The sequence below is a fragment of the Ardenticatenales bacterium genome, from assembly GCA_020634515.1.
In the GTDB taxonomy this organism is placed as follows: domain Bacteria; phylum Chloroflexota; class Anaerolineae; order Promineifilales; family Promineifilaceae; genus JAGVTM01.
Genome location: JACKBL010000008.1, coordinates 57672 through 115342, shown reverse-complemented (window position 1 = coordinate 115342; position 57671 = coordinate 57672). Strand labels below are relative to the sequence as shown.

The window sequence follows — 57671 nt, the reverse complement described above, 5'->3', positions numbered from 1 at the left end:
TCGTAGAAGGCGACCTGCGCCGCGATGTCCACATGAACATCAAGCGCCTGACGGAAATCGGCTGCTACCGTGGCCTGCGCCACCGCCGCCACCTGCCCGCGCATGGGCAGCGCACCAAAACAAATGCCCGCACGCGCAAAGGTCCGAAGAAGACCGTGGCCGGACGTGGCCGCCGCAAGGGCAAGTAATCGCTTATCCGCCGCACGGATGTGACGCACCTATCCTGGCGTATCCAGCCATCACGAGGGCGTTGCGCCTGGTGTTTTTGTGACGCGGTTGCCGGGTGGTAGGCAAGCACAAGGACCGCACCACCCGCCCGGTCATCTTTTGCAGGAGTAAAAATGGGACGTAGACGACAAGCACAAGCCGCACGGAAAAAGGTCAAGCGCATGGTCGCGCAGGGGCAGGCCCACGTGCGCGCGACGTTTAACAATACGATTATCACTATCACGGACATGCAGGGGAATGCGATTTGCTGGTCCAGTGCCGGCAATTCCGGCTTCAAAGGCTCGCGTAAAAGCACCCCCTACGCCGCCCGTCTCGCCAGCCAGAACGCTGCCCGCCTGGCACGCGACAATGGTATGCAAGAAGTCGACATCATCGTCAACGGGCCTGGCCCCGGGCGCGAATCCGCCATTCGTGCGTTGCAAAGCTCCGGCCTGCGCGTGCGCGCCATCTACGACGTGACACCCGTGCCACACAACGGCTGCCGGCCCCCGAAGAAGCGGCGCGTCTGATTCCGCGGACACAACGGTAGAGCCGTAAGCAAACTGGCCATGTGCCGGCATTAACCAACATCTCGCGCACGTAAACAGGTTTAGCGACAGACCGGGCAAATCACCAACGGCAAAAACTAAAACGCCAGTATGCGCTGTACACAAAACAGCACAAGCTGGCTTTTGCCGCGTAAATCACCGGCTGCCATCATCATAACAGATTCATGAATCAGGAGAGGGAAGAAGGGTCGCCAAGCCCGTAAACCTCTCTAAAACGACCTCTCTGGGGCAAAAATCTCCCCAGAGACCAGACTCGGAGGTAAAGTTGGCTAGATATACTGGTCCCGTATGCAAGCTTTGTCGCCGCGAAGGCGAAAAGCTCTTCCTCAAGGGGTCCCGCTGCATGACCCCCAAATGCTCTTTTGAGCGCCGTGGCTATCCCCCCGGGCAGCATGGCCGCGAAAATCAATTCCGCCGTGGTCGCGCGTCCGACTACCTGCTCCAGCTTCGTGAGAAGCAGAAGGCCCGCCGCATTTACGGTGTCTTCGAGCGACAATTCCACAATTACTTCAATAAAGCCACGCAAGGTTCTGGCCTCACAGGCACGAACTTGCTCATCATGCTGGAAAGCCGTCTCGACAATGTGGTCTATCGCCTGGGTCTGGCAGACTCGCGCGCACAAGCGCGTCAATTGGTAGCGCACGGACACATTATGCTAAACGATCGCAAAACCACCATCCCCTCGGCGATGGTCAAAGCGGGTGACAAAATCTCCATTCGGCCCGAAAGTAACCGCCGCGCCTATTTCCGCGCTCGCCGCGAGGAAATCGACGATCGTCGCGTGCCGCGCTGGCTAAGCCTGGACGGCACTGATTTGTCCGCCAAAGTCTTGAACCTGCCTACGCGGGAAGATATTGACGTCTCCCTCAACGAACAGCTGATCGTTGAATACTACTCTCGCTAAAGGCTCGTCGACGCTGTCGCGGAAATGCGCGTCAGCCGCGCGTCAGGCTTTCTTGCCTGCACCGGCAGTCCGCAAAACAGCACACCAACCGCGCGGCGTTGTTGTGGCATTGACACACATAAGGGCGCATCCGCTCCTTCGTTGGGGACTAACGGATGCGCTTGCAGGGTTCCTTCGCCACGGAAACACGCAAGTTTGTTCCGAGCGAACCCTAAGAAAAAGAGAGGTTTACTTTGGCTATCAGTAACCTGATTCTACCCAAGATCGAAAGCACCGCGATGTCGGCCAAATTCGGCCAATTCGTCGTTGGTCCGCTAGAGCGCGGCTATGGCACGACGCTGGGCAACGCCCTGCGACGTGTGCTGCTGGCTTCCCTGCCAGGAGCGGCGGTGACGTCCATTCGCGTCAACGATGTGCCGCACGAGTTCTCCGCAATTCCCCATGTCCGTGAAGACATGATGCACCTCATCCTGAACGTCAAGCAGCTACGGCTGAAATTGCACGGTGTGGATTCCGCCCGCCTGCGCCTGGAAGTACGCGGCGCGGGCACGGTCACAGCCGCCGATCTGCACGCACCCGCGGACGTGGAGGTCATCAACCCGGACCTCTACCTGTTCACGGTGGACTCCGATGAAGCATTCCTGGAAGTGGAGATGACCGTGGAAACGGGGCGTGGCTACTCGCCCGCGGAAGACCGCCTACGCCTGCCGATTGGCGAACTTCCGGTAGATGCCCTATTCAGCCCGGTGGTACGTGTCACCTATGACGTGGAGAAAACCCGCCATGGGCAAGCCGCGGACTACGACCGCCTGACGATCAAGGTTTGGACGGATGGCACACTCAAGCCTGAAGATGCACTGGCACAGGCGGCGCAAATTTTAATTCAACAGATTCGCCCGTTTGCCGGCATTAGCGAAGACACCCTCATTCCTGAAGAGGAAGAAGAAGAAGAAGAAAGCATACCCAACGAAATTTACGACACGCCCATCGAACAACTGGACCTCAGTGTGCGCGTTTTCAACTCCCTGAAGCGGACCGGTATCACCAAAGTCGGCGAATTGTTGGAAATGCTGGAACGCGGCCCGGAAACCATGCTGGCCATTCGTAACTTCGGTGAGAAATCGCTCGACGAACTGGAGCAGCAATTGCAGGCGAAAGGCTTCCTGTCCCCGTCTGACACCCCCGCTGATGTGGATTGACTCATCCGTCGGGCACATGCTCCAAAGAATTCTGTTTTGAAGAGGTAAACAATGCGACACAAAGTGCATGGTCGTCGGCTAGGCCGGAACACAAAACAGCGCAAAGCGCTGCGCCGAAACATGGTCGCCGACTTGATTTGTTACGAAAAAGTGATCACGACAGAAGCCAAGGCGCGTATGCTGCGCCCTCTCGCCGAAAAAATGATCACGCTGGCAAAACGTGGCGTGATTGCCGGAAAAGAGAATCCAGCCAGCGAAGTACACGCGCGGCGTCTGGCAGCTTCCCGCCTGGCCCGCTTCCGCACCTACGAAGATGAAGAAGGTTACTACGAAGACATCGACGTCGTGCAGAAGCTGTTCAACGAAGTAGCCCCGCGCTATCTGGACCGTCCCGGTGGATACACACGCCTGGTCAAAATTGGCAAACGCCCTGGCGACAACGCCGACATGGCTGCCCTGATGTTGGTTGAAGAATAAGCGTCTTATCGCTTCGCTTTGCCCGTACCTTACAAGTGGAAATGCAACGGTTTCGCGCTCTGATTGCGTACGACGGTACACACTATTTTGGCTTCCAACGCCAACGAGTAGGCCAGGTAACCATTCAGAGCACGCTGGAAGATGCGCTCTCAGCATTGGCAGACGCGCCTGTGACGATCACGGGCGCGGGACGAACAGACAGCGGCGTCCACGCATTGGGCCAGGTGATCAGTTTTGACCTGGCCTGGCGACATGGTGAAGAGGCTTTGCGGCGCGCGTTGAACGTGAATTTGCCGGCAGATATCGTCGTCAAACAAGTCGAAATCACCCCCCCCGACTTCCATCCTCGTTTCGACGCCCGCCGCCGCGCCTATCGCTACCAGATATTCAATCATCCCGTGCGCAGCCCCATTCACCATCGCTACAGTTGGCACGTCAGCCAACCGCTCGATGTGTCTCGCATGAACGCTGCCGCCGCCATCTTGCTCGGTTCACATGACTTCGCTACATTCGGTCTGCCCCCACAGGGCACAAACACGGTGCGCGAACTCTTCCAGGCTCACTGGCAACAAGAAACCGATCTGCTCACATTCACAATTGAGGCAAACGCCTTTCTCTATCGCATGGTCCGCAGCCTGGTTGGCTCCTTGAAGCTAGTCGGCGTGGGCGCATGGACAGAGGATACGTTTGCCACGGCACTGCACGGGCGCGACCGCAAATACATTACCACTGTCGCCCCGCCCAATGGACTTTTCCTGGTTTCAGTTACCTACTGAACCAAGCCAGGGGGTCGGGTGTACGGTGCTTGACAATCTCATGGACTTAATCTTTTGGTAATGGTGGAGAACACAAATGAACAAGACATTTGTAACCAAGCCCGCGGAAGTAGAACGACAGTGGTACGTCGTCGATGCCGAAGGCCAGACCCTCGGTCGTCTGGCAACCCGTATCGCCACCATTTTGCGCGGGAAACACAAACCGATTTTCAGCCCCTCGGTTGATTGCGGCGACTACGTGATCGTCGTCAACGCCGAAAAGATTCGCGTCACGGGTCGGCGACTGGAGCAGAAACGCTATTATCGCTACTCCGGTTATCCGGGTGGCTTGAGTGAGATTTCATTGCGTGACCAGTTGCAGAGATTCCCCACGCGCGTTATCACCGCGGCGGTAAAGGGGATGCTGCCCAAAAATGTCCTGGGCCGCCAGATGCTGCGCAAAATGAAGGTCTATGCAGGTCCCAACCATCCGCACGCTGCCCAGAACCCGCAGCCGCTGGAGTTCTAGGAGGAACTAGATGTTTGAAGGTTTCGAAGGAAAACAATACTACGAAGGCATTGGCCGCCGCAAGCGTTCATCGGCGCGCGTGCGCGTCTATCCTGAAGGCACAGGCGCATTTGTCGTCAACGGCAAAGATGTGAAGGATTACTTCCCCCGCTTTGGCGACTACGAAACTCTGGTTGGGCCGCTGACGGATACCTCCATGCAAGGGCAAATGGACGTGAGCGTGCTGGTTCAGGGCGGCGGCATAACAGGACAAACCAGCGCCGTGCGCCTGGGTCTGGCCCGCGCACTCGTCAAATATGACGAAGAAATGCGCCCACAGTTACGTGCCGAAGGCCACCTGACGCGCGACCCACGCATCAAGGAACGGAAGAAGCCTGGTCTGAAGCGCGCGCGCAAGGCACCGACCTACACCAAGCGTTAAAGCTGAAGTTGGACAAGGTACGTTATTGCATCGCCGCTTTGCGGCGTTGCCTTCCGAAGCTCCCATTCCGCGATAACGGGTCGTCAATGGCCGCGCGTTTTGGGGGCAACCACCAACGAAAAGCTGCGCGAAGCCTGGGCAGGCGTGCGGCGTAATAAAAGTGCGCCGCACCCGCCGTAGGGCAGTGACCAGCCGGTTAGCCAGCGATATGCAAGAAAATGAAACAGGCGAGGCGCATAGGCTCGCCTTTTTTGCTTTCTATCCGGGCGACAACCGCCGGGATACAGGCAGCCGGAGAGCCAGACAAATAAAGGAAGCAAGGGGATGCAGATAGCACGGATTGAACGTGAGGGCATCACAATTGTCGGACTCGGCCCTGGCGGTGGTGAATTCCTGACACGACAGGCATGGGAGGCACTGGCAACAGCGGACCATATCTTCCTGCGTACGGCGCGCCATCCGGCGGTAGCGGACCTGCCTCCGGTTCCACGCACGAGTTTCGACAACATCTACGAGGCGGCGGACGACTTCAGCGATGTTTATCGCCAGATTACGGCGGAGATCATGCGCCAGGCAGCCACCGGACCGGTTTGCTACGCTGTCCCCGGTCATCCGGCGGTGGGCGAGGCCAGCGTCGCACACATCCGCGCCGCGGCGGAAGCAGCCGATATTCCCGTGACCATCATCGCAGGCCTGAGCTTCATTGAGCCAACGCTCACGGCCTTGCACCTGGACGGGCTGGACGGGCTGCAATTGGGGGATGCCATTGAAGTGGCCGATAGGCTCTTCCCGCCGCTCAACCCAGATGCGCCCGCCCTGCTGGCGCAGGTTTACAGTCCGCTGCTGGCGAATAATCTCAAACTGGCATTAAACGCGATCTATCCTGACGAACATCGCGTGGCTCTGGTACATGCTGCCGGCATTTCCGCGGAGCGCGTAGAGTGGTTGCCCCTGTATGAAATTGACCGCAGCCCTCACATCAACCACCTGACTTCCCTTTTCCTCCCTCCCCTGCCCCGCGCCAGCAGCCTGGCAGCCCTGGCGGAAACGGTAGCCATTCTGCGCAGCCCCGATGGTTGCCCCTGGGACCAGGAGCAAACAGCCCAGAGCCTGCGCCCCGGGTTCATCGAGGAAATGGCGGAGGTGTTGGAGGCGCTGGACCTGGACGACGCCGAGTTGCTACGCGAAGAACTTGGCGACCTGCTCTTCCACATTGTCATCCAGGCGCAGATTGCCAGCGAGGATGGTTCGTTTACGTTGGGGGAGGTCATTGCCGGCATCGAGTCCAAGCTCAAACGTCGCCACCCCCATGTCTGGGGAGATTGGCACGTCAACGACGCCGGTGACGTCATCCGCAACTGGGAAGCACTAAAAGCGGAAGAAAAAGCACACCGCACCACCCAAACCGCCTCACTTCTGGACAACATTCCTCCCACCTTGCCATCTTTAGCCCAATCGCAGAAAATACAGGCACGTGTAAGAAAAATCGGCTTTGATTGGCCGCATATCGACGGCGTCTTTGCCAAACTGGACGAAGAAAAACAGGAGCTGATGACCGCTTCCACGCGCCGCGAACAAGAGCAAGAATTGGGAGATATTTTGTTCGTGACCGCGAACCTGGCAAATTGGATGAAGCTAGATGCGGAAACAGCCCTGCGTGAAGCAAACCTTCGCTTCAGCCGTCGCTTTCGCCAGATGGAAGCAGCCGCGAATCGCCAGGCATTAGACCTGGCAACGGCAAGTCTGGACACGCTAAACCAGTTGTGGGAGGAGGCCAAAGCCACTCTGGCCGCGGCCTATGAAGCATCGGAGGAAAAAGCGTGACAATTGTAAGTGGAGTTTTGCTAGCCCTGGCGCTTGTCTGCCTCCTGGCAGCTCTCGCCCTCATCTTGCGGGCCGTGGGACGACGAGGGCGGGCCGCCAACGCCGCATACAGCGTGGGGCGCCAAGAATTGCGCCACGACATGCAAGTAGACCTGGTGCGTGGCGCAGCCTTTCTGCTGTTGTCACTCATTGTCTGGGCCGTATTTGGCCTGAGCGTGCGAACAGAGCAGGCAAACGCCCTCTCGCCAACGATGACTCCCACCATCTCCGTGACGGTCGCGGCCACCCGCACAGCCACTGCCGTCCCGACGCCGACCGGGACCCACGCCGCGACGACTAACACCCCCCTCCCCAGCCCAACAACACCCCCCGACATCCCCACGCAAACCCCTTCTCCATCCCCCACGCCTACCGAAACCCCCAGGCCGCCAACGGCACTCGTCAACAGCCCCAACGGCCTCTACTTGCGCGAACGACCGGGCGGCACGCAAGAAATCGAGTTGATCCCCGACGGTACGGAACTCATCCTGCTTCCCGGACGGCAAACGGAAAACGATCTGGAATGGCAACAAGTCCGCACCCCATTGGGCAACGAAGGATGGGTCGCCGTCGATTTTATTATCTACCAACAGTAACAGCCCTCAAGTAGCGTCTCTCTGGCGGGCCTTTTGCTATCCACGTCCCGGTCCGCCAGGGTTGTCAATAGGCGGCGCATTTCTCAAATGCGTCGCCGTTCCCTTTTCACCCTTCCTGGAGGCCAATCATCATGGCACAAACGCTTTTTGGGCATCCTGACGGTAACGTCTTCTATCGGAAAATGTCACATCGCCGCCCCATGATCTCCCATGGAGAAGGCATCTATCTCTACGATACCACGGGTAAACGGTATATTGACGGCTCAGGGGGGCCGCTCGTCGCCAACGTTGGGCATGGGCGGGCGGAAATCGTCGCGGCCATGCAGCAGCAGGCCATGGCCGCCGCCTACATCCACGCCATCATGTTCACCAGCGAGCCGCTTGAGCAGTACTCGCGCGAATTGGCTCAGGTCATTCCCTTACCGGACCCCCGCTTCTTCTATCTCAGCAGCGGTTCCGAAGTGGTCGAAGGGGCCTTGAAACTGGCGCGCCAGATTCAAATGGCCCGCGGGGAAAACGGGCGCTACCTCGTCATCTGCCGTTCTCTCAGCTACCACGGTATGACGCTGGGGGCGCTCAGCGTCAGTGGTCGGCCAGGGATGCGCACCCCTTATCTGGGTTTGCTGCAAAATATGCCCCATATTCGCCATCCGTATCCTTACCGTTTCCCGGCCACGGGCGAGGAACTCGCCAGCCGCCTGGAGGAATCGATCCTGGCTTATGGCCCAGAGAATGTGGCTGCGTTTATTGCCGAGCCAATCAGTGGGGCCAGCCTGGGAGCCGCCACGCCGCCGGACGATTATTGGCCGCGTATCCGCGACATCTGCGACCATTACGGCGTCTTGCTCATCTCGGATGACGTGCTGGTAGGCATGGGACGAACGGGCAAATGGTGGGGATTGCAGCATTGGAATGTGCAACCCGACATCCTGGTCACGTCGAAGGGCACGGCGGGTGGCTACTTCCCGTTTGGATTTATCGCCGCGAAAGGGACAGATGTAGAGCAGATTCACCAGACGCTGGGTGATTTCAACCATGGCGGCACATTCAGCCATCACGCGGTGGGAGCGGCCGCGGCGCTGGCGACGCTGCACATCATCCAGCAAGAGAAACTGGTGGAGAATGCCGCTTCCATGGGCGACCTGCTGGGCTTTAAGCTGTGGCAGGCGCTGGCGCACCATCCTCACGTGGGTGACATCCGTGGCAAGGGGCTTTTCTGGGCAATTGAAATAGTGCAGGATCGGGAGAGTAAGACGCCGTTCCCGGCCAGAAAGGGCGTGGCATGGAAAATCTGGCAGCGCGCTTTCGACGCGGGCCTGATTGTCTACTATTCGCAAGGATGCGCCGACGGTCGGGATGGCGATTTGATCATGCTGGGTCCGCCGCTGACGATCACGCCAGACCAGATAGAGGAGATGGTGGGGATTCTGGCGGAGGCGATTCAGGTGGAACTGGGGTTGCCGGCATTTGCCGTGGCCTGACAAACAAACGCGGAGGGGTCCAATCGTTAGGTTGGACCCCTCCGCCCGGTAATGACCATGGACACAACAGACAGCATCCAACGACAATTCGGCGACAATGCGGAGAAATACGCCACCAGCAAGGTTCACGCACAAGGTAAGAGCCTCAGCCGCCTGGTGGAGATGGTGGGGCCACAGCCACACTGGCGGGCATTGGATGTTGCCACGGGAGCCGGACATACGGCACTGGCATTTGCCCCGCTGGTAGACCATGTCTGCGCCGCCGATTTGACACCACAAATGCTGGCCGTGACGGCAAAGCTGGCGAGGGAGCGGGGCGCGGCCAATGTGACAACGGCGCAGTTGGAGGCGGCTCATCTTCCATTCCCCGATGCCAGTTTTGATCTGGTGACGTGCCGCATTGCGCCACATCATTTCGCGGATGTGGCGGGGTTTGTGCGGGAGTCAGCGAGGGTGTTGCGGCCGGGGGGACGGCTGGCGGTGGTGGATAATATCGTGCCGGGGAGTCGTTTGCGGGGAAAGAAGGGGGAGAGGGAACGAGATGCCGGCATTTACGTCAACGCCATCGAAAAATTCCGCGACCCCAGCCACAACCGCTGCCTCAGCCTGGACGAATGGCTCGACCTCTTTTACGACGCCGGCCTCTCCCCCATCCAGCACGAAACCCTGAGCAAACGCATCGTCTTTGACGACTGGGCCGCACGCATGAACGTGCGGGGCGACGACCTCACCCGCCTGCGGGTTCTCTTCACGCAGGCCCCCGCCGCCGCCGCCGCCTTCCTCCAACCCCAATTCACAGGCGAGCAGCTTGACTTTCTTCTCTGGGAAGTGGTCATTGCCGGCACAAAATCCCGCCAGTCACCATAGGCTTTGTCCACACAACCGGTAACGAATCAGCAAGCCGGACCGTTATCCGCGTCAATCGGCATCGTACTCATAACAGAACTGCGCCGTTCTCGCGTACGTTTCCTCGTCGGCACCATGACCGTAATTTCGGGCAAAAGCCCAATAGCACCATTTTTTGCTCACCAGGAAACTGTCCGTGCCACAGGAATGCGTGCATTCCGATGAATCAATCGTGATTTCCCGCGTATCCGCCAACGTGGTAGGCACGGCATCGCCTGGCTTTGCATCCGACCCACAGGGCGGTTCCCCCGCAAGGCTGTATTCCAATGTACAACTCAGATTGCTATCTGGCTTCCCGCAATAGGTCGGGCCGCCGCCGCCCCAGATGTGCGTACAGCGCAGACCCTGTTCATCCTGTCCCAATGCAAGCAGTTGGATTTCGTCCCCCAACGCAACCGCATAAGTCAAGTCAGCCCCCAGTTCAACCCGTTCTCCATTAACATAGACTTCCAATCCAACAATCGGCGGCGTCTTGTCATCAGGCGGCAAGGTCGTCTGGCAGGCCACAAGCGCCAACATCAGTAGGAACAACCCTTTCGCGCATTTCATCACTACCTCCTGCGAAAATAATCTTCCCGGAAGCTCATTCGTAGATGATAGCCCTGGGTAACAGCTTCCGGGAAGATGTCCTCATTGATGGTGGTGCGCCGCGGCGCATCAAGTCCTCTCAGGCACTTGACTGGCGATGAAACGAGATATGAATCGCATCGCCAGTTTGAAGAAGTGGCAAGGAAGAGACTCTGTTGTCTTCTTTAGTTTTTGCGCCTAAGGGGAGGGCTGAAGGGGGTTCCCTTGATACCAGATTACCAACAGTATATTGACAAAACCAACAGGGGTCAACCAGATTATCGCTTCCCCTGAGCCGTCATGCCGGTCACGACCTCTCCCCAGAAACCTCGTCGATACGCCGTGTCATGGCAAATGGCTGCACAAACAGAGCTGATTTATGGTATCATTGCAACTTATGAAAAAAGGCAGTGACTATTCACGACCACCTTCCCGGAAGCTGTTTTGATGCCAAATGATCTGAATGATGAGGCGTTTTGGCTTGACATTGAGCTTCCGGGAAGGTCTCTAGGCTGAATAGATACAAAAGGCATTAGAGTCAATTGTAAGGCAATGCGCGCATGACCGATTAACGCAGGACGCCATTCGTTTCCCATTTGGCGATGCAGACAGCAAGCGACCATTGGCTCCCTTCCCTATTCCCCGTTTGTTGGCTGCACGCCCCAGATCATTGAGCAATATGAGTAAAAAATACCATTTCTGGATAACTGGCTGTCAGATGAATTATGCGGATGCGCGACAGGTTGCCTCAGCGCTGGAGCGGAACGGTTATCAATCCACCGAACGCGCCGAAGAAGCAGACGTGATCGTCCTGGAGACGTGCGTCGTGCGGCAGCAGTCAGAAGACAAAGCGTACAACAAGCTGCACGCCCTCACCCCCATGAAGCGCGACAACCCCGACCTGACCATTGCCGTCATGGGCTGCCTGGTAGGCGTCAAGGGGAATGACATTTTGCGGCAACGCTTCCCCGTCGTGGACGTATTCATGCCGCCGCACTCGGACGGTTCACCGCTGATTTCTCATCTGCACCAGACCGACGCCATCTCCATCGAGCAAGAGGCCACCGCCCGCCAGCACGCCTGGCAAGATGGCGAAGTAATTTTGCCGCTAGAGCAGCGGGAAGCGCTCGTGTCTGCACCCGTTTCCGTCGTGTATGGCTGCTCCCACGCCTGCACTTTCTGCATCATCCCGTATCGTCGCGGCGTGGAGCGCAGCCGACCCGTTGGCGAAATCGTGGCCGAAGTACGATCGCTGGTGCGCCAGGGGGTAAAGGAAGTGGTGCTGCTGGGCCAGATAGTGGACCGTTATGGCAAGGATGTGCCCGATGGGCCAGACCTGGCGGACCTGCTGCGCGTGGTCAGCGATGTGGAGGGCCTGGAGCGGATTCGCTTCCTCACCAGCCACCCCAATTGGATGACGGACAAACTGCTGCACGCCGTGGCGGCGCTGCCCAAAGTGATGCCCCAGATTGAAGTGCCCGTGCAAGCCGGGGACGACGACGTGCTGGCCAGCATGAAGCGGGGCTATACCGCACAACAGTACCGCGACCTGGTACACAAGATTCGGGACATTGTACCCGATGTCGCCATTCACGGGGACATTATCGTCGGCTTCCCCGGCGAAACGGAAGCGCAGTTTCAGCGCACTTACGATTTGCTGGCGGACCTGCGGTTAGACAAAATCCATCTGGCCCGCTACAGTCCCCGCGAAGGGACGGTGAGCGCGCGGCGCATGGTAGACGATGTGCCCGACGAGGCCAAGCGGGACCGCTTCCACCGCCTGGAAGTGCTGCAACGTGAGGTGTCGCAGGAAAAAATGAAGGTCTACCTGGGCGAAACTGTGGAAGTCCTGGTGGAAGAGCGGCACAAAGGACGCTGGCGGGGCCGTAATCCGCAGAATAAACTGGTTTTCTTTGACGACGAACAGGATTTGCGCGGGCAATTAGTGTCCGTGCGCGTGACGTGGGCCGGCCCGTATAGCATGTCCGGCGAGCGCGCGGATCGCCTCGTGCCAGGCATGCTGCCGTTAAACGGCGTGCCGCTGCGCATGTTGTAGATTTGCGACCTTCGCGGAAGCGCAATTCACAGCTTCCGAGAAGATGGGAGCTTCCGGGAAGGTCGTCGGGCACGTCGGCGGGAATGATGAACATGCGAATTCTGCTGCTGGACACAAACGAAAGCCAACGGGAGCAGAGCGCGGCGGTTCTGGAAAAGACCGCGGTGGTGACGCGGGCCGCCAACTGGCGTCAGGCGTGCTTGCTGTTGGGGCAGCAGCCGCACAATTTGGCGCTGTTGAGCGCGACGGATGCCAGTGCCGATCTGGTGCGTGCCCTGCGATTGATTCAGGCGGATCTGCGGGTGATGCTGCTAATGCCAGATGGGAGAGAGCCAACAATGCCGGCAAACGCCAACATTCAAGGCGTGCTGCGGCTGGACAATCTGGAAACGGAAGCGGCGCGGGAACTGCCGCGCGTGTCGCGGCAGCGGGTGCTGCCCGTGGCCGTGCCGCGGCTGGCGACCCCGCCGCTGACGATCAGGCAGATGCGCGACTTGCTTACGCAATCCGTGACGGATGAGACCGTAGAAAGCGCCCTCATTGCTCTGGATACGGGTCTGGTGGTGTCTCGCGGCGCGCTCAGCGAACGCCTGGGGGCGGCGGTGGCTGTGATTGTGCGGCACTCCTGGCGTGATCCTGATTTTCCGGTGCAAGTGCAGTTCTTGCATTTGCCGGCATTAACCGGAGACCACCTGATTTATGCCCAGCGCGTGCGCAGCGATATTTTGGTGGCGCTGGTGGCAAAACCATCGGCCAGCACAGGCGTCTTGCAAGAGCAGGCGGAGCGCGTGGCGCGAGGTTTGCGAGCAGCGGCTCCGGGAACCGGATCGCCGCGCCCATCAATCATTGAGCCGGATGTAGCGGAAGAAGCGGCAACCAGCCGCACCTATGCCATCGCCTGGAAGCCGGTCGAGCCACTGCCAGGGGTGCTACATATTCCTTTGCGGCGCGTGCTGGAACGTCTGGCAAATGCCGGCAATTCCCAACTCCACTACCTGACTATCAGCGACACGCTCGTTCATCTCGTCGTCACCCCCCCACCCGGCTGCAACAGCATCTGGCTGGCCCAGCACTTCAAGAATGGTTCCGAATTGGAGATCAGGACCCAGTTCAACGTGCAGGCCACGCTGTGGGCGCGGGGCTACTTCGCCCGCGAAACCACCACCCCGCTGTCCGGCGCCGAACTCAACCTCTTCTTGGAACACAACTACGCCTGAAAGGCATTGCGCCAGCAGCCCATGCCCGCCCACCGCGAGCCGTCCCGCTCCTGGCATACCCACAGGACAGCCATGACACCCAAAAAACTGGTCCTCATTGACGGCCACGCCCTGGCCTACCGCGTCTTCTTTGCCCTTCCTCTCGAATCCTTCACCACCCAGGCCGGCGAACCCACCAACGCCACCTACGGCTTCGTGCGCACCTTGCTAGACCTCATCCAGGCGGACGCCCCGCCCCATTACCTCGCCGTCAGCTTCGACATCGGCGCGACCTTCCGCGACGAGATATTCGCCGACTACAAGGGCACGCGCGAGAAAATGCCCGACGAATTGGACGTACAGATTGCGCGTATCAAGGAAATCGTGGCCGCCTTTAACATCCCCATCCTGGAGTTGGAAGGATATGAGGCGGACGACGTGCTGGGAACCATCGCCCGCCAGGGCAAAGAGCAGGGCGTGCGCGTGGAAATCATCACGGGGGATCGGGATTTGCTGCAACTGGTGGACGAAAACACCATCGTAGAACTACCGCCGGGTCGCTACGAGCGTGATCCGCAGCGGTATGACGTGGCCGCTGTAGTGGCGAAATTTGACGTGCCGCCGCCGCGCATTGTGGATTACAAGGCGCTTGTGGGCGACAGCAGCGACAACATCCCCGGCGTCAAGGGTGTCGGCGACAAAACGGCGCGCAAACTGCTGCAACAGTATGGCACGCTGGAGGGCATTTACGCCCACGTGGACGAGATAAAGGGGGCGCTGGGCCGGAAACTGGCGGAGGGAAAGGACAGCGCCTATCTCAGCTATAAACTGGCGACCATTGTCACGGATGCGCCGATTACGCTGGACCTGGAGGCGTGCGTGGCGCAGGAGTTTGACCCGGAACCGGTGCTGGCGCTATTCCAGACGTTGGAGTTCCGCTCGCTCACGAAACGGCTGATGCAGGCGGCGGAAACGATGGCCGCCATCCCGGAGCCGGAGACGACGGAGACAAAAACGCATCTTGTACGCACGGCGGCGGCGTTGCAAAAGTTGGCAGCCGTGTTGGAGAAGGCGCGCATTATCTCGTTTGACGTGGAAACGACGGGCGTGGATAAGATGGCCGTGGACCTGGTGGGGATTTCGTTGGCGGTGAAGCCGGGGGTGGGTTATTACATTCCCGTGGGGCACATGGAAGGGGAGGCGCAGGTAGAATCGGGGCAGTTGGGACTTTTTGCCGGCATGGCCCAACTCACCCCCCATCAACTCCCCCTGAAAACCGTCCTGGATGCCCTGCGCCCGGCCATGACCGACCCCAACATCCCCAAAATCGCCCACAACGCCAAGTTTGACTACACCATCCTTGCCCGCTACGGCCTCACCGTGACCCCGATCACCTTCGACACCATGCTGGCCGAGTGGCTGATCAACCCCGCCAGCCGCTTTCTAGGACTCAAGGAACAGGCGCGGCAATATCTGAGCATTCAGATGACGGAAATCAGCGACCTGATTGGCCGCGGACGCAACGAGATCACATTCGACCGGGTTCCGATTGAGCAGGCGGCTCCCTACGCCGCCGCCGACGCGGACGTGACACTGCGCCTGAAGCAAGTGTTGGAACCGGAGGTGACGGCGTTGGGGCTGGATCGGCTGCTGGCGGAGGTAGAAATGCCCCTGGTTCCCGTGCTTTCGGACATGGAGCAGGTGGGGGTGGGCGTGGATGTGACTGTTTTTCGGGAAATGTCACAGGAGTTGGCGCAGCGGCTGCAGGAATTAGAGGGGGCGATTTATGAAATTGCCGGCACGCCATTCAACATCAATTCCACGCAGCAGCTCAGCGACATCCTCTTCAAAGACCTGAATCTGCCCCACGAACGACTGCGCCGCACCAAAAGCGGCCACTACTCCACCGCCTCCGACGTGCTGCAAGGCCTGGAAGAGAGCGACGAAACAGGCGTCACGCGCCTCATTCTGGAACACCGCGAGCTATCCAAGCTAAAAAGCACCTACGTGGACGCCCTGCCCGACATGGTCAACAGCCGCACCGGACGCATCCACACCAGTTTCAACCAGGCCGGTTCCGTCACAGGCCGCCTGGCCAGCAACTCCCCCAACCTGCAAAACATCCCCATTCGCACCGAAGTGGGGCGGCAAATTCGCCGCGGTTTCGTGGCCCGCCCCGGTTGGGTGCTGCTGGCCGCCGACTATTCCCAGGTAGAACTGCGCGTGCTGGCCCACGTGTGTAAAGACCCGGCCCTGATCGAAGCATTCCGGCAAGGGCAGGATATCCACCGCACCACGGCTGCCGCCGTCTACGGCATCCCCATTGAAGAGGTCAAGTTTGAGCAGCGCCGCTTTGCCAAAGCCGTCAACTTCGGTCTCATCTACGGCATGGGCGCGTTCCGCCTCTCCCGCGATTCGGAACTGACGCTGGCGGAAGCGGAGGATTTCATCAAGGTGTATTTCCAGCGTTTTCCCGGCATCAACCGCTATTTGGAACGAACAAAGCGGATGGCGCACGAGCAAGGGTTCGTGGAAACGCTGTTGGGGCGGCGGCGCTACTTCCCCGTCTTTAAGGTGCCCGGCGGGGCGGATCGGCAGGTGGTTGCCCGCGCCGAACGAGAAGCCATCAACTATCCGATTCAAGGCAGCGCCGCCGACATCATCAAGATCGCCATGATTCGCCTGCACCAGGCGCTGACCGAAAGCTACCAGGGGCGCATGATCTTGCAGGTGCATGACGAACTTGTGTTAGAAGTGCCGGAAGCGGAACTGGACCCTGTACACAACCTGGTCGTAGATATTATGTCCCATGCCTACCCCCTGGATGTACCTTTGAAGGTAGATGCCGGCAGCGGTTATAATTGGTTGGAACTCAAAGAATGAGCAAACCTATGAATCGTCCCGAACTACCCAATTGGCAATACTTTGCCGACTATCAACAGAATGCTCATGGCTGGATTACGCTGTCGAATGGGGAGTATTATCCAGACATTCTCGAAGATGCTGTTGCGCTTTATGCCCCAGTCCTCGAGCTATACAAAAAGCTATTGCTCACGTCAGCATCGTCCTCAGAGTTGTTCTTGAGCATTTGTGATGTCAAGCAGCCGTGGATGAGAATACAGCTTTGTCGCGTATTTCGAAAGTATGTCAGCCCATCAACTCCGGTTGAAATGCTCAAGAAAAAAACCCTTGCCCAGAACATAGTATCCCAGTTCGGTAGCAAGTTTCGGCCTATCCCTGAAGTCCAAACCGCTTTTATGAGTCGCCCCATGCCAGATGAAGCGTTGTGCGCCATCATGTGGGAATACAGAAGTCGCGGACAAAAAGGATATGACCTGACAGAGAGATTCTTCGAGCTATTTCGTTCCCGTTTTCCAGATATGAGGATTCTCGGACCAGAAAGAGCAGGGCAAGACATTCGGTTAGGAAATGTTTTTGATAACTATCCCAATCCTAACCGACCGGTTGATTTTGTGATTGTAGACGAAGACAATGAAACAGTTCTGGCAATTGGGTTGGCAAGATATGATTCTGATCGGGGTGGGGCGCAAGAAGATGATCGTACAGGTGGTTACAGGAATTGCGCAAATGAAATACTTTCCTATGCAAGCCGGGAAAGGCTAGACACAAAGGTGATATTTCTGAATGATGGCCCTGGACTGCTATTAGGCTCCATGTGGAATGACTACTCCACATTGGAGAGAAGTTGGCCGTTGAAAATCATGGTCTTAACTTTGCGCATGATTCCAGACAGGCTGACGCTAGATTGGCTCCGTTCATAGGAGACGTTTATGGCTACAGGTGTTTCCAGGTCAAAATGGAATAAAAGCGATTTAACAAGACAGGACGTTAGCGACTCGCCAATCCAACTGGATTACGCGGGTAAGACTCCCGCGGAAACCATTCTTGGCACGCCTCCTGGACAATACATCTCCCTTTTGAAGGGTAACGATCATATTAATCGCTTATATTATGGAGACAATCTCTACGTGTTGCCGGCATTAGCGGAAGACACTGTGATTGCCGGCAACGTAGAACTCATATACATAGACCCACCATTCGCCACCGGTGGCGTATTTCAATCACGCAGGCAGGATGATGCATACACAGACCTGTTACAGGGTGCCGAATACATAGAATTCATGCGACAAAGACTGATTCTGCTGCGGAAACTCTTGTCTGAAACAGGTTCTATTTATGTACACTTAGATGCAAACATGCTGTTCCCCATGAAACTGATCATGGATGAGATCTTCAGCGAACGCAATTTCCGCAATTGCATCACAAGGAAAAAGTGTAATCCGAAGAATTACACACGCAAGACCTATGGCAACGTTTCCGACCATATTCTCTTTTACACAAAATCGGCAAATTACACCTGGAATCGGTCCTACAAAGCCTGGTCACGACAAGATTCTGAACAAGAGTATCCCTATGTTGAGGAAACGACAGGACGACGATACAAAAAAGTACCCATTCATGCTCCGGGAACGCGGAACGGTGAAACAGGAAAACCGTGGCGCGGAATGTTGCCTCCTCCGGGCAAACATTGGCAGTACACGCCGGACACACTGGAAGCAATGGACCGTCGCGGAGAGATCTATTGGTCACCGACAGGCAATCCCCGGCGCAAGATTTTTCTTGACAAGAGTCCAGGCAAGCCCGTCCAGGATTTATGGCTAGATGTCAAAGACGCACATAATCAGAATATCCGGGTTACAGGATACCCCACGGAGAAAAACCCCCTTATTCTGGAACGAATCATTGAAGCATCGTCCAACCCGGGAGACATTGTCCTAGACTGCTTTTGTGGTTCTGGGACAACGATGACTGTTTCCGAGAGGCTAGAACGTCATTGGATAGGCGTAGACAATAGTTTGCAGGCTATATCAACCACATTAAGAAGATTTGCGATTGGTACAGACGTAATGGGCGACTTTGTAAAGAAGAATAAAAACGGAAAATCCCGGCAAATGTCTTTGTTTCCAGACGCCCTTGAGTCCGAGGAGATGCCCGGCATTCGTCCAGACCATCAACCGATACGCGACTTCACCCTCTATTGCGAGGCAGGATTAGAGAGAAAACTCAGAGAAAGTTCCGCCCAATGGATGAAGATCATTAAAGCCTCATTTCAGCCTCAGGAAGACAACCATGCATGATTGGATCGAGAAAAGCAAAGCAGCCGCGCACGCTATCCAGGCCCGTGACGGGCGGAAACCACAGATCGGCCTGATTCTTGGCTCCGGCCTGGGTGGGTTCGCGGATGATGTAAGTGAGGCGGTAATGGTTCCTTTTGCCGATATTCCGCACTTTCCCACGTCGTCGGTATCCGGTCATGCGGGGCAGTTGGTGTTGGGGATGCTGGGGGGGAAGAACGTAGCGATTATGCAAGGTCGCGTGCATTATTATGAAGGCTACAGCATGAAGCAGGTGGCCTTTCCGGTGTGGGTGCTGCGGCAATTGGGGATTGAACTGCTGCTCATCACCAATGCCTGCGGCGGCCTCAATCCCAGTTTTCTCCCCGGCGATCTGATGCTGATCACGGATCATCTTAACTGGATGCGGGATAATCCGCTGCTGGGCGCCAATCTGGATGAAATGGGACCGCGTTTCCCGGATATGACGCAGGCGTATCGTCCGGAGTTGCTGGAGCTGGCGTTGAGCGTGGCGCAGGCGGAAAATATCCCGCTGCGACAAGGGGTGTACACGGCCACGACGGGTCCAATCTACGAGACGCGGGCGACCCTGCGGATGTTACGGCAGTTGGGCAGTGATGCGGTTGGTATGTCCACGGTTCCAGAGATTGTGGCGGCGGTACATGCCGGCATTTCCACCATCGCCATCTCCACCATCACCGACATCGTCAAAGACGACCCCGCCGAAATCCTCACCCACGAAGAAGTCCTCGCCGTCGCCAACCAGACCGTCCCCCGCCTCGCCCGCCTCCTGCGCGGCATCATCCGCGCCTACACCCCCGCCTACCTGCGCCCCGCCCCCTCCGCGGCAAGCAGCCCTCCCTGACCCGGCAAACACGGCGTCACGCCCGACATCAACGATACTTCTCCCGCAACGCCCGCTCCACCTGGCGACGCGCATCCCGTTTCGCCAGGTCCTGCCGCTTATCATACAACTTCTTGCCCCGCGCAATAGCAAAGTCCAGCTTGGCCCACCCTTTCTTCAGATAAACCCGCAGCGGAATCAGCGTGATCCCCTTCGTAGTGACCGCGTCCATCACCTTGCCAATTTCGCGGCGATGCAGCAGCAACTTGCGCGGGCGCGTCGGCTCGTGATTTTCGCGGTTGCCATGCACATACGGGGCGATATTGGCGTCAATCAGCCAGAGTTCCCCATTACGCACCTGCACAAAGCTGTTTTGCAGACTAACCTTATGGTCGCGGACGGACTTAATCTCCGTGCCCGTCAGCACCAACCCCGCCTCGAACCGCTCCAGCAATTCATAATCGTGGCGGGCGCGTCGGTTTTGGGCCACTATCTTAATGCCGTCTTCGCTCGTTTGCTTCTTGCTCATCATTAACCCACCACCGGCGCGGCGTGGTCAGCACGACGCGCCGACTTATCTACTGCCCGGTCAGGATGTGTTCGACCGCGCGCTGCAACTGGGCGTCGTCGGGACCGTTCAAATCCTCGGGTGTGGCCGCTTCAATGTCCGGAACAATGCCCTGCTTGTCAATGGAGTTGTTGTCGGGCGTGTACCAGCGAGCGATGGTCACGCGCAGCTCGCTGCCATCGGAGAGGACGTGAGGAAGTTGCACGGAACCTTTGCCAAAGCTGGTTTCACCAATGATCACGGCGCGGCCGTTCTCCTGAATCGCACCGGCCACAATCTCGGAGGCACTGGCGCTGCCGGCATTTATCAACACCACCAACGGCACATCCTCCGCCAACTCCCCCGGTCCCGCCGAAAACACATCATCCAACCCCGACTTATTCCGCTCCTGCACCACAATCCCATCCGCCAGGAACAAATCCGCCACCGCCACCGCCTGGTCCAGATAGCCGCCCGGATTGTCGCGCAAGTCAAAAATCACCCCTTCCGGCGCTTGCGCCAGCAGTTGCGTCAGTGCGTCCGCCACCTGCGCCTCCGCATTGCGGCTAAACGAAGTCAGATGCACGTAGGCAATGTTGCCATCCAGCATCTCCGATTCCACAATGGGAATCTCTATCCGCGCCCGCGTAATGGACACATCAAACGGGGCGTCCACCCCCTCCCGCCGAATCGTCAGCACGACGACCGTCCCCCGCGGACCACGCACCTTCGAAATCACCTCATCTTGCGACTGCCCAATGACGTTCTCCCCATCAACCCCCACAATCATATCCCCGGCCAGCAAACCCGCCTGATCCGCCGGCTGTCCATCCATGGGGCGCGCAATCTCCAGGATGCCATCATCATTCATGCGCACAAAGGCGCCAATCCCCTCAAACGTGCCGCTCAAATCCTCGCGCATCCGCTCGGCCACCGCCGGTGGCGTATAGCCCGTAAACTGATCGTCCAGCGTCTCGGCAATCGAGCAAGCAATTGTCGTCGCCCGTAGGTCCTCCTCCGTGGGTAACGCGCCCTCGTATTCCTCCTGCACCAACCCCCAGGCATCATCGAACGCGGTCAGGTCCAGGTTGTCCAATTGATCATCCGTTGTGTTCGGCGCGCTGTTGGCCAGAATCGTCTCTATCTCCGGCTGCAAAGTGGCATATGCGTCGTCGCCCAATGTGTATTGCACGGAGCAGTTGACGGTGGCCGCCAGCAGATCGGTCGCTGCCGGCAGTGGCCCATCGAATTCGCTCTGGATCAACCTCCAACTTTCACTGAACACGCTCATGTCCACCTGGGACAAATCGTCGGCGGCAGCCGCGACCGGAGGCGTCGTCGGCTCCACGCTCAAGGGCGGCTCCGCGGGCGCTTCCGTCGCGGGCGCTGGCAGGGGCACATCGCTCGGCGGCGCGTCGGTTGATGGTGTGTCGTCAGGAATTACCTGTACAGCTTCCTGCGTGACCACGACGGGCGTGGGCATCAATTGGGTTTCTACCCGGGACGTGATGACGCGGGCGCCAAAGAAGAGCAGCCCCCCGCCCACGATGCAGATACAGGCCAGCACGGCGGCCAGCGCCCCCAATGCGATAATGACTTTGCGCGAATTTTCCATGCCTACTCTCCAGTTTGTAGAAATTGGACGGCGCGGTCCAGGAACTCATCCTGCCCCCGGTCTATGGCTTCCTGGGTGATTGTCACCACAATATCGGGCTGCAATCCCTGACCGTCCAGTTGTTTGCCACCAGGAGTATACCAGCGGGCGGAGGTGACGTGAATGGAGGAGCCATCACTCAAATCATAGATTAATTGAACGGAACCTTTGCCAAAGGTGGGCGCGCCGATGAGTGTGGCGCGCCGGTTATCCTGAAGCGCGCCGGCAACGATTTCGGAGGCGCTGGCGGTTCCGCCGTCCACGAGGAGGACCAGGGGTATCGCATCGGCGGCGGTGTCCCGATGGGCGCTGAAGGTCTGCTCTTTGTCGTTGCGGCTGACCTGGCGCAAAATGAGGCCGTCGGAGAGGAAGAGGTCGGAGATGCTGACGGCGGCGTCGAGGAGGCCGCCACCGTTGTGGCGCAGGTCGAAAACGAGGCTCTCCGCGCCTTGTTCGCGCAGCGCGGCGATGGCCTGGGCTACTTCCTTGCTGCTCTCGCCACTGAAGCGGGTGAGTTGAATGTAGCCGATGGTCGTGTCGGTGAGGAGGCGGTAGGCGACGGAGGGGATGAGGATGTCGCCCCGTTCGATGGAGATGTCCAGGGTTTCCTGGCCGCCGCGGCGGATGGTGAGGACGACGATGGTGCCTTTTTCGCCCCGGATGCGGGCGGCGACGTCGGAAACGGTTTCTTCGGGGGTGACAGGTTGGTTGTCTACAGCGAGGAGGATGTCGTTGGCGAGAATGCCGGCATTTGCCGCCGGATTATCAGGCAGAGGCAACAGCAACAAATCCCCCGCCTCATTCCGCTGCAACGTCGCCCCAATGCCGCCAAACGTCCCGCTAAGACTCTCCTTCTCCTGATCGCGCACCCGCGGCTCAATAAACACCGTATACCGATCATCCAGCAGCCCCATCGCACCGCGAATCGCCGCATAGGTACGCGCTTGCGCCGTGGGCAAATCGCCCAGAAAATTCGCCTCAATGTGATCCCACGCCTCCCAGAACAAAGACATCGACTCCCCTTCCGCCGCGTTCGGTTGGCCGGCAGTCCGCAGCGTGTCGCTGACAAAAAAACCGGCGGCAAAAGCGGTCAGGGTAAGCAGAATCGTCAGGAATACAGTGAGCAGGTTGCGTTTGGAGTCAGACATGGGATTATTCTTGCATCCAATTGAGAAACACGGAATACTGGCTCAAGGACAGTCGCATTAAATCGGCGACAATCGCCGCGCGCCAGGCAAGCCTGTTGCGAGCGGCGATTGTAACACACACACCTGCCCAGGCAACGCGCCACGCGACATTCACAACTCCCGTTGCTCCCCCCTGGCGTACTCAGTATACTGGCAGGGGAAAGAAGTTGGTAATTGACGGTTGGTAGTTTGCTTTTGGTAGTTGACGGTTGATAGTTGTTTGATCATGAAACGATTTCGCCTCTGTGGGCTTGTCCTCTTGCTTTTACTGCTATTTTCGCGGGGCGGCTATGATCGCGCGGCCGCGGACGAAACCGGCACGATGTCGGAAGCTGCCGTTTTGCTAAGCAGCATGAGCGTGGCGGAGCGGGTGGGGCAGTTGTTCCTGGTGACGTTCCCCGGCAGCACGGTGACGGAGGAGAGCGATATTGCGGATTTGATTCGCAATTATAAGGTGGGGGGCGTGGCATTGATGGCCGAGAATGACAATTTCTCGGATGAAGAATCGCTGCCGGTGCAAATTACGCGGCTGACGTCTGATCTGCAACAATTGGCGCTTTGGGGGAGGATAATGCCGGCATCTACCACCCCCATCAGCGACATCATCCCCCCCACCGCCACACCCCCGCCCACCGGCGTCAGCATTCCCCTCTTCATCGCCGCCAGCGACGAAGGAGGCGGGCCGCCGGACACCGAAATTCGCGGCGGCCTCACCCCCATCCCCAGCGAAATGGCCATCGGAGCCACCTGGCAGCCCGACTTCGCCCGTGCCGTCGGCGAAATCGTCGGCTCCGAACTCACCGTCATAGGCGTCAACATGCTCCTCGGACCATCCCTGGACGTGCTGGAAAAACCCGCGCCCGCCGGCCAGAGCGACCTGGGCACATCCGTTTTTGGCGGCGACCCCTACTGGGTGGGGCAAATGGGCCAGGCGTACATCGCCGGCGTCCACAGTGGCAGCCAGGACCGCGTAGCCGTCATTGCCACCCATTTCCCCGGCAACGGCAGCAGTGACCGCCCCATCGACGAAGAAGTCTCCACGGTACGCAAGTCATTGGAACAGCTCAAACAAATCGAACTGGCCCCCTTCTTCGCCGTCACCCAGGCGGAAACACCCCCCGCCAGCCGCGCCGATGGCCTGCTCACCACGCACATCCGCTATCAGGGATTCCAGGGCAACATCCGCGCCACGACGGCTCCCATCAGTTTTGATTTGCAGGCGCTGAACACGCTGCTGCAACTGCCACAGTTTGCCACCTGGCGGGCCACAGAAGGGCTGCTGGTGTCGGATCGGCTGGGCGTAGGAGCCGTGCGCCGTTTCTACGATGACACGGGGCAGGATTTCCCCCACCGCCGCATTGCCAAAGATGCGCTGCTGGCGGGTAATGACCTCTTGTTTGTAGCCCAGTTTTCCCTACTGGACGGTGACTATGCGCAACAATTGGCGAATGTTAAGGATACGATTGGCTGGTTCCAGGAGCGGTACCAGATGGACCCGTCTTTCCAGCAGCGCGTGGATCAGGCGGCGACACGGGTGCTGGCGACGAAGCTGGCCCTGTATGGCGGGGATTTTTCGGCGGAGAATGTGCTGCCTGTGGTGGAAAATGTGCCGGCATTACTCAACCAACGCCAGCCGGAAATGTTCGACCTCGCCCAACAAGCCATCACCCTCATCTCCCCCGGCCAGGAAGAACTCTCCGCCCGCCTCCCCAACCCGCCCACCGGCAGCGACAACATCGTCATCTTCACCGACGTGCGCCAGGCCACCCAATGCAGCCAGTGCCCCGCGCGCCCCATCATCGGCCAGGACGCCCTACAAGAGCGCATGTTAGCCCTCTACGGCCCCCAGGCCAGTGGGCAGGTGCGCGCCGACCAGATCAGCAGCTTCTCCTTCGCCGACCTCAACGCTTTCCTCAAAGCCGGCCCCGGCCCCATCCCCCCCCCGACGCCCACCCCCGTCATCACGGCCACCGTCGAAAGCCAGAATCCGCCGGCGCCCGCCGCCCCCTCCCCGGCTTACGTTGTGCAGGAAGCCCTGCGCCGCGCCGACTGGATCATCATCGCCCTGCTGGATGCCAACCCCGCCGTGCCCGATTCCGGCGCCCTAAACGACTTTCTGGCGCAGCGTCCCGACATCACCCGCAACGCCAACACAGTCGTCTTCGCCTTCCAGGCCCCCTACTACCTGGACACCACCGAAATCAGTAAGCTGACCGCCTACTATAGCGTCTACAGCAAAACAAGCCCCTTCCTGGATGCGGCGGTGCGCGTGCTATTCCAGGAAATCCCCGCAAGCGGCCACTCCCCCGTGACCATCGAAGGCGTGGGATACGACCTGTTCACCGTGACGCAGCCCAGCGACGACCAGGTTATCCAGCTTTTCCTCCTCTCCGATGGCGCGCTCCAGTCCCCGGCCAACGATGAACCCCAAGAGATGGTGGTCGGGGAAACACTGCGGCTGCAAACGGGCGTCATCGTGGACCAGAATGGGCATCCCGTGCCCGACGGCACGCTAGTAGCGTTTACCCAACTCGATCGCGTCAATGGCTTTGTCAGCGTCATCGCGCAGCGCCCCACCGTCAATGGCGTCGCCAACCTGGATTATGTACTGGAAGCGCGCACGGGACAGTTCCGCATCACGGCGGCGGCGGGCAACGCCAAAACGTCGCTGGAAGTGGATATTGCCATTGGGGACAACGTGCGCGTGGTGGTGATCACGCCCACGCCCGCACCTACCCCCATTCCCACGAGCACGCCGCTGCCCACGCCCAGGCCCACGGTGACGGTCACGACCAGCCCCACGCCGGCGCTGACACCCACGCCCGCCGCGCCCACGCCGGAGCCGGGTCTGCTCATCCCGCTGGTGGATATGTCCATGTTGCTGGGGATGATGACAGGGGTGGGATTACTGGCCGCTGCCGGCATTTTACTGGGCAACAATCAGCACCTCCCCCCCGCCAATCACCTGCGCTTCACCCTCTGGGGCATCAGCGGCGGCCTCCTCACCTACATCTACTACCTGCTCCGCCTGCCGGGCAGCGACGCCCTCCTCCCCCTCGGCGCCTGGGCCGCCATCCTCACCACCCTCGGCGGTGGCCTCCTCGGCCTCAGCCTCGGCTGGTGGCGCAGCCGCCACGCCTGATCCTACAAATCAATATCCTGCCACGAGCGCGGGTCCTCAATTGGCTCCAGGTGCGTTAAAACCGACACAGGCGACAATTGTTGCCGCATCACCTCCTCAATTTCCTCCAACAGCGCATGCCCCTGCTGCACGCTCCAACTGCCCGGAACCTGCACATGAAACGACACGAACCGCTGCACGCCAGACTGCCGCGTCCGCAGCGCATGGTACTGTACGCCATACTGCCGCACAAACTGCGCCAACGTATGCTCAATCATTGCCACTTCTTGATCAGGCAGCGCCGTATCCATCAGGCCGGCTACCGACTGTCTCAGCAAGTTCACGGCGGAAAAGGCAATCTGTATCGCCACTGCCAGGGCAATCACGGGGTCCAGCCAGGTCCAGCCTGTCAACGTCACCGCCAACACGCCCGCCAGCACGCCTATCGACGTCCACACGTCCGTCATCAGGTGGCGGGAGTTGGCGATCAGCGTGATGGAACGGTACCGGTTGCCGGCACGCAGCAGCACGCGGGCCACGGCAAAATTGACCAGCGAGGCCACCAGCGAAAGCAGCAGGCCAATCGTCGTCTGCTCCAGCGCGCGCGGATGCACCAGCCGCTCGACGGCGGTGCTGGCTATCATGATGGCCGCCACCAGGATCAGAGAGCCTTCCACGCCGCTGGAGAAGTACTCCGCCTTCGTATGGCCGAAGGTGTGTTCCTCGTCCGGCGGCTGCGCAGCAATGTTCAGCACCACCAGAGCCAGCACGGCGGCGACCAGGTTCACGCCCGATTCCAGCGCATCCGAAAGCAGCCCCACGGAACCCGTGAAGATGTAGGCGGCAGCCTTCAGGCCAATGGTAAAGACGGCCGCGGCGATGGATAGCCAGGCAAATTTCGTTAAGTGTCGGTGAATTAACATAATGAATGCTTCCGTTTCAGGGACACCGCAGTGAACGAATGCGTTGCCCGTGTGTTGGAACGATCTGGACGGCACTCAGGGGATGTTATATACTGCCAGCAGTGTCGTTGCCAGGGCGCTGCGGGAGGTTTGTGGTATCTTCTGGCCTCCAGACAAATTGCTGTAGATTGTCAGTAGTTGCCCTCATCCCAATCGTTTGGCGGCCATCAGCCGCGCGCCACCTGTAGTTTTACCATGTAATGAGGAGAAGATGTAACATGAAACGCGCCCTCGTCACGTTCCTGTTTTTGCTATTGGTCTTGCCGGCACTCGCCTGCAGCCTTACCTCGGCGGAACCCACCCAAACACCCCAACCAACCGCCATTCCCGCCACGGACACACCGGTCCCTACGGAAGCGTCGCCGACAGATACCCCGATCCCGCCAACGGAAACGCCCGCCCCCACGCCCACCCTCCCCCCAGATCCCCGCGCCGATTTCGTCGATTATCAGAGCGACGCGCTGGGGCTGGCCTTCCAGTATCCCGAATCCTGGACGGTAGACGAAGCGGGCGCGTTCATCAGCGTTGTCAGTGACGCTGCCATCCTCGATTCGCAGGATTTCACCGCCGGCGCGGGCGTCATCCTCATCTCCGACCCGACAATGGGGGACCAATCTCCCGAAGATGTTCTCGACCAGTTCGTTTCCCCAGATGCCGGCCTCTTCGCGGATGCGGAAGTCGTTTCTGAGCCAACGCCGCTGCTGATTAACGGCCAGGTGGCCGTGCAGGCAACCTACCTGGGCACGCTGGAGGAGGTTCCCGTCAAGGCGACCATTACCGTAATCGTCAAAGGCCAGGCGGCGGGCGTTGCCGTCGCCCTGACGCCGCGTGAAGGCGAAGAGGCGTTGGAGCCGGTCCTCAACGAAATTGTCAGTAGTATCATTGTTCTCGGCACGGGCGGGCCACAGGAGGAAGGCAACGTCAATCTGGGGCAAAGTGTGGAGGGGACTGTGCCGGCAAATACCGCCTCCACCTGGAGCTTTACCGCGGAAACCGCCAGCACGGTGAGCATTCTTGTGGTTCCCGGCGCGGACCTGGACGCCGTGGTGGATGTGCTGGACGCGGATGGGCAGTCGGTGCTGCCGGATGGTCCCGTGGACGAAAGTTTTGACCAGGAGGAGATTCAAGGGTTGGCGCTAGATGCCGGCACGTACACGATCTCCGTAACCGGTTTTGGCAGCAGTGCCGGCAAATACACCCTCACCATCTCCACCAGCCAGGGCGTCCTTAGCGACGCCGAACCCATCGCCTTCGGCGACATCCTGGAAGGCTCTCTCAGCACCAACGGAACCGCCACCTACGTCTTCGCCGGACTGGCCACGGAAACCGTGGATATCGCTGTTGTCCCTGATGGCGATCTGGATGTCGTCGTCACCCTCTACGATGCCATTGGCAAGGAACTGCAATCCACGGACGAATCGTATGGCGACGAATACGTGGCCTTCACGCCAGATGAAGACGACGATTACTACGTGCAAGTCACCAGTTTTGACGGCAGTGCCGGCACATTCACCATCTCCGTCAATGCCGGCGTGAGCGAACTCCCCCTCATCCCCGCAAATGGTCTGCTCCTCTCCGAAATCGCTACCGCCGTAGCCGAAAACGAAAGCATCGACTACACCCTCACCGCCCTGCAATACCACCCCTACACCATCATCGTCGCCTCCATCGACGACTTCGATGCCATCGTTGAGGTTCTCGCCCCCGATGGCAGCCAACTCATGGAGCAAGATTACTCCTACGAGCAAGAAGAAGTCCTCTTCATCCCGCCCGAAGATGGCGAATACACCGTGCGCGTCACCGGATACGACGGCATGGCCGGTAGCTATGACCTGGACATCTTCCGCGGTGGCATTGGCGGCGTCGGCGTCACCGGCAGCGTCATCGTCACCGGCGACACCCTGGCAGAGTCCAATGAAAGCCACTCCTACCCCTTCACCGCCATCAGCGACACGCCCGTGGCCGCCATGGTCCGCCCGGAACCCGGCCTGGACATCGTGGTGGAAGTCGTTGACGACGACACCGACAAGGTACTGCAAACCATTGACAACACCTACGGCTATGAGCGACTCCTCTTCATGCCCCCGCCGGACGGCGGCAACTACTACATCTCCGTCTCCGGGTTCGATGGGGCCACCGGCTCCTACGACATCACCCTGTTTGGCGGCCCCGACATCTTCTTTGAGCTGGCCGTCGGAGACACCATCTACGGCACGCTGGGCGACGACTCCTTTGCCGGCTACACCTATCGCGGCTATGCCGGCGACATGGTCACGGTCACCGTCATCCCCACCGCCGACCTGGATGCGGTGCTGGAACTGGAACCCCTGGAAGGGGACCCCTACGCCTCCGTGGACGAGAACCTGGAAGGCGAAACCGAAACCGTCGATCGCGCCTTCACGGACGATGAACTCATCTTCATCGTCGTGCGCGGCTTCGACGGTGACACCGGCAGCTTCGTCCTGAACGTCGAAGCGCAATAGGATTGGGGATTGAATAACCCGGACGCTTAAACATGACAGGTCTTCAAAGACCTGTCATGTTTACTGGAGTCTGGCGTTTTTGGCGTGGAGGCTTCCGCCAGTCCACATATGGGGGTTGACCCGGCTAAAGCCTCGACTCCGATCACCCTATGTGGAATTCGCCAAACGCCAGATGTTTATTCAATGGACGCAACCCTCAAGTGCCTCGCGCCTGCCTCGTTTAATCCGCCGCCACCAGATAGCGATTGCGGATGTTGGGGATCAGGTACTCGTCGAAAGCACGATCCACGTCGTATGCCGGTTGCCATCCCCAATCTCGCCGCGCCGTCTTGTCCTCCAACTCGGCGGGCCAGCTATCCACAATCCCCTGCCGCTGCCAATCCGGCGCAAACGTAATCTCCGCCCCCGGAAAAGCCTCCTGCACCCGCTCCCGGAACGCCGCCGCCGTCAGGCTAAAACTGGTGACGTTGTACACCAGGCGGCTTAACTTCTCGCGCGGAGCCGCCGCCAGGTCCAGCAGCGCCGTCACCGCGTCCGGCATCGCCATGAAGGGAATCTCCGTATCCTCACGCACGAAGCAAGCGTATGGCTCCCCTTTGGCGGCAGCGTGCAGCATCTCCGGCCCGTAATCGCTCGTGCCCCCGCTGGGCACGGTAAAGGCGCTGATCAGGCCGGGGAAGCGCACGGAGCGAAAGTCGAGCATCACCGGCCGGTCCGCGGCCAGTTGGCGGTAGTGGCGGCTGAAATAGTTGCCCAGCATCTCGCAGTACAGCTTGTTGCAGCCATACATCGTACTGGGATAGTTCCAATCCCACTCACGCACGCGGCGGAATGCCTCCTTGCGCGCCAGATCGGGCAGGCCGTACACGGCAATGGAGCTGGGGAAAATGAACTGCACGGGGCGGCCACGCCACTGCGATTGGTCCGCCGCCAGTTTCAGCAGCCCCAATGTCCCATCCACATTGACGCGGTGCGCGACTTCGGGCGTATATTCGCCGCGCGTGGAAAGGAGCGCGGCCAGATGATAGATGGTATCGAATTCGTATTCACTCACCAGACGAGCCAGCAAATCTTCGTTGAGGATACTGCCTTCAATGTGTGTGACGAGGGGGGCAATTTCCGGCGGCATTGCCTTCAGATCCAGTGTCACAATCAACCTATCCGTGCGCTGTGCCAGCGCCCGCACCAGGGCAACGCCTATCTCGCCCGACGCCCCCGTAATCAAAATGACTTTTTTACGCATTAGGATACCTCGTTCAGTCAGAAAATTGGGAAGTTTGCAAGACCTGACAGGTTTTCGAAGACCTGTCAGGTCTCAAGTATAGCCACAAATGGCGGATGCTGCCTACGAACAAATCAGGGATAATAGCGTATTGTCGCCGGACTTTTCCGCAAACAAGAACCTTTTCCACGCATCCGGCAATATCCATCCTGTCCCCGGATGCGTGCCAATCGTTGTCCTGGCGCGGTGCAATCGCCAGGTACAATGCGCCATTTCGTGGTATACCTGACACCATGCGCGAAAAACACCTGCTCATCCTCATCCTGCTCGCCTTCACGCTCCTGGGCATCGTTTACGCCCTCACGACGCCCCCGTTTGAAGCCTCCGATGAATTGTGGCACTACCCCATGGTGCGCCACCTGGCCGATGGCAACCCCCTGCCCGTGCAGGACCCGCAAAATGTCGGCCCCTGGAAACAAGAGGCCAGCCAGCCCCCGCTCTACTACTACCTCGGCGCGGCCCTCACCTTCTGGATTGACACCGGCGACATGCCCCAGGTGCGCTGGCTCAACCCGCACGTGGACAATGGCGTGATCACCGCCGACGGCAACATCAACCTGGCCGTGCACGACCCTGCCGCCAGCCGCTGGCAGGGGGCACTGCTGGCCGTGACCCTGGTGCGCCTGGCCTCGGTGCTGTTGGGGCTGGCGACCGTCGTCCTGACTTACTACCTGGCACGGGCGGCGGCGCCACATCGCCCGGAAATCGCCCTGGGCGCGGCGGCTCTGAATGCTTTCACGCCCATGTTCCTGTTCATCAGCGGCGCGGTCAACAATGATAACCTCGCTTTGCCGCTGACTGCTTTGGGCGTCTGGCTCATGGTGCGAACAGTGCGACGGGCGCGGCAAAATCAGCCCGTCACGGGGCGGGATTGGCTATTGTTGGGCATCGTCGTGGGCGCGGCGGCGTTGACGAAGGAAGGCACGCTGGCGCTGCTGCCGCTGGCGGGGGGCACGCTGTTTTTGGTGGAGTGGCAGGCGGCGGCAGAACCGGCCACGCTGCCGGCATTTACCCGCGTGTTGGGGCGATCATTGCGGCGGTTTTTGTGGGTGTTGATGCCGGCATTTCTCATCGCCGGCTGGTGGTACATACGCAACCTACAACTCTACGGCGACTGGCTCGGCTGGAACGCCTTCCTCGCCGTCCTCGGCCAGCGCGCCCACCCCGCCAGCCTCGCCCAACTCTGGGACGAACGCTGGGGCTTCCTCCTCTCCTACTGGGGCCTGTTTGGCGGCGTCAACGTCCCCATGCCCACCTGGATTTACCGCGTCTTGAACGGCATCCTCATCGTCGGCCTCATCGGCTTTATCCCCTTCGTCGCCCAACGCCTGCGCGCCTTCTGGAACAGACCACGCCACCAGTCACGCAACGTTGTTGCCGGCATTCTCCGCCTATCCATCGACGAATTCCCCCTGCTCATCTGCCTCCTACTCAGCGCCGCCGTGATTTATGGCGTCATCCAGTGGGCCACCGTCACCTGGTCCTCCCAGGGGCGGCTCGTATTCACAGCCATTTCCGCCCTCAACGTGCTGCTGGCCCTGGGGCTGGCGGGCTGGTTGCCACCACGGCCGGCGCGCACCCTGCTCACCGTCATCGTCGGCTTCTTCTTCCTCGTCGCCGCCGCCGCGCCTTTCCTCTGGATTCGCCCCGCCTACACACATGTCTATGCGAATGAGGATGCCTCACTGCCCCATCCGCTCGACCTCCACTTTGGCGGACAGATGCGCCTGCTCGGTTATGACGTGGACAAAACAACCCTCTTCCCCGGCGATCAGGTAGAAGTGCGCCTGCTGTGGCAGGGTGAGCAGCCCATGACGCGCGCCTGGAGCGTCTTTGTCCACCTCAATGATCCCGTGTTGGGCGTCCCCATCGCCCAGCGCGATATGTATCCGGGGCAGGGATTGGTGGCGACGTCGCTGCTGCCTCCCGGCCAGCGGCTGCTGGACCGCTACATCCTCCAGGTTCCGCCGACGGCAATTGCCCCGGCGGACCTGTCACTGACAGTAGGGCTGTACGATTACGACACGGGCGAACGCCTGCTGCTGGCGGATGGCACGGACACCGCCGCGCTGGCCACATTGATGTTGCAGCCACGTCCGGGCAGCATCCCCAATGCCCTAAACGTCAACTTCGGCAATGAGTTTACCCTGCGCGGCTACGAAGTGACGCCGCGCCGCGCCCGCGCCGGGGAGTCACTGATGATGCACCTCTACTGGCAGGCAGACGCCCCTCCTTCCCGTGACTATACATTTTTCGTGCAAGTGTTGGGCGCGGAAAATCGGCGCTGGGCAGCAGCGGACATCGCGCCCACGCCGGACACGTCCCACTGGTCGGCGGACGAATTGCAGATGGTGACGTTTCCGCTAACGCTGGACCCAGATACGCCGGCGCAGGTGTTCCCGATAATTGCCGGCATCTATTGGCAAGACCCCGACGGCAATTTCCACCGGCTGCAAACCGTCACCCCCACAGGCCGCCTCACCGACGACTTCCTCGAACTCACCCAGATACGCATCCTCCCCTAACCTCCCACCCCATACCTCATACCTCATACCTCATACCTCCCACCTCATACCTCCCACCTCATACCTAAGAGGGATTGACCTTCTCCCATCCCCGGAGAAAATAGGCATTCCAACGAGGCAAGAATCGCATGACAATCAGCAAACCATCCACAAAACAAAAATCGACCGGACTTGACGGGTCCGACCTGGCTCGTTCTCCGTGGGGGGTGGGGATTATGGCCGGCATCCTCGCCGTCCTCGGTGGCATCATCCTGGCTGTCGGGGGACCGTTGGCGGCGATTGCTTTGCTCGCTGCCGGCATTGGCGGCCTCATCGTCCTCCGCAACATGGAAATCGGCTTCTGGGGCGTCATCGCCGTCATCTGCCTGCTCCCCTTCGGCACCATCCCCATCGACATCGGCGTCACCCCCACTCTGCTCGACGTCGCTTTGGGCGCGGTTGCCGGCATCTGGCTCCTCCGCCTCGTCACCGGCCAACAACAAACCATCATCACCTCCCCCATCACCCTCCCCCTCGTCATCTTCATCATCGTCGCCATCTTCGCCTTCATCTTCGGCCTGGCCAATGGCCCCCTCACCACGCAGTTGCTGCGCCGCTTCGCCGAACTCCTCCTCAGCATGGGCTTCACCCTCGTCGTCATTGACTTCTGCCGCGACTGGAACCGGCTGGAACGCCTCGTCAAAGTGTTGTTGTGGGCGGGCGCGGGTGGCGCGGCCATGGGCATCGTTCTCTGGCTGCTGCCCGACGGAACCGCCAACGACATCCTCAACGCCCTACAGCGCATCGGCTACCCCGGCGGTTGGGTCATTCGCTACATTGAGGACAACCCGGAGCTTTCGGAACGCGCCATCGGCACGGCTATCGATCCCAACGCGCTCGGCGGCCTGCTGTTGATGATTGGCGCGCTGACCGGAACCCAACTCGTCGCCAAACGCCCACTGCTGCCTCGCTGGCAAATTGCCGGCATTTTCGCCCTCCTCCTCATCTGCCTCGTTCTCACATTTTCCCGCGGGGCCATGTTCGGCCTCGCCGTGGGCCTCGGCTTTGTCGCCGTCGCCCGCTATCGCCGCCTCATTCCCGTCATGCTCGTCATCGGCCTGCTCTTCCTGCTGCTCCCCGTCACGCAAGAATACGTGGCCCGATTTGTGGAAGGCATCCAGGGGCAAGACCTGGCCACGCAAATGCGTTTTGGCGAATACCGCGACGCGCTCACCCTGATCGGGCGGTATCCGCTGTTTGGCGTGGGTTTTGCCGGCTCCCCGGACATCGACCTGTATCTGGGGGTCGCCATGATTTACCTGACCATCGGGCAGGAGATGGGGTTGCTGGGCCTGGGAACGTTTTTCGTCTTGATTGGAACTATTTATGGTTACGCTTATGTCAACCGCCGCGCGTTTGGCGCGGACCGCCCCCACGATGCGGTCTGGTTGGGATTACATGCGGCGCTGTTGGGAGGATTGGCTGCCGGCATTTTCGACCACTACCTCTTCAACATCGACTTCCATCACGCCGTCACCATTTTCTGGCTACTCATCGGCCTGGCTGTCGCCTCCACGCGCCTCGGGCACCACAGCCCTTCTCTCCACAGCGCCCCAATGCCGGCATAGCCCTCATAAACCTACTCTTCGGAGGTCCTCATGCGCCGCCTGATATATTGTTTCCTCCTGCTCATTCTGGCCTCATTCCTGGTCGCTTGCGGAAGCAGCGCCGACACCGTTCCCACACAGGTTCCCATCGCCGAACCGGGAAACGAAACCCCAAGTGCCTCTCCCCGTCCGACGGACAACCCCGCCGACCTCCTCCCACCCACCTGGACGCCCCAACCCACCGCGGACAGCCTCACTCCCGCCGTGGGTCAGTCTCCCAACAACGACGCCCGCCTCACAGCCGGACAAACGATCTACATTGTACAGTCTGGCGACACGCTGGGAAGCATTGCCGAACTCTACGACATCTCCATCGACGATCTTGCCCGCGCCAATAGCATCAGCGACATTGACCACATCGAAGTCGGGCAGCAACTTGTCATCCCGTGAACAATTCTCTCCAGCCCATCGACACAAAGTGATCATTCGCATCGTCCAGGGCTTTGCGCGGTTCATACGAAACGAGTGAAGTATCCCAGAGGTGGGGGGCTTCCTTACGCGCTCGGAATGACAAAACCACACCGAATCCGCCAATACCAAACAGGCGTCACACCCTTTCCAGATTGGAGCAGCCCTGGAAACGGCTCCAGCCTGCGCAAGTCCCACAAAATCAAAAAGCCCCTGGTGTGATACCAGGGGCTTCTTCATTTCACTTGCTAGAGGGTCCAATCACGACAGTGTGGGCAGGGCCTCTTCGATCGTCATCGGTTCGGCGCTGCTCTTGGCGACCAGAACAACCTGCCCGTTCTGGACGTCCACCAGGATGGTGTCCCCTTCTTTGAAGACGCCGGACAGTACCGCATCGGAAAGGCGGTCTTCCACTTCCCGCTGTACCAGACGGCGCAGCGGGCGCGCCCCAAATTCAGGATCGTACCCCTTCTCGCCCAGCCACAATCTGGCCGCTTCCGTCGTCTCCACCGTTAATTCGTGTTCGGCGAGCCGGTCATTCACTTCCTGCACGACGATGTCCACGATCTGCACGATGTCCTGCTGCGACAACTGGCGGAAAACGATAATGTTATCGACGCGGTTGATGAACTCCGGGCGGAATTCCCGCTTCAACTGCTCCATCAACTTCTCGCGCATCTTTTCATAGGCATCCGCTGCCTCCGCGGCCTCGTCTCGTTGATAGCTGAATCCCAGGCGACCGCCTCGTTTGATCGTCTCTGCACCGATGTTGGACGTCATGATGATGATGGCGTTGCGGAAATTTACTTTCTGTCCCTTGGCGTCGGAAAGGTGTCCTTCTTCCATGATTTGCAGCAGGATATTGAACACTTCCGGGTGAGCCTTCTCAATCTCATCGAAAACGACGATGGAGTAGGGACGACGGCGAATAGCTTCCGTCAATTGGCCGGCATCCTCATACCCAACGTAACCCGGAGGGGAACCAACAAGGCGAGAGACCGTATGCCGCTCCATGAATTCGGACATATCCAACTGCACCAGCGCGTCTTCGCTGCCAAACAGGAAACGCGCCAACACTTTGGTCAACTCCGTCTTCCCCACGCCGGTGGGGCCGAGGAAAATGAAGGAGCCAATAGGGCGGCGGGGGTTTTGTAGACCCACGCGAGCACGGCGGATCGCTTTCGCCAGAGAGACAATCGCCTCCTCCTGCCCGACAATGTGCCGCTTCATGTCTTCTTCCATGTGCAGAAGACGAGCCGATTCTTCTTCCGTGAACTGCACGACGGGGATACCCGTCCACATGGCCAGAACTTCGGCCACGTCTTCCGCCGTCACGGCCAATGCGGTCGCACCACCGCTGTGTCCTGCACGCACGCTGTCCAACTGCATTTGCAGGTCGTCTTTTTGCTGGCGCAGGTCGGCGGCATCTTCATCCCGCCCCTCTTCCAGTGCCGCCGAATACCGCTCCTGAATTTCCCGCAAGTCGCGGAACGTGTCGCGCACCTGGGTACGTTGTGGGGCGCGATACATGCGCACGCGAGAAGCGCTTTCGTCTATCAGGTCAATGGCCTTGTCCGGCAAGAACCGCTCCGTGACGTACCGGGTGGAAAGCTGTACGGCCGCATCAATAGCTTCGTTTGTAATAAGCAGGTTGTGATGTCGTTCATACATGGGTTTGATTCCATGCAGAATTTGCACCGCTTCTTCCGGGGAAGGTTCGTCTACGTAGACCGGCTGGAAGCGACGCTCAAGAGCCTGATCGCTCTCAATGTATTTGCGGTATTCTTCCAGAGTGGTTGCGCCGACACATTGCAGTTCGCCACGAGCAAGGGAAGGTTTGAGGATATTGGCGGCGTCTACGGAACTGCCGGCAGAACCCGCCCCCACCAGCATATGCACCTCATCAATAAACAGGATTGCATCGCTGGACTTTAGCTCCTCAATCACCCGCTTCAATCTTTCTTCAAACTGCCCCCGATACATCGTTCCCGCCACCAGACTACCAACATCCAGTTGCAGCACGCGCTTATCATACAAAATCTCGGGGACCTGCCCATCAATGATACGCTGCGCCAGACCTTCCACAATGGCTGTCTTGCCCACGCCCGGCTCGCCAATCAAAGCCGGATTATTCTTCGTCCGTCGCGCCAAAATCTGGATCAAGCGTTCGATCTCCACCTGGCGACCAATCACGGGGTCCAGTTTTCCTTCTTCAGCCAGCGCCGTCAAATCCGTCGCCAGTTGGTCCACCATGGGCGTTTTGCTTTTTTCCTTCTTGGTGCCGCGCGTACTCCCACTACCACGCTCGGAAGTCGGAACGGGACTTTCCTTCAGCATCCGATGCGTCTCACGCCGCACCTGCTCCGCGTTCACGCCAAACTTGCGCAACACATCCATCGCCAACCCATCATTCTGGCGGGCGATGCCCAATAGCAGGTGCTCCGTGCTAATGTAATGTTGTCCCATACGACGGGCTTCTTCGACAGCAAGCTCCAACACCCGCTTCGTTGTCGGGGCCAGTTCCGGCGTATTAAAGGGCGAACGTTTGCCCGTGCCGGTCAGGCGTTCCACCATGGACTGCACACGCCCCGTTTCCAATCCCAATTCACGCAAAACACGCCCAGCCACACCACCCTCTTCGCGCAGAAGGCCAATGAGAATGTGTTCACTCCCAATGTAGCTATGATTCAGGCGCACAGCTTCTTCCTGCGCCAGGCCGAGAACGCGACGTGCCCGCTGCGTAAACCGTTGCCAGTTCTTTGAATTCACAGTTTATCACCTCTTTGATTGCAGAACGGAAGTCGCCAATTTGCTGGAGCAGCGGCGGAGCAGGTTCCCCACGCCGCCAGAGAATGCGCCTCAATCCCGGCGCCATGCCTCCTTGAATCTGACGGAATCAGGCGCGGTAACTATTCAGTCCCCCACAGTGCGACACACTGCGAGAGTGCGTCGCACCTGTATAGCTAGAATCCGACTACCGTCAGATTATTCTTCTTCAATCGTACTACCCCAGGCCAGATCGGCATCCATGTACTTGTCCGACGCCACCTGTTTCAGGCTGAGTCCTATTTGTTTTTGTTCGGGGGCAATGCGAATGATCCGAGCAGTCACGACCTGTGACCGATGGACAACCTGGTTAGGATGCTTGATGCGATCTTGTGCCATTTCCGAAATATGGATAAGGCCCTCGAAATCGTAATCGTCGTCCGCCAGACGAGCAAACGCGCCATAGTCCGTTAGCTTGGTAATGGTAGCCTCTACCAGTTGGCCGACCTGATAACGCTGTTCGATTAAAGACCAGGGATCAGGCTCCAGTCGCTTCATGCTAAGAGCTACGCGCTGCCGCTTCTGGTCCACGCTGAGAACGTAGACGCGCACTTCGTCTCCCACCTTGACGACATCGGCCGGCCGGGCCTGTCGTTTCCAACTTAATTCGGAAACGTGCACCAAACCTTCCATGCCGCCAATGTCCACAAAGGCCCCAAAGTCGGCCAGGTTGACGACACGCCCGATAAGGGTCTGGCCTTCCTGGATTGAGTCGAGGAGTTGGGTACGTTTGGCGGCGCGCATCTCTTTCATCGCGGCCCGCTCGGACAAGATAAGGCGGTTGCGGCTGCGATCAACTTCAATGACCTTGACGTGAATTGTCTTGCCCACATAGGGTCGCATGGCGTCTTCGCTGGCCGCATTGCGCATCTGGCGACTTATATTCAACTGCGAAGAGGGCAAGAAACCACGTACCTGTCCGACACGCGTGAGGAGGCCACCTTTGTTGAATCCAATTATTTTGCATTCAAAGGCATCCTGCGAGTCGTGAAGTTGTTGGGCGTGCTCCCAATCCTGCTCCTCTACGGCTTTGCTGTAGGAAAGAATAATGTTGCCATTCTTGTCCTCCGGGTTCAGCACGTAGACGGGGATTTCGTTGCCCACGGCCAGTTTGGCCCAGGTAGCATCATCCATCTTTTCTAAATCGGTCAGGTTGATGAAGCCTTCCGATTTGGCCCCAATGTCGACCATGATCGCATTATTGCGGTGGGCGACAACGGTGCCGATACGGACTTCCCCGATGGTAGGAATCCCCAGGTTGAAGTCTTCCGATAGGAGAAAATCCATGGGGTGCCCCATGTCAATCATTTCTGGTTGCGTTTGATCGTCCAAGTTATCCATAACCTCTTTTCGTTCTTCACCTTTTGTAGGCTATACAAATTATACTGCGTTCTAAGGTCTTGACAATGAGAAATGTATCTAAGGGTTCGCTTGGAATGAACTTTTGGCCTTCCAATACATCAGAACCCTTCCAGCGCATCCGTCCATTCCCGAGCGAAGCCTTTTTTAACGGATGCGCCCTCAGGAACGGGAATTAGATAAGACGACGAAGTTGTTTCCTTACCGTTCCTTCAAACTGACGATGCAATTCCGCACTTTATTTCATCGTCAGTCCTAAGGGCGCAAGAGTTCTTGTTGACACCGTGGAGATTGGCAGTCACGGCACTGACCCGGTGTTTACGTTCCGTTAATCAACATTTGCCGCTGTTTGCGTGTTTGCTGCTTTCTGACTACTATATTTTCGTGGTAAGGCAGGGAGCATTTTCAGGCCAAACACGACTGGAGGCACCTGGTGTCACTCAATTGTGTACCGGTCGTGGTATAATGTTGGCGTTTTCTGGCAACTCACAGGACAGTTTGGAGGGATATTCCATGCGCGTGAAACCAATCTTTGTTACGAGAGAAGCCGTGGCTATTGCTGGCTTCCTGCTTCTCGTCATCACCATTTTCATTCTGTCAACCTCTAATGCCGCGGCGCGTTCCGCGGAATCTCGTTCACCTCAGGGAGTTCAGTCTACCAGCGTGCTGGTGATCAATGAAATCGACTATGATCAACCGGGAACGGACGCGGCTGAGTATATTGAACTGAAGAATGTTAGCGGCGCGGCGCTGGACCTGGACCCCTACCAGGTTGAACTCGTCAATGGTTCGGGACCAAGTGTGTATCTGACTATTGATTTGCCGGCATTCTCCCTTCCCGACGGTGATTATTATGTCATCTGCGCCAACGCCGCCACCGTCCCCAACTGTGACCTGGACATCAGCCCAGACACCAACCTGATCCAGAATGGCGCACCGGATGCCGTTGCCATCACCCTGGACACCGTCGTTATCGAAGCCGTCAGCTACGAAGGCGACACCGGCGCACCCTACACCGAAGGCTCTGGCGTGGGTCTGATTGATACGGGTTCGGAGATCAATGCCGGCATTTCCCGCTACCCCGACGGCACTGACAGCGACCAGAACAACATCGACCTCAGCTACCGCTGCAACACGCCCGGCGCGGCCAACACCGCCGACAACATGTTCTGCGACGGCACACCCACCCCCACCCCCACATCCGACGGCAGCACCCCCACCCCCACCGCCACCGCCACATCCACCCCTACCCCCACCGCCACCCCCGCCGGCCCCACCCCCACGCCCATTGTCGCCGGCTCGCCGCTGATCATTAACGAGATCGACTACGACCAGGCAGGAACCGACATGGCGGAATTCGTGGAACTGAAGAACGTCGGCGGCAGCGCCATCGACCTCTCCGAGTACACGCTGGAACTGGTGAATGGCTCCGACGGACTACCCTACCTGACATACGCCCTCCCCCCCGTTTCCCTGGCTGCCGGGGATTACTACGTCATTTGTGCCGACGCCAACATGGTCGCCAACTGCGACTTTGACGTAACCCCGGACACCAACCTGATCCAGAATGGCGCGCCCGACGCCGTTGCCATCCGCTGGACAATTAACAATCAGGTCTTCGATGCCGTCAGCTACGAAGGCGATACCGCCGCTCCCTATACGGAAGGGTCAGGCATCGGCCTGGAAGACAACTCCGCCATCGTCCAGTTGGGCATCTCCCGCTATCCCGATGGCGTGGACACACACCAGAACAACGTAGACCTTTCGCCACGCTGCATCACGCCGGGTGAAGCGAACACCGCCAACGACACCAACTGCGACGGCTCGGCCACCCCCACGCCCACCGCGACGGCGACCAACACCCCCACGCCCACCCCCACGGCTACGCCTGCCCCCTCGACGGCACGTATTTACCTCAGCGCCGACAGCGCCGGTACGGTCGGCCAGCTCACCTATGGCACGGAAGACGTCATTCTCTATGACCAGGCAGGCGGCTTCTGGGCCATGCTGTTTGATGGCTCCGATGTGGGGCTGGCGAACACGGTGGATATTGATGCCCTGCTCTTCCTCCCCAGTGGTCGCCTGATCATGAGCTTCGCGGCGACGACCAACGTCCCCAACATCGGCCCAGTCGCCAACGCCGACCTCGTCATGTTCATCCCCACCTCTTTGGGCAGCAATACGGCCGGCAATTTCATCTTCATCTTTGACGGCTCCGACGTCGGGCTGGATACCGCCGGCGAAAACGTGGACGCCCTCAGCGTGGCACCCTCCGGCGTTCTGCTCATGAGCACCAGCGATGCCTTCACCGTCACCGGCGGCCTCACGGGTGAAGATGAAGACCTGATCGCCTTTATCCCCACCCAGTTCGGCCAAAATACCAGCGGCTCCTGGCAGCTTTACTTCGACGGCTCCGACGTCGGCTATGACCAAAGCCCCAACCAGGACATCTCCGCCGCCTGGGTGAACCCCGCCAACACCTACATTTACCTCAGCCCGCTGGGACAAACCGGCCCGGTAGTAGGCGGAGACGACATCATCTACTGCGTGCCCGGCTCGCTCGGAACCAACACCTCCTGCCAAAACATCGTCTTCTTCTGGAACGGCGCCGGCAGCGGTCTCGTAGGCAACATTGACGCGCTCCACCTCCAGTTCACCAACAGCCCGGTCATTGAGCCACTTGGCCTGGAACCGTAGGGCTTGATCTGGAAAAAGCCTGGTTTCGATTGACGGAACCAGGCTTTTTCTTTCTTGAACGGCGCCGGACCATCAATCCGCGCACTTCCCTTTTCCGAATGGCGGGCAGCTACAATTCGCGCATCCAACAATTCACGTATGCAAAGGAGGCAACATGAATAGCATTCGCACACGATCACTGTGGCGCGGCAGCTTCGCTCTCTTCCTGGGCGTCCTGCTGCTCCTGGGCCTATCCACGGCCCTGACCTTCAAAACCAGCGCCGCGCAACCGGCCGTCTCTCAAGGCATCCCCGTCCTCATTAACGAACTGGATGCCGACCAGGACGGAACCGACGCCGCCGAGTTTATAGAACTGTACGACGGCGGCAGTGGCAGCACACCGCTGGATGGACTCGTCCTCGTCTTGTTTAACGGGTCCAGCGATACGGCATACACGCCCATCTTTGATTTGGACGGCTACGCCACCGATGCTGATGGCTATTTTGTCATTGGCAGTGTACCTGAGGCTGATCTCTATTATGCCGGCACTTCCTGGCTGCAAAACGGAGCAGACGCCACCGCACTCTACTACGGAGACGCCGCCGACTTCCCCGCCGGCACGCCCATCACCACCACCAACCTCATTGACGCCCTCGTCTACGACACCGACGATGCCGACGACCCCGGCCTGCTCACGCTGCTCAATCCGGGGCAGCCACAAGTCAACGAAAATGGCGCGGGCAACGGCATATTCGACGCCAGCCAACGCTGCCCCGATGGCGGCGGCGGTGCGCGCAACACCTACGCCTACATCCAGGCCACGCCCACCCCAGGCAGCGCCAACAACTGCCCCGTCTCCGGCGACCTCGCCCTGGTGAAAACAGGCCCCGTGGCCGTGGAATCCACCCCCGGCAGCCTGCTGGTCTATGACATCACGTTGATCAACGAGGCGGGCACATCTGCTTCCGCGCTCGTTTTGACGGATACATTGCCGGCATCCGTCAGCTACGTCAGCGATAACAGCGGCGTGGTTCCCACCAATCCCGCCCCCGGCGTCTACGTCTGGTCCCTACCCGACCTGCCCGCCATCACCACCACCACCTTCCAACTCACCGCCACCCTGGACATCACCCAGGCCAATGGTGCCATACTCACCAATCAAGCCAACGTCAGCACCAGCCTGGTCGGCGACGATGCCGGCAACAACAGCGACAGCGCCGACACCTACGCAGCCGCCGCCGTCACCATCTACGACATCCAAACCGTAGCCGACCCGGCAGCGGACGACGCTTCCCCCTACAACGGACAAATCGTCATCGTCGAAGGCGTCGTCACCGCCGCCCCCGGCGAAATCGACAACCCCTCCCGCCTCTTCGTCATGCAAGACGCCGCAGGCGGCCCCTGGAGCGGCGTCCCCGTATTCCGGAGCAGCAGTTTCGGCGGCCTCGTGGCCCCCGAAGGCACACACGTGCGCGTCATAGGAACCGTCTCCGAATACTTCGGCCTCACCGAACTCAACTTGAGCAACGATCCCTGGTCAGTAGAAGTACTGGACACCGTTCCCGCGCCAGAACCGGCAATCTTGACCACCGGCGACTTCCTCGACAACAATCCAACTGTTGCCGAACAGTGGGAAGGCGTCCTCGTCGAATTCAACCAGGCCACCGTCACCGACGATGACCTGGGCAATGGCGAATGGCATTTCGACGATGGCAGCGGCGTGGCCCGCGCCGACGATCTGGGCGGCAACGACGGCAACCTGACCTACACGCCGCAAAACGGCGACACCTACGCCTACCTGCGCGGCATCGGCTACTACAGCTTCGGCAACTACAAACTTGAACCACGTAGCGACACAGACATCGCCCTACTCCCCAATCTGGTTATCAATGAACTAGACGCGGACATGGCCGGCGACGAAACAACAGAATTCATCGAACTGTACGACGGTGGCCAGGGCAACACCCCGCTGGATGGCCTCGTCGTCGTCCTCTACAACGGCAGCAACGACACCTCATACTCGCCCGTTTTCGACCTGGATGGTTATACGACGGATGCGGATGGCTACTTCGTCATCGGCGGCAGCGGCATTATTGACGCCGACATCACCGTCACCCAAACCTTCTGGCTGCAAAACGGACAAGACGCAGCGGCGCTTTACCTTGGCGACGCCACCGACTTCCCCAACGGCACGCCCGTGACCACAACCAACCTGGTAGACGCCATTGTCTACGACACCGACGATGCCGACGATCCCGGCCTGCTCACGCTGCTCAATCCGGGGCAGCCACAAGTCAACGAAAACGGGGCCGGAGACAAGGACAACGACGCCAATCAACGCTGCCCCAATGGCGCCGGCGGTCAACGGAATACGAACACATATATCCAGGCCCTCCCCACACCCGGCGGCGCGAACAACTGCCCCATCGGCGGCGACCTGGCCCTGATTAAGACCGGTCCGCAGGCCGTGGGGTCCGCGCCGGGCAGCGTGCTGGTCTATGACCTCACGCTGGCGAACGACGCGGACATGGCAGCCACCACCGTCGTCCTCACGGACACCCTCCCCACCGACGTCAGCTACGTCAGCGATAACAGCGGCGTGGTTCCCACCAATCCCGCCCCCGGCGTCTACGTCTGGTCCCTACCCGACCTACCCGCCATCACCACCACCACCTTCCAACTCACCGCCACCCTGGACATCACCCAGGCCAATGGCGCGGTACTCACCAATCAGGCCAGCGTCAGCACGGACCTGGCCGGAGACAATCCGGCCAACAATAGCGACAGCGCGGCCACCTACGTAGCCGCCGCCGTCACCATTTACGACATCCAGATGGTGGATGACCCCGCCGCCGACGATGCTTCCCCCTACAACGGGCAACTCGTGTTGGTAGAGGGCGTCGTCACGGCAGCGCCGGGCGAAGTGGACAACCCCTCCCGCCTCTTTGTCATGCAGGATGCGGCGGGCGGTCCCTGGAGTGGCGTGCCCGTCTTCCGCAGCGGCGGCTTCGGGGGCCTGGTGGCTCCTGAAGGAACCGTGGTGCGCGTCCTGGGGACCGTCTCCGAATACAATGGCCTGACGGAGTTGAACCTGGGGACTACGCCGTGGGCCGTGGACGTGCTGGGCGCGGTTTCTCCGCTGGACGCAGAAATGCTGAGTACGGCGGCATTCGATGACGTGGACGCGGCCATTTCGGAACAGTGGGAAGGCGTTTTGATTGCGTTCCACGACGCCACGGTCACGGATGATGACCTGGGCTTTGGCGAGTGGCACTTTGATGACGGCAGCGGCGTGGCCCGCGCCGACGATCTGGGCGGCAACGACGGCAACCTGACGTATCTGCCGCAAAACGGTGACCACTACGGGTTCATTCGCGGCATCGGCTACTATAGCTTCGGCAACTACAAGCTGGAGCCACGTAGCGACGCAGACGTGGGTCTGCAAGCGGCGGCGCCGGAAATCAGCAAAGCGGCGCCGGTGCTGGTGGCTCCGGGCACGCTGTTCACCTATACGATTACGGTGGACAACGGGCTGGGATACGACTTGACGGATGCGGTGATTACGGATATCGTGCCGGCAAACGTCGCGTTCGCCTACGCGAATGATGCCGGCAGCTATGATGGCAGTCTCGTCACCTGGAACCTGGGCACGTTGCCCACCTACAGCAGCGTCAGCGTCAGTTTTGCCGTGACGGCAACGGAAGGCGTGGGCACTGTCACAAATGATCAGTACGCGGTGAGTGCCGGCAATTTCATCACGGCAACCAGCGGCGCACCCGTCGTCACACTGATCGGCGGCGAACTGAACATCCACGACATTCAGGGAGCCGGCCACGTCTCCCCGTTCAACGGCATCATGGTCACGGGCATTGACGGCATCGTCACCGTGGTGGACAACAACGGCTTCTACTTGCAAGAAGCCCAGGGCAGCGCCGACAGCGATCCGGCCACATCGGAAGCCATCTACGTCTACACAGGCAGCGCGCCGGGCGTTCAGGTCGGCGACGCAGTGACGGTTGATGGCACGGTCAATGAGTACTATCCCGGCGGGATCAGTGCCGGCAATCTCCCCACCACGGAACTCGACGCTACGAATGTCACCGTGGACTCCTCCGGCAACCCCCTGCCGCTGGAGACCATCATTGGCAGCGGTGGGCGCATCCCGCCGGACATGATCATCGACAACGACACCAATGGCTACGTCGAAGAAGGAACCGTCTTCGACCCCGATGAGGACGGCCTGGACTTCTACGAAAGCCTGGAAGGGATGCTCGTCCAGGTCAACAACGCCCTCATCGTCGGCGCCACCTCCGGCTTCGGCGAAATCGGCGTCGTCAGCAATGATGGCGCGTATGCGTCCGGCCTCACCAATCGCGGCGGCATCGCCATCCAGGCTGATGACTTCAACCCCGAACGCATCCTCATTGACGACGCGCTCACGCCTGACCCGCCACAAGTCTCCGTGGGACAATCGTTCACCACCCCCGTGATCGGCGTAATGAGCTACAGCTTTGGCAACTTCAAGCTGCTCAACTTCGAACCACTGCCGGCAACCACCGGTACGCTCGACCTGGAAACGACCACCCCCGGCGCGGACGACGAACTGACCATCGCCACCATGAACGTGGAAAACCTCGATCCTGGTGATGCTGCGACCAAGTTCGACGGCCTGGCAGACCGCATCGTCAACCACATGCTCTCACCGGACATCATCGGCCTGCAGGAGGTGCAAGACAACAACGGCGCCACAAATGATGGCACGGTGGACGCCAGCGACACCTACCAGGCGTTGATTGACGCCATCGCTGCCGCCGGCGGCCCCACCTACGACTTCCGCGACATCGCGCCCGAAGACAACATGGACGGCGGGCAGCCGGGCGGCAACATCCGCGTCGGCTTCCTTTTCAATCCGGCGCGCGTCTCCTTCGTGGACCGGCCCGGCGGCGACGCCAACACCGCCACCGACGTGGTTGCCGGCGACAACGGACCTGAACTGACCTACAGCCCCGGACGCATTGACCCCACCAACGCCGCTTTCGACGACAGCCGCAAGCCATTGGCGGGCGAATTCCTCTTCAACGGGGAAACCGTCATCGTCATCGTCAACCACTTCAACTCCAAGGGTGGCGACCAGCCGCTGTTTGGGCGCGTGCAGCCGCCGGAACGCGCCTCGGAAGTGCAGCGGCATGCGCAAGCGACGGTGGTCAACGCCTTCGTGGACGACATCCTGGCGCTGGAAACAACGGCGCGCGTAGCCGTCGTAGGCGACTTGAATGACTTCGACTTCTCGGAGACGCTGGACGTGCTGCGCGGGGCGTCGGATGGCGACGTGGTGCTGCACAACCTGGTGAGCGATCTGCCACAGGCGGAGCGGTATACCTACGTCTACGACAGCAACGGGCAGGTGTTGGACCATGTGCTGGCCTCGCCCGGCCTGTACGACGCGCTCACATTCGTGGACATCGTGCACACGAACGCGGAGTACCCGGCGGACAGCCGGGTGACGGACCACGACCAGGTGTTGGGACGGTTCTCGATTCCTGGCGAGCCAGAACTGCATATTGCCAAGTTTGTGGAACTGCCAAACGACCCGGTGCAGCCGGGGGATGTGGTGACATTCACGATCATCTTGAGCAATACGGGTTACGCGGATGCGGAGGATGTGCTGGTGACGGACCTCATTCCAGAGGGGTTGATTTGCGGCGATATCATGGAGACCGTGATTGTGCCGGCATCTAACGACCTCGTCATCATCCGCTTCACCGCCGAAGTGGCCGACAACACCTGGGACATGACTATCACGAACACTGCCAGCTACACGCATAGCTCCGGCAGTGGTTCCGCCTCCGTCTCCCTCACCGTTGGTCCACAGACATTCTTCCAGTTGTTCCTGCCCATCATGGCCGGAAAACCATAAAACCTTGTGCGGACGACACAGGCGGGGCGCATGGGCGTATAACCTGAATACGCGCCGCGCCTGAGTCAATCAGCCTGATGACGAAAGAAGCCGTGATCCTCCGGGATCGCGGCTTTTTTCATCTCCGGGAGGTCACCTGAGCCAGGGCTGAGATTGGCAACGGTGATGCTGGTGGCGGTTTGGCCTGATCCGCAAGTCTGATATAATGCGAAGCGGCGGCGCGGCGGAAACGTGCCTTTTTTTGTGCCCTGGTGCGGTTATCACGCCAGACATCTTGCAGTGAAACATGAGCGAACTCTCCCCAGAAATAAGCGAAGCAGCATACCGCTGTCCCCAATGCGACAGCCAGATACAGCCAGGCGACACGGTCTGCCGTATGTGCGGCGCGGCTATTCCTCCTGATCTATTCGCTGCGGTGGGAGAAATGCCGGCATCCAACACCCCCCTCTCTCCCCCTCCCACCGCCACGCCCCTCCCACCCATCGTCGAAAGCCAGATGCGTGAGCGCCAATCCCGCCTCACCCTGCTCATAACCGCCGTCATCACGGCCATCACCATTGGCCTGGCGGCCATTGTGCTACAAAACCCCACCCCCGTCATGCTGGCCCTCGTGCCCACGGCCACGCCAATTCCCCCCACAATCACCTACACCCCCACCTGGACCCCCCTGCCCAGCGAGACCGCCGCCCCCACGCAGCCGCCAACCATCACGCCCACGCCCCAACCCACGGAAACGCCACAGCCGCCGATCCTGGTCACAGTCGCGCCCGGCGACACCCTGTTTTCTCTGTCATTTCGCTATCAGGTGTCTATTGACAGCATCGCCCTATTAAACAACCTGTCGCCGGACAACCCACTTATTCGCGCCGAACAGCAGCTAGCCATCCCCTGGCCCACACCCACGCCGCCGCTGGAGGCCTTGCTCGTGCAGGTGGGCGCGGATACCGTGCTGGCGGACCCCACCAACTGTGAACGGTACGAAATCAAAGGGAACGACACGATGGTGGCCGTGGCCGTGAAGTACAGCGTCCCGCTGGACGCCCTGCTGGCCGTCAATCGGCTAGACGTACAGTCGCTAATTCGCCCCGGGGACACCGTCTGCATTCCGGCCATCAGCTATACGCAAGCGGAACTGGTAGAAACACCCGGTCCCTCTCCCACGCCCGGCCCGACGGCGCTCCCCGGCGGCCCGCACCTGCTCTACCCGCCGCAAAACGCCGTCGTGACGCCGCCGGACAGTCTCGTCGTCTTGCAGTGGGTTGCGGTGAAAAATCTGGAGGAATCGGAGTGGTACATGGTGGAAATGCTGGACTTGAACGCCGTGGATAGCCACCCCCACCGCGCCTTTACACGACAAACCTCCCTGCAAATTCCCTCCTCCTGGCGGCCCGAGGTTCCCGCCGAGCGGTTGATCCGCTGGCGCGTGAGCATCGTGCAGGTCACGGGACGGCGCGACGATGGCGGCTTTATCTTCACCTACGGCGGCGCGGCCAGCAATGATGGCTACTTCACCTGGATGGGCGCCATCCCCACCCCAACGCCGACGGCGACGCCAACGCCAGAAGCGACGGCGATGCCGACGGGGAGCAATAGCTAATGGTAACTGCGAGATTGGACCAATTCCACCAGAGAAAATTGGTCCAATCTGGCCTGGCAGTTACAGTTAATGGGTGAATGGGGGAGTTGTCGAATGGTTCAGGGCCATTTGTGGCGTCGCCATCTCACTCCTGGAGGAATGGATTGCGGAGCCGTTCGTCGCCGATGGTGGTGACGGGGCCGTGGCCGCTGAGGACGCGGGTTTCGTCGGGGAGGACCATGAACCGTTCGCGGATGACGCGCATTAGAACCGGATAACTGCCGCCGGGGAAGTCGGTGCGGCCAATGCCTTGCTGGAACAGCACATCGCCATCAAACAGCAGGTGGTAGTCGGGCGCGTAGAAGCTGACGTGGCCGGGCGCGTGGCCGGGCGTTTCCCAAACGCGCAGCGCGATTTTTCCGATCTTGAGCTGCTGCCCTTCTTGCAGGAGTTCGTCGGCAGGCGGCGGCTGTTCCATGGGGATGTCCCAGAGGCGAGCCATGTCTGCGCCCTGCGCCAGCATGGAGACGGCTTGCGGGTGGACGTAAATGGGCGCGCCGGTGAGGGTTTTCAATTCGGCCAGCCCGCCGACGTGGTCAAAATGGGTGTGGGTGAGCAGGATGTGGGTGAGCTGCAAGCCTTCGTCGTCGAGCTTCTGCTTGATGGCGCGTCCGTCCCAGGAGGGGTCAATGACGGCGGCGTGACGGGTGGCCTGGCAGCCGAGGATGTAGCAGTTTGTTTGCAGGGGACCAAGTGGAAGTTGAAGGGTAGTGATTGTCATGGGGTAATTGTAGCTGAATCAGTGGATAGTGGTCAGTGGATAGTGGTCAGTGAATAGTGGTCGGAGGCGTTGGTCCCAAACATGCTCAAATCAGGGAGCCGATGGCTATTCCTGTCTCGAGCCATGGGCAGGAGCCATCATAAATACGCAGCCAGACTGGTAAAATCGAACAGGATGTAGGGTATGTTATCAACAATACGCTGTTTGCGCCCGCGCATGAAGGCGGCGACCCAGGCGTTGGTGATATTGTCCACGTCGTAGCTGCGGTGGATGACGGCGTACAGTTCCAATTCGCGCAATTTGAGGAAATGGGGAAACTGCGCCAGCCAGTCGGGGTGCAGCCGGTTTTCGCGCCGGTAGCCACGCAGGAAGTGGGGCATAAAGTGGGCGGTGAAGGCGGCGGGATCGGGGACGCCGGTGCCGGCATAAAAGAGGACGATGGCAATGTCGTTGGCATACCAGCTATAAACGCAGTCGTCGAAGTCAAAGAGGGTGATTTGTCCGGAGTCGGTGATGAAGAAATTGCCGGCATGCGCATCCTGATGCACCAACCCATACGACACCTCATCCCGGGGCAAGGCGCGCAAATGGCGCATCAACGCCTCATACCGCGCCAGCGCCGCTTCCTCCGTCGGTGGCAGCAGCCGCGCCACCTCAGACATCATCTCGTCATCCCAGTGTGGTCGCCATCCGCCTGAATCGGGTGGCTCATACCGCTGACTCAGCGCGTGCATCCGCCCCAAAAGCTGCCCATAAGTCGCCATCATCTCCGGCGTCCAATCAGCGGCGCGCGGCGAGCGACCGGGCGCTTTGTGGAACGCCGTCGCCAGAAATTGCGCCCCCCGACCATCATCCACGACTTCTACCAACCTGCCCTCCGGCGACAACACCGGACCGGCCACGGCAGCGCCGCCCGCAGCCAGATAGTGCAGCCAATCCACTTCCCCCTGGATCATGGCCTGGCTACGGCGGAAACTGTGCCCAATTCGCAACACAAAGTCGTCATCCTGGCGCGTGAAAGCGTACATGAAGCTCTCAAACCCATCGAGCAAGGTAATATCGCCAGGCGCAATGTCATATCGTTGCATCACCTGACGCAAAATATCGTCGTTAAAACGTTCTTTGATTCTGATTTCCAAAATACCTCCTGATTTGTTTCCTCAACTGCTGCCGACTCGTGCATCGCCACTGTGCATCCTGTCGCTAATACAGGTTCTCCCGCAGGATGGTCTTTTCAAGCAGGCCAAATTGCTCACGTCGCAGATAGTCAAACAACAACTCCGGCAACCGATGCCCATCATCACCATGACGTATCCGTCATTTCCAAATCTATTAACGGATGCGCCCTATGCACACAAGTGTGTGTTTATCCAGCATATCTTTATCCAGCATGTCGTAGTATAATACATATTGGGTTGACTGAGCCATCCGTCAAATGGATTTTGACGAGTGCCGCAGTCAAGGCTTAAGCCGGGGTCTTTCCGAAAAATCACCAACAGAACCCAGCTATAAAGAAGGTTTATAGCGGCACATAGTTTATTGGGGTGGTGAAACCGTTTCCATACGGGTTCGTTTGACCGAAGATGCCAAAGAGCGTTGGCCTTTTGCGCCAAACTTGCCCCAGTTTGTCGGACTTTCTCAGGGGGGCGCTTGCCGGCTACCCCCCTCGATTTAGAGAGGTACACGCCCCTACACCGTGGGGGCGTTCTTGCTGCCAGTTACGACGAACCAGCACAAGTTCTAGCTAACATCAGAGCGGGCTGGCCGTACCTTGAAAGAACAGGCATATTTATTCAGCCTGGAGATCTTCCCGGAAGCTCAATGTCAAGCCAAAACGCCTCATCATTCAAATCGTTTGGCATCAAAACAGCTTCCGGGAAGATGGTCGTGAATAGTCTCGAAAAGGTTACGATTGCCGGCAAACAACGTTCTGACCAAGAATCTCACCAAGTGACAACCGACCGAATCCGGGCGGATGTAACAACTGAGAAAAAAACCCTCAAGAAGGAATAGAAAGCGATGAAGAGAACCATGGAATCTTCACTGAAGTACATGATGGTATGCGGCCTGATATTGGCTGCCGGCATCATTTCTTTATCAATGCAAGCATTCATAGCCAAGCCGGTTTTCTCAGTACCCACACTCCCTGTGCTGTGGACTGCGGGGGGACTTGATCCAGGCAACACGGGCGCAGGTCAGGCGGCGCGGATCGCCTCTGATGCGTCGGGCAATGTTGCTGTCGTGTCAGGACCGTCACTTGCGCGCGATCTGGCCGTTACCTCATATACGGCGTCTGGTTCCTTTCGCTGGCGGAGTGCAGTCACCCCGGCGACAGGAACGTTTGCGGGCGATTGGGTGGTCGCTGCACCAAATGGAGATTTCGTAGCCGTCGGACACAACCTCACTGCTGGAGGCCAATCGATTGCCATCACGATGGTCCGTTATGCGTCCGATGGCACACTCCTGTGGCAGGTTGACCTTGCTCGCACCCTGCCCTCGGTAGCCCGGTTGGAGGTTGATGCCGGGGGAAACGTCTATCTGGCGTTTAGCTCGGTGGGCGACGGTCAGGACATCCAGTTGCACAAGTACGATCCCTCTGGTAACTTGCTCTGGTCTCAAGTGATCTCAACAGGCTTTTTCGCCAACGACTATGCCACGTCGCTGGCATTAAGCCCGGACGGAGCTGATGTCATGCTCACGGGAGATATTGCCGGCGGGGCTACGTGGATCACCGCTGCGTTTAACGCTACTACAGGTGTCCGTGCGTGGTTGGTAACGGCAGCAGAAGGTGTTGCCGCCAAAGACGTGGTGGTGGATGATAGCCACGTGTACGTGACCGGCCAGGGCAACGTCGGAATCAACAGCTTTCTAACAGTGGTTGCCTATGACCGGGCAACCGGAGCGCGGTTATGGCGCACAGATAAGAAACCGACCGACGCCACCGGTGCCGCAGGTCTCCGAATGGACATAGCGCCTGACGGGAGCCTGGTCGTAACTGGTCAGGCGAACCGTGGATTCCTCGACTGGTACACAGTCTCTTTTGAAACTACCGGGGTGGTTAGATGGGAGGCCGTTCGGGATGGCGGATTGAACACAGATGAGGTCCCCACCGGTGTTTTGGTGCTTGCGGATGGCACCGCCGTCGTTACGGGGCCAGGTGGTCCAAATCTTCCAGGGGGATTTATCCCCGGCGTCACAGTTGGTTACAGTTCAAACGGAACCTTGTTATGGGATGCCTTTGCCCAACTGTCCACGGTCTGGGTCACATCTCTTCCCAACGGTGATGTGTGTGCCACCGGCGGTTACGACGCACTGATCACGTGCTGGCGGCCTTCGAGTGGCATGAGCACGCCGACGCCGCCTCCGGGTCCAACCAGTACGCCAGCACCCCCCGCAAACACTGGTTTCCTCTCCCCTTCCGCAAATACCGCACAGACATCTGGTGCCGGTGACAACGACGGTTACCAGACCAGTCCCGTGAATGCTTACACCAATGACTCGCTCTTGTCGGTTGCTGTGGATACTGATAGCGGCACGAACACGAATATCTCGTGTACAGATAGCGGGAAGGATAAGCACCTCTACTACAACTACAATCTCAATATGCCGGCATCCGCCATCATTCAGGGTATTCAAGTGCGCCTCGGTGCGCGCGTTGACGCCACGGGTGGCTCTCCGAAGATTTGTGTGCAACTCTCGTGGGATGGCGGCACATCGTGGACGACAGCAAAGGCCACGGCAAATCTGGGTACAACGGAGACCACTTACACCCTGGGTAGCGTATTGACCACGTGGGGCCGTACATGGAACGCCAGCGACTTCAACAACGGCAACTTCCGTTTAAGGGTCATTGACGTGGCCGGTGATACGAATCGTGACTTTTTCCTTGATTATGTAACAGTTAATGTCACGTTTCAACCCTAAGACGAGACGGAGAGACCCTTCTCTAAAGCCCCAATGCGTATGCACTTCGTGATCGTCTAAAAACAACGTCCCGTTTCTAGGATTGGTCCAATCTTGAGGATTGGACCAATCTCAACAAGTTGATTTTGGACGATTACTTGGGGCGGACGAATCCGTATTTAAGATTTGGATATGACGAATGGGGGGGAGGGGTTCTTGCTTGTCGGATAGTCCGAAGTTAATTATGCACGAACCCCAGGCTCCGCCTGGTCGGTGACCGTTAGGCAGGGGGGAAGGAAAGTAACGGAACCAGGCAATTGCTGTTACAGAAATCAAGAGCCACCCAAGAGACTTGAACTCTTAACCTCACGCTTACGAAGCGTATGCTCTGCCGATTGAGCTAGGGTGGCGTAGTTAGGAAATTATAGCAAGCTGGGAGAGGGTTTGCAACCATTTTGGCGTGTCTCACTTGCCGGCATCAACCATCATCACCACCGACGTAAAAAACCGCTCCTGAAACATCGTCATAGCACGAATCTGCTCCTCGTTAAGAGAAATGCCGGCAGGTACAACCACCAACTTGTCATCATCGTCATCCAGACGATGAATAACAGCAACACACTCCCCCTCAAACACCATCACCGGCCCCGCCACACCCAGCACATAAGCATCCAGTTCCTCCCCATCTCCACTCATCGTTCCCGGCACATAACCGTAATTAACCGGGTAGGCAAACCCATAACGCGGATGGCGGGAACCCATGGGCCGGTCTATCACCACCCGCACCCGCCGCCCTAGCCAGACAACCGCTTCCAACGCCATCAGCTCGCCCTTATCTTTCCTGCTGCCCGACTCATTCAGAGAACCCCTTCACACTCATCCAGAGCATTCGGCCGCGATTACCTCCGCCTGGCTAGGCTGAAAAGCATTCTTGCAGTAGTATAGAGCGCCAACAACACACAAGCAATCACTCATAATGCGGGAGGATTCGACAAATGGAACGATGGGAATACTTGACCTGTTTCTTGGAAGCCGACATTTCCTTACCCGAAAACCGCTCCCTCACGATGGCGGAAGATCTCCCTCGCTACAGTCCTAAAGCAATGATCCCGCAGCTCAACGAATTGGGCGGCAAAGGATGGGAGCTGGTCCACATGCAGCCCGCCTTCGTCGGACGCAACGAAGACGTCCTCATGCACGAAGGTGGGGGCCTGAAGAGATGGACCAACACCTATCTCTGCGTGTTCAAACGCCCACAGTAAAACCCGCCCTACTTCCCCCCACCTCGCCTAATTGGAGGTCGCCATGACTCTCACCCTCAACATCAACGGACGCGATCAAGTTATTGATGCCCTCCCTACCGACACGCTCTTGCATACGCTGCGGCGCGCCGGCTACTTCAGCGTGCGCTTTGGCAGCGACAGCGGCGAAACAGGCGCGGCGGCCATTATTCTGGATGGCCGCCTCGTCAGCAGTGACGTACTGCTCACGGGACAGGCGGTCGGCCACCGCCTGGAAACTATCGAAGGGCTATCCACGGAAATAGGCCAGTTGCACCCGATTCAACAGGCTTTTGTGGAAACGGGCGCCATTCAATCCGGCTACGCCACGCCCGCCATGATCCTGGCGGCCAGGGCGCTGCTGCAAGAAAATCCAGACCCGACCGAAGCCGAGATTCGGGACGCGCTCTCCGGCATTCTCTGCCGCGAAACGGGCTATCTCAAGCCCGTGGCCGCCGTGAAGCGAGCCGCGGCCTATTTGCGTGGTGAAGATGTCCCCCCCTACGAAGGGCCGGATATGGTGGACGCCAGTTATTACATGGAGATTCCCCCCGCGCCCGACAACGCGGACGCCGGGCCGGAAATGGCCGGGCCGGAAATGGGCGGATCTCCCTGGCAAACGACAACTATCACCAGGCCACAAACCGACCTCATGCTCACCTCCCACATCCCGGAAACGGCCGTTGTGGGCAAGCCGGAGACGAAAGTAGACGCGGTAAAACTGGCAAAGGGAAATCCCGCGTTCGTTGACGACATGGATATGCGCGGGATGTTGCACGCGCGGCTGTTGACCAGTCCGCACGCCCATGCGCGCATTCTGGATATTGACGACAGCGAGGCACTGACCCTTCCTGGCGTCCACGCGGTGCTGCATTACAAGAATGTCAAGCGGGTAAAATATGCGTCTGGTGGGCAATCGTATCCGAATCCGCCACCACACGATCAGGTGAGTTTTGACGACAAGGTGCGCTATGTGGGCGACCGCGTAGCTGCCGTGGCCGCGGAGACGCCGGAAATCGCGGAGGCGGCGTTACGGTTGATTCGGGTGCAGTATGCGGAAATGCCGGCAATCTTCGACGAAAACGAAGCCATCCAACCCGGCGCGCCCATCATCCACGACGAAGACGACACCGAAGGCATCCACGACGCCAGCCGCAACATCGTCCACCACATCCACGCCGAAGTCGGCAGCGTCGCCCGCGGTTTCCAGGAAGCCGACCACATCTTCGAACACACCTACTACGTCCACCAGGTGCAGCAATGCCCCATTGAACCGCACATCGCCATCAGTTGGTGGGATGCCGACGAACGCCTCGTCATCCGCACCTCCACCCAGGTCCCCTTCCACGTCCGCCGCATGGTCGCCCCGCTGCTGGACCTCCCCGTGCGCCGCATCCGCGTCATCAAACCCCGCATCGGCGGCGGCTTTGGCGTAAAGCAAGAAATGCTCATTGAAGACATCGTCGGCCACCTGACCATCGCCACGGGCCGTCCCGTCCGCCTCGAACTCACCCGCTCCGAAGAGTTCCGCTCCAGCCGCACCCGCCACCCCCAAACCATCACCTACCGCACCGGCGTCATGGCCGACGGCACGCTGCACAGCATGGAAATGCGCGTCGTCGCCAACACCGGCGCCTACGGCACCCACGGCCTCACCGTACAAACCGTCACCGGCCTGCGCGGCCTCAGCAGCTACAACTGCAAACACCGCAAATTCGACTGCCTCGTCGCCTACACCAATCTCCCCGTCCCCGGTGCCTATCGCGGCTACGGCGCGCCCCAGGCCCATTTCGCCCTGGAAAGCCACATGGA

At 59.3% G+C, this 57671-nt stretch carries 40 protein-coding genes and 1 tRNA gene (2 of these 41 cut by a window edge); 29 read left to right on the top strand and 12 right to left on the bottom strand.

The annotated features are described in order from the left end of the window. The 12 genes from rpsM to H6650_19430 form a co-directional block, all read left to right on the top strand. Nucleotides 1–188: the 3' portion of a 30S ribosomal protein S13 gene (rpsM, locus tag H6650_19485; GenBank protein MCB8954192.1), read on the top strand. 193 nt of this gene lie to the left of the window's left edge; only the last 188 of its 381 coding nucleotides appear in the window; the start codon falls outside the window, past its left edge; it ends in the stop codon at nucleotides 186–188. A 153-nt stretch (nucleotides 189–341) separates the two neighbouring features. After that, nucleotides 342–737: a 30S ribosomal protein S11 gene (gene rpsK / locus H6650_19480; GenBank protein MCB8954191.1), complete on the top strand. Its 396-nt coding sequence runs from the start codon at nucleotides 342–344 to the stop codon at nucleotides 735–737. Between the two features lie 304 nt (nucleotides 738–1041). Next, complete coding sequence (gene rpsD, locus H6650_19475) at nucleotides 1042–1680, top strand: 30S ribosomal protein S4 (GenBank protein ID MCB8954190.1); 639 nt, start codon at nucleotides 1042–1044, stop codon at nucleotides 1678–1680. 239 nt (nucleotides 1681–1919) lie between these two features. Further along, complete coding sequence (locus H6650_19470) at nucleotides 1920–2879, top strand: DNA-directed RNA polymerase subunit alpha (protein ID MCB8954189.1); 960 nt, start codon at nucleotides 1920–1922, stop codon at nucleotides 2877–2879. A 63-nt stretch (nucleotides 2880–2942) separates the two neighbouring features. Continuing rightward, nucleotides 2943–3356, top strand: coding sequence for a 50S ribosomal protein L17 (rplQ, locus tag H6650_19465; protein MCB8954188.1), 414 nt, complete (start codon nucleotides 2943–2945; stop codon nucleotides 3354–3356). 41 nt (nucleotides 3357–3397) lie between these two features. Continuing rightward, nucleotides 3398–4132 (top strand): tRNA pseudouridine(38-40) synthase TruA, encoded by a 735-nt coding sequence (gene truA / locus H6650_19460; GenBank protein MCB8954187.1) that lies wholly within the window; start codon nucleotides 3398–3400, stop codon nucleotides 4130–4132. A 76-nt stretch (nucleotides 4133–4208) separates the two neighbouring features. Further along, the gene (rplM, locus tag H6650_19455) at nucleotides 4209–4640 is read left to right on the top strand and encodes a 50S ribosomal protein L13 (GenBank protein MCB8954186.1); all 432 of its coding nucleotides are present in this window, start codon (nucleotides 4209–4211) and stop codon (nucleotides 4638–4640) included. A 10-nt stretch (nucleotides 4641–4650) separates the two neighbouring features. Next, nucleotides 4651–5061 (top strand): 30S ribosomal protein S9, encoded by a 411-nt coding sequence (rpsI, locus tag H6650_19450; GenBank protein MCB8954185.1) that lies wholly within the window; start codon nucleotides 4651–4653, stop codon nucleotides 5059–5061. A 324-nt stretch (nucleotides 5062–5385) separates the two neighbouring features. Next, on the top strand, nucleotides 5386–6885 hold the full coding sequence (gene mazG, locus H6650_19445; protein MCB8954184.1) for a nucleoside triphosphate pyrophosphohydrolase: 1500 nt from the start codon (nucleotides 5386–5388) through the stop codon (nucleotides 6883–6885). Continuing rightward, on the top strand, nucleotides 6882–7520 hold the full coding sequence (locus tag H6650_19440; GenBank protein MCB8954183.1) for an SH3 domain-containing protein: 639 nt from the start codon (nucleotides 6882–6884) through the stop codon (nucleotides 7518–7520). The genes mazG and H6650_19440 overlap by 4 nt, the downstream gene beginning before the upstream one ends. Nucleotides 7521–7651: 131 nt before the next feature. After that, a complete protein-coding gene (locus tag H6650_19435; GenBank protein MCB8954182.1) occupies nucleotides 7652–9001 on the top strand; it encodes an aspartate aminotransferase family protein in 1350 nt (449 codons plus the stop codon). Between the two features lie 57 nt (nucleotides 9002–9058). After that, nucleotides 9059–9868 (top strand): class I SAM-dependent methyltransferase, encoded by an 810-nt coding sequence (locus H6650_19430; GenBank protein MCB8954181.1) that lies wholly within the window; start codon nucleotides 9059–9061, stop codon nucleotides 9866–9868. A 51-nt stretch (nucleotides 9869–9919) separates the two neighbouring features. On the opposite strand, the gene H6650_19425 is transcribed toward H6650_19430, so the two are convergent. After that, nucleotides 9920–10456, bottom strand: coding sequence for a hypothetical protein (locus H6650_19425; protein ID MCB8954180.1), 537 nt, complete (start codon nucleotides 10454–10456; stop codon nucleotides 9920–9922). A gap of 697 nt (nucleotides 10457–11153) precedes the next feature. On the opposite strand from H6650_19425, the gene miaB reads away from it, so the two are divergent. The 6 genes from miaB to H6650_19395 all read left to right on the top strand — a co-directional run bounded on the left by miaB (nucleotide 11154) and on the right by H6650_19395 (nucleotide 19747). Then, nucleotides 11154–12530 (top strand): tRNA (N6-isopentenyl adenosine(37)-C2)-methylthiotransferase MiaB, encoded by a 1377-nt coding sequence (gene miaB / locus H6650_19420; protein ID MCB8954179.1) that lies wholly within the window; start codon nucleotides 11154–11156, stop codon nucleotides 12528–12530. Between the two features lie 83 nt (nucleotides 12531–12613). Continuing rightward, complete coding sequence (locus H6650_19415; protein MCB8954178.1) at nucleotides 12614–13747, top strand: hypothetical protein; 1134 nt, start codon at nucleotides 12614–12616, stop codon at nucleotides 13745–13747. A 72-nt stretch (nucleotides 13748–13819) separates the two neighbouring features. Further along, nucleotides 13820–16609: a DNA polymerase I gene (gene polA, locus H6650_19410; GenBank protein ID MCB8954177.1), complete on the top strand. Its 2790-nt coding sequence runs from the start codon at nucleotides 13820–13822 to the stop codon at nucleotides 16607–16609. An 8-nt stretch (nucleotides 16610–16617) separates the two neighbouring features. Then, nucleotides 16618–17508 (top strand): bstEII, encoded by an 891-nt coding sequence (locus tag H6650_19405; protein MCB8954176.1) that lies wholly within the window; start codon nucleotides 16618–16620, stop codon nucleotides 17506–17508. A 9-nt stretch (nucleotides 17509–17517) separates the two neighbouring features. After that, nucleotides 17518–18885: a site-specific DNA-methyltransferase gene (locus H6650_19400; protein MCB8954175.1), complete on the top strand. Its 1368-nt coding sequence runs from the start codon at nucleotides 17518–17520 to the stop codon at nucleotides 18883–18885. Next, a complete protein-coding gene (locus H6650_19395) occupies nucleotides 18878–19747 on the top strand; it encodes a purine-nucleoside phosphorylase (protein ID MCB8954174.1) in 870 nt (289 codons plus the stop codon). Before H6650_19400 ends, H6650_19395 begins: the two co-directional genes overlap by 8 nt. Nucleotides 19748–19775: 28 nt before the next feature. Here the strand turns inward: H6650_19395 and smpB are convergent, their stop codons facing one another. The 3 genes from smpB to H6650_19380 are packed head-to-tail and all read right to left on the bottom strand — an operon-like array spanning nucleotide 19776 to nucleotide 23075. Then, nucleotides 19776–20255 (bottom strand): SsrA-binding protein SmpB, encoded by a 480-nt coding sequence (smpB, locus tag H6650_19390; GenBank protein MCB8954173.1) that lies wholly within the window; start codon nucleotides 20253–20255, stop codon nucleotides 19776–19778. A 49-nt stretch (nucleotides 20256–20304) separates the two neighbouring features. Continuing rightward, nucleotides 20305–21888 carry a PDZ domain-containing protein gene (locus H6650_19385; protein MCB8954172.1) on the bottom strand — a complete coding sequence of 528 codons (1584 nt, stop codon included), beginning with the start codon at nucleotides 21886–21888 and terminating at the stop codon, nucleotides 20305–20307. Between the two features lie 2 nt (nucleotides 21889–21890). Continuing rightward, complete coding sequence (locus H6650_19380; GenBank protein ID MCB8954171.1) at nucleotides 21891–23075, bottom strand: PDZ domain-containing protein; 1185 nt, start codon at nucleotides 23073–23075, stop codon at nucleotides 21891–21893. A gap of 265 nt (nucleotides 23076–23340) precedes the next feature. Here H6650_19380 and H6650_19375 point away from each other — a divergent pair, with 265 nt between their 5' ends. Beyond that, nucleotides 23341–26256 (top strand): hypothetical protein, encoded by a 2916-nt coding sequence (locus tag H6650_19375; protein ID MCB8954170.1) that lies wholly within the window; start codon nucleotides 23341–23343, stop codon nucleotides 26254–26256. Between the two features lie 2 nt (nucleotides 26257–26258). Here H6650_19375 and H6650_19370 read toward each other — a convergent pair whose 3' ends face one another. Next, nucleotides 26259–27158 (bottom strand): cation transporter, encoded by a 900-nt coding sequence (locus H6650_19370; GenBank protein MCB8954169.1) that lies wholly within the window; start codon nucleotides 27156–27158, stop codon nucleotides 26259–26261. 257 nt (nucleotides 27159–27415) lie between these two features. Here H6650_19370 and H6650_19365 point away from each other — a divergent pair, with 257 nt between their 5' ends. After that, entirely contained in the window at nucleotides 27416–29680 is a 2265-nt protein-coding gene (locus H6650_19365; protein MCB8954168.1) for a hypothetical protein, read from the top strand. Between the two features lie 220 nt (nucleotides 29681–29900). On the opposite strand, the gene H6650_19360 is transcribed toward H6650_19365, so the two are convergent. Further along, nucleotides 29901–30923 (bottom strand): NAD-dependent epimerase/dehydratase family protein, encoded by a 1023-nt coding sequence (locus H6650_19360; protein ID MCB8954167.1) that lies wholly within the window; start codon nucleotides 30921–30923, stop codon nucleotides 29901–29903. Between the two features lie 272 nt (nucleotides 30924–31195). On the opposite strand from H6650_19360, the gene H6650_19355 reads away from it, so the two are divergent. The 3 genes from H6650_19355 to H6650_19345 all read left to right on the top strand — a co-directional run bounded on the left by H6650_19355 (nucleotide 31196) and on the right by H6650_19345 (nucleotide 35523). Next, nucleotides 31196–33487, top strand: a complete 2292-nt coding sequence (locus H6650_19355; protein MCB8954166.1) for a glycosyltransferase family 39 protein — start codon at nucleotides 31196–31198, stop codon at nucleotides 33485–33487. A 128-nt stretch (nucleotides 33488–33615) separates the two neighbouring features. Further along, nucleotides 33616–35094: an O-antigen ligase family protein gene (locus H6650_19350; protein MCB8954165.1), complete on the top strand. Its 1479-nt coding sequence runs from the start codon at nucleotides 33616–33618 to the stop codon at nucleotides 35092–35094. 30 nt (nucleotides 35095–35124) lie between these two features. Continuing rightward, nucleotides 35125–35523 carry a LysM peptidoglycan-binding domain-containing protein gene (locus tag H6650_19345; GenBank protein ID MCB8954164.1) on the top strand — a complete coding sequence of 133 codons (399 nt, stop codon included), beginning with the start codon at nucleotides 35125–35127 and terminating at the stop codon, nucleotides 35521–35523. A gap of 279 nt (nucleotides 35524–35802) precedes the next feature. Here the strand turns inward: H6650_19345 and H6650_19340 are convergent, their stop codons facing one another. Both H6650_19340 and H6650_19335 read right to left on the bottom strand, forming a co-directional pair. Then, a complete protein-coding gene (locus H6650_19340) occupies nucleotides 35803–38310 on the bottom strand; it encodes an ATP-dependent Clp protease ATP-binding subunit (GenBank protein MCB8954163.1) in 2508 nt (835 codons plus the stop codon). A 216-nt stretch (nucleotides 38311–38526) separates the two neighbouring features. Next, nucleotides 38527–39708 (bottom strand): S1 RNA-binding domain-containing protein, encoded by a 1182-nt coding sequence (locus tag H6650_19335; protein ID MCB8954162.1) that lies wholly within the window; start codon nucleotides 39706–39708, stop codon nucleotides 38527–38529. 531 nt (nucleotides 39709–40239) lie between these two features. Here H6650_19335 and H6650_19330 point away from each other — a divergent pair. The 3 genes from H6650_19330 to H6650_19320 all read left to right on the top strand — a co-directional run bounded on the left by H6650_19330 (nucleotide 40240) and on the right by H6650_19320 (nucleotide 49916). Then, nucleotides 40240–42423 (top strand): lamin tail domain-containing protein, encoded by a 2184-nt coding sequence (locus H6650_19330; protein MCB8954161.1) that lies wholly within the window; start codon nucleotides 40240–40242, stop codon nucleotides 42421–42423. Nucleotides 42424–42577: 154 nt separating this feature from the next. Continuing rightward, complete coding sequence (locus tag H6650_19325) at nucleotides 42578–48319, top strand: DUF11 domain-containing protein (GenBank protein ID MCB8954160.1); 5742 nt, start codon at nucleotides 42578–42580, stop codon at nucleotides 48317–48319. A gap of 286 nt (nucleotides 48320–48605) precedes the next feature. Beyond that, entirely contained in the window at nucleotides 48606–49916 is a 1311-nt protein-coding gene (locus H6650_19320) for a LysM peptidoglycan-binding domain-containing protein (GenBank protein ID MCB8954159.1), read from the top strand. A 124-nt stretch (nucleotides 49917–50040) separates the two neighbouring features. On the opposite strand, the gene H6650_19315 is transcribed toward H6650_19320, so the two are convergent. Continuing rightward, a complete protein-coding gene (locus tag H6650_19315) occupies nucleotides 50041–50676 on the bottom strand; it encodes an MBL fold metallo-hydrolase (protein ID MCB8954158.1) in 636 nt (211 codons plus the stop codon). A 137-nt stretch (nucleotides 50677–50813) separates the two neighbouring features. Next, on the bottom strand, nucleotides 50814–51815 hold the full coding sequence (locus tag H6650_19310) for a phosphotransferase (protein ID MCB8954157.1): 1002 nt from the start codon (nucleotides 51813–51815) through the stop codon (nucleotides 50814–50816). An 880-nt stretch (nucleotides 51816–52695) separates the two neighbouring features. On the opposite strand from H6650_19310, the gene H6650_19305 reads away from it, so the two are divergent. Further along, nucleotides 52696–54600, top strand: coding sequence for a PQQ-binding-like beta-propeller repeat protein (locus H6650_19305; protein ID MCB8954156.1), 1905 nt, complete (start codon nucleotides 52696–52698; stop codon nucleotides 54598–54600). A 316-nt stretch (nucleotides 54601–54916) separates the two neighbouring features. Here the strand turns inward: H6650_19305 and H6650_19300 are convergent. After that, nucleotides 54917–54989 (bottom strand) — tRNA-Thr (locus H6650_19300). Nucleotides 54990–55044: 55 nt separating this feature from the next. Then, nucleotides 55045–55401, bottom strand: a complete 357-nt coding sequence (locus tag H6650_19295; protein MCB8954155.1) for an inorganic diphosphatase — start codon at nucleotides 55399–55401, stop codon at nucleotides 55045–55047. A gap of 173 nt (nucleotides 55402–55574) precedes the next feature. Between H6650_19295 and H6650_19290 the strand changes: the two genes are divergently transcribed. Both H6650_19290 and H6650_19285 read left to right on the top strand, forming a co-directional pair. Then, the gene (locus H6650_19290; GenBank protein MCB8954154.1) at nucleotides 55575–55841 is read left to right on the top strand and encodes a hypothetical protein; all 267 of its coding nucleotides are present in this window, start codon (nucleotides 55575–55577) and stop codon (nucleotides 55839–55841) included. Nucleotides 55842–55884: 43 nt separating this feature from the next. Next, nucleotides 55885–57671, top strand: the 5' portion of a protein-coding gene (locus H6650_19285) for a molybdopterin-dependent oxidoreductase (protein ID MCB8954153.1). It continues 1180 nt past the right edge of the window; the window shows 1787 of its 2967 coding nt (coding positions 1–1787); it begins with the start codon at nucleotides 55885–55887; its stop codon lies beyond the right edge, outside the window.

What these genes read in the sequence shown, in the direction of transcription:
- rpsK (MCB8954191.1), top strand. Translation starts at nt 342, where the DNA reads ATGGGACGTAGACGACAAGCACAAGCCGCACGGAAAAAGGTCAAGCGC.
- truA (MCB8954187.1), top strand. Translation starts at nt 3,398, where the DNA reads ATGCAACGGTTTCGCGCTCTGATTGCGTACGACGGTACACACTATTTT.
- rplM (MCB8954186.1), top strand. Translation starts at nt 4,209, where the DNA reads ATGAACAAGACATTTGTAACCAAGCCCGCGGAAGTAGAACGACAGTGG.
- rpsI (MCB8954185.1), top strand. Translation starts at nt 4,651, where the DNA reads ATGTTTGAAGGTTTCGAAGGAAAACAATACTACGAAGGCATTGGCCGC.
- mazG (MCB8954184.1), top strand. Translation starts at nt 5,386, where the DNA reads ATGCAGATAGCACGGATTGAACGTGAGGGCATCACAATTGTCGGACTC.
- H6650_19435 (MCB8954182.1), top strand. Translation starts at nt 7,652, where the DNA reads ATGGCACAAACGCTTTTTGGGCATCCTGACGGTAACGTCTTCTATCGG.
- H6650_19430 (MCB8954181.1), top strand. Translation starts at nt 9,059, where the DNA reads ATGGACACAACAGACAGCATCCAACGACAATTCGGCGACAATGCGGAG.
- H6650_19425 (MCB8954180.1), bottom strand. Translation starts at nt 10,456, where the DNA reads ATGAAATGCGCGAAAGGGTTGTTCCTACTGATGTTGGCGCTTGTGGCC.
- miaB (MCB8954179.1), top strand. Translation starts at nt 11,154, where the DNA reads ATGAGTAAAAAATACCATTTCTGGATAACTGGCTGTCAGATGAATTAT.
- H6650_19415 (MCB8954178.1), top strand. Translation starts at nt 12,614, where the DNA reads ATGATGAACATGCGAATTCTGCTGCTGGACACAAACGAAAGCCAACGG.
- polA (MCB8954177.1), top strand. Translation starts at nt 13,820, where the DNA reads ATGACACCCAAAAAACTGGTCCTCATTGACGGCCACGCCCTGGCCTAC.
- H6650_19405 (MCB8954176.1), top strand. Translation starts at nt 16,618, where the DNA reads ATGAATCGTCCCGAACTACCCAATTGGCAATACTTTGCCGACTATCAA.
- H6650_19400 (MCB8954175.1), top strand. Translation starts at nt 17,518, where the DNA reads ATGGCTACAGGTGTTTCCAGGTCAAAATGGAATAAAAGCGATTTAACA.
- H6650_19395 (MCB8954174.1), top strand. Translation starts at nt 18,878, where the DNA reads ATGCATGATTGGATCGAGAAAAGCAAAGCAGCCGCGCACGCTATCCAG.
- smpB (MCB8954173.1), bottom strand. Translation starts at nt 20,255, where the DNA reads ATGAGCAAGAAGCAAACGAGCGAAGACGGCATTAAGATAGTGGCCCAA.
- H6650_19385 (MCB8954172.1), bottom strand. Translation starts at nt 21,888, where the DNA reads ATGGAAAATTCGCGCAAAGTCATTATCGCATTGGGGGCGCTGGCCGCC.
- H6650_19380 (MCB8954171.1), bottom strand. Translation starts at nt 23,075, where the DNA reads ATGTCTGACTCCAAACGCAACCTGCTCACTGTATTCCTGACGATTCTG.
- H6650_19375 (MCB8954170.1), top strand. Translation starts at nt 23,341, where the DNA reads ATGAAACGATTTCGCCTCTGTGGGCTTGTCCTCTTGCTTTTACTGCTA.
- H6650_19370 (MCB8954169.1), bottom strand. Translation starts at nt 27,158, where the DNA reads ATGTTAATTCACCGACACTTAACGAAATTTGCCTGGCTATCCATCGCC.
- H6650_19365 (MCB8954168.1), top strand. Translation starts at nt 27,416, where the DNA reads ATGAAACGCGCCCTCGTCACGTTCCTGTTTTTGCTATTGGTCTTGCCG.
- H6650_19360 (MCB8954167.1), bottom strand. Translation starts at nt 30,923, where the DNA reads ATGCGTAAAAAAGTCATTTTGATTACGGGGGCGTCGGGCGAGATAGGC.
- H6650_19355 (MCB8954166.1), top strand. Translation starts at nt 31,196, where the DNA reads ATGCGCGAAAAACACCTGCTCATCCTCATCCTGCTCGCCTTCACGCTC.
- H6650_19350 (MCB8954165.1), top strand. Translation starts at nt 33,616, where the DNA reads ATGACAATCAGCAAACCATCCACAAAACAAAAATCGACCGGACTTGAC.
- H6650_19345 (MCB8954164.1), top strand. Translation starts at nt 35,125, where the DNA reads ATGCGCCGCCTGATATATTGTTTCCTCCTGCTCATTCTGGCCTCATTC.
- H6650_19335 (MCB8954162.1), bottom strand. Translation starts at nt 39,708, where the DNA reads ATGGATAACTTGGACGATCAAACGCAACCAGAAATGATTGACATGGGG.
- H6650_19330 (MCB8954161.1), top strand. Translation starts at nt 40,240, where the DNA reads ATGCGCGTGAAACCAATCTTTGTTACGAGAGAAGCCGTGGCTATTGCT.
- H6650_19325 (MCB8954160.1), top strand. Translation starts at nt 42,578, where the DNA reads ATGAATAGCATTCGCACACGATCACTGTGGCGCGGCAGCTTCGCTCTC.
- H6650_19320 (MCB8954159.1), top strand. Translation starts at nt 48,606, where the DNA reads ATGAGCGAACTCTCCCCAGAAATAAGCGAAGCAGCATACCGCTGTCCC.
- H6650_19315 (MCB8954158.1), bottom strand. Translation starts at nt 50,676, where the DNA reads ATGACAATCACTACCCTTCAACTTCCACTTGGTCCCCTGCAAACAAAC.
- H6650_19305 (MCB8954156.1), top strand. Translation starts at nt 52,696, where the DNA reads ATGAAGAGAACCATGGAATCTTCACTGAAGTACATGATGGTATGCGGC.
- H6650_19295 (MCB8954155.1), bottom strand. Translation starts at nt 55,401, where the DNA reads ATGGCGTTGGAAGCGGTTGTCTGGCTAGGGCGGCGGGTGCGGGTGGTG.
- H6650_19290 (MCB8954154.1), top strand. Translation starts at nt 55,575, where the DNA reads ATGGAACGATGGGAATACTTGACCTGTTTCTTGGAAGCCGACATTTCC.